Below are 57671 nucleotides of genomic sequence, written 5' to 3'. Positions count from 1 at the left end.
TTCGTGGCTGATATTGTATGTCCGGGATTGTCCCCGTCATAATTCTACCACAATTTCCGCTAAATTCAATCCGATTCCGCTTCGGAAAACCGAAAAAAACATCTTTTTTTCATCCGCGCTTGCATTCGCGGCGAAATCCTGTATTTTCTACTCGTGTGAGACGTTCGGGAATCGTGATTCTTAGCGGGAGAGACGGGATGCCGGCCATAAAATGTCCATTTTGTTCGCGGGAAATTCCGGAGCGGAAGCAAAAAACGCTTACCGGACGGGTCCGGTGTCCCGGCTGCGGCAGCATCGGTCCGCTCAGCGAGCTGGCCGCCCTGGGGGAAGGACGGCTGCCGAAGGGCGTGACGGAGCGCGAGGACGGTTCCGTCCTGCACGTCAGCAGTCTCTCCGCATGGAGTTTGCCGGCGGTCGCGGCGGTTCCGGCCGCCCTGCTGTTTTTTATTGTCGGTTTCCGGAGCGGCGGAATTTCCGACATCGTATTTCTGTTGTTTGCCGTCATGGTGTCCTGGGCCGTCTGGGGGGCGCTCTTCGGCAGCCTCGAGATTCGCCGGATTCCCGGCGCGTTTGTCTTCCGGCGCGGATTGCGGAAAAAGGAGGTGCCGCTCGACCGGCTCCGGCTTTTCAAGCTGGCGCGCGTCCGGTGCCGCAACGGCAGTTTCTATCACATCGGCTGCATGAGGAAGGGCGGCGGAACGCTCTGCATCGGGGCCGGCCTGCCGCTGGTCCGGCTGGCCGCCGCCGTCGAATGGATGGAGCGCCGCCTCTACGATTCCGGGCGGGAAAATGGGAAAAATATGGCCCCGCTCGCTAAGAATGAAGCGGAAATTCTGTCCAAATTGTCGGAAGTCACCAGCTGGAAGGACGAATCGGAATGAGTGCGGTCAGGAGCATTCCTGAATCGTGAAGCGGAAAAACGCGTGAAAGCACTCGTTTGTGATTTTGCCGGAGAACGGTTTCCCGCCGTTCGGCCGGCTGGCCGTCGTTTGGAAAAGCGGAAGGAGGAATGCGCATGATTTACTGTCCCGATTGCAGAGAAGAGATTCCTGTGGAGGATTTCAACGTCTCTACCGACGTCGCGTTCTGCCGCAGGTGCGGGAAGAATCACCGTTACAGCGAGCTCGCCGATTTCGAAGTCCGGGCCGGATTCCGCCCGGACCGGCCGCCGCGCGGCATGCGGGTTTTGCCGGACGACGGAACGGGGGAAGGGATCGTTTTCCGCTACTTCAGTCATGCGGTCTGGATTCTCTGCTTCTTTGCCGTGTTCTGGTGCGGCGTCACCGGCACCTTGACTGTAGCGGTGTGGTGTGCCGGAAATTCCCCGTGGTTTGCGAAGCTGTTCATGCTTCCGTTTCAACTGGTCGGAATCGGGTTCCTGTTCGGTATCGCAATGATGCTTTTCGGCCGGAGCGAGCTCCGGTTCCGGGATGGGGCGCTGGAGATGTTCTCCGGCATCGGCCGCATCGGCCGGCGGCGGCGCTGGGAATTGGCCGACATCCGGAAGGTCGCGGTGGAGCCGACCGGTATGCAGCAGAACGGCCGTCAGGTCGAAGGCGTCGCCATTGTGACGGCGGACGGCAGGCGCCGGTTCATCGGCCGCAGCCTCGATGCGGAGAAGCAGCAGTTCCTCGTCAACCTGATCCGGCAGAAGATCCGTTTGAACGACAGCCGGAAGTCCGGTTACTGGGCGTGACGTTCCGGAGCGGCGGATAAAAAAATCCCGGCCCTGCCGGATGGCGGACCGGGAATTTTTTCCGGGTATCCCGAAGCTTACTTCGCTTCGGAGACCGCAACCGCGACGGCGACGGAGGCGCCGACCATCGGGTTGTTGCCCATGCCGATGAGACCCATCATCTCGACGTGCGCCGGAACGCTGGAGGAGCCCGCGAACTGCGCATCGCCGTGCATGCGGCCCATCGTGTCGGTCATGCCGTACGAAGCCGGGCCCGCGGCCATGTTGTCCGGGTGCAGCGTGCGGCCGGTGCCGCCGCCGGAGGCGACGCTGAAGTATTTGCGGCCGTTCTCGATCGCCCACTTCTTGTAGGTGCCGGCGACCGGGTGCTGGAAACGGGTCGGATTCGTCGAGTTGCCGGTGATGGAGACGTCGACGCCCTCCTTGATCATCACGGCGACGCCTTCGGAGACGTCGTCGGCGCCGTAGCACCTGACCGCCGCCTTCGGGCCGTTCGAGAACGCCTTCTCTTCGACGATCTTGAGTTCACCGGTGTAGTAGTCGTACTCGGTTTCGACGTAGGTGAAGCCGTTGATGCGGCTGATGATGTAGGCCGCGTCCTTTCCGAGGCCGTTCAGGATGACGCGGAGCGGCTCCTTGCGGACCTTGTTGGCGGTCTTGGCGATGCCGATCGCCCCCTCCGCCGCCGCGAACGACTCGTGGCCGGCGAGGAAGCAGAAGCACTTCGTCTCTTCGCGCAGCAGCATCGCGGCGAGGTTGCCGTGGCCGATGCCGACCTGGCGCGAATCCGCCACCGAACCCGGAATGCAGAACGCCTGCAGCCCGAGACCGATGTTTTCGGCCGCTTCGGCCGCGTTCTTCGAACCCTTCTTGAGGGCGATGGCCGCGCCGAGGGTGTAGGCCCAGACCGCGTTTTCGAACGCGATCGGCTGGACGCCGCGGACGATCTTGTCCACATCGACGCCCTTGGAGAGGCAGAGGTCGCGGGCGGCCTCGAGCGATTCGATGCCGTATTCCTTCAACGCCTTTTCGATTTTTGCGATCCGGCGCTCATATCCTTCAAATTTCACGCTCATTGTCATGAACTCCTTATTCTTTGCGCGGGTCGATCTTTTTGACGGCTTCGTCGAAGCGGCCGTAGCTCTTCACGTTGGCCTTGTAGGCCTCGGCGGGCTCGACGCCCTTGCGGATCGCCTCCATCATCTTGCCGAGATGGACGAACTTGTAACCGATGATCTCGCTGTTCTCGTCAAGGCCGAGCTCGAGGACGTAGCCCTCGGCCATTTCGAGGTAACGCGGCCCTTTTTCGAGGGTCGAAAACATCGTGCCGACCTGCGAACGCAGCCCTTTGCCGAGGTCTTCGAGACCGGCGCCGATCGGGAGCCCCCCCTCGCTGAACGCGGTCTGGGTGCGACCGTAGACGATCTGTTTGAAGAGCTCGCGCATCGCGACGTTGATCGCGTCGCAGACGAGGTCGGAATTCAGCGCTTCGAGAATGGTCTTGCCCGGGAGAATCTCCGAAGCCATCGCCGCGGAGTGGGTCATGCCGGAGCAGCCGAGCGTTTCGACCAGGGCTTCCTGGATCACGCCGTCCTTGACGTTCAGCGTCAGCTTGCAGGCGCCCTGCTGCGGCGCGCACCAGCCCACCCCGTGAGTGAGGCCGGAAACATCGGAGATCTGCTTGGATTTGACCCACTTACCCTCTTCCGGAATCGGGGCCGGGCCGTGTTTGACGCCTTTGGCGACGCGGCACATCTGCTCGACTTCATGCGAGCACTGATACGGACAACTCATGTTGGTTCTCCTTGCGAGGTTGCTTTCTATGAAACGGGAATTTTCGTAATATACACCGCGGATTGCGATTTTTCACCCCCGCTCCGCAGAAATTTTCGATTTTTCGGCAGGCGGGCGCATCGGCGCGCGGGCCGGCGCGAAGGGTTTTTCGGGGCGGCCATTTGGAAAAGCGCTTCCGGCATGCTATGTTAACTGGCGAAACCATATGTGAGGAGAGCGTCATCATGCAGGAACTCAATACCCGGCTGCTGACCCTCGGCGCCTCCGGCATGCGCGGCGTGGTCGGCACCGGGCTGACGCCGGGGGCGGCGAGCGATTTCGCATCCGCTTTTGCCACTTTCGCCGGGGAGGGCGCCGTGCTGGTCGGCAGCGACCCGCGCACTTCGTCCGCCATGCTGAAGAGCGCGGTCTCGGCCGCGCTTGCGGGCGGCGGCTGCGAGGTCGTCGACGGCGGCATCCTGACCGCCGGACTCATGCACCGCCTGATTCCGGCCGGCGGTTATTCCGGCGGCATCCTGATTACGGGAGGCCATCAGGCGGCCGGGATGAACGCCCTTATTCCGCTCGCCGCCGACGGTTCGTATTTCGACCACCTGCGGCAGCGGGAGCTTTTCGATCTTTATCTCGGCAAACGTTTCATCACGGTTCCGGCCGGCCGGGTCCGCCCGGCGCGGATGCTCGACGCCGCGGAGCTCGAGGAATACTGGGCGTTCCTCGAACGGAATCTCGACCTCGCGGCGATCCGCGCGGCGAAGCTCACGCTGCTGGCGGACTTCTGCAACGGCGCGGGAGCCGCTTACGCAAAGCGTTTCGCGTCGCTGCTCGGCGTGAAGCTGATCGCCCTGAACGATACGCCGTGCGGCACGATTCCGCGCGAGCCGGAGCCGAGGCCGCGCAGCGGTTCTCCGATCCGGACCATCGTCGGGCCGCTCGGCGCGGCGGCCGGAGTCGTTTTCAACAGCGACCTGTCGCGCATGGGAATCGTGACCGACGCGGGCGAACCTCTGAGCGAGGAGATGAGTTATCCGCTGGTGGCGGACTACGTGCTCGGCAAACTTCCGAAGGGTGTGCGTGTCGTGACGAACGTCTGCACGACGCGGACCCTCGACGATGTGGCCTCCGGCCACGGCGCGATTCTCGAGAAGTCGCGGGTCGGCCAGGCGTGGGTGGTGGATCTTGCGCGTTCGACCGGCGCGGCGCTGGCGGGGGAGGGGAGCGGCGGCTTCACGACTTCCGCGCTGCGCGGCTTCGACGGCTTCCTGATGGCCGGGCTGCTGCTGGAGGCGATCGCCGTGCGCGGTCCGCTCGGGCGCCAGCTGGAAAAGCTGCCGCGCTACGAGATGGTCAAGCAGACGATCCCGTCGAATTCTCCGCACGCATATACGATGCTGCGGCAGATGATGCATGAATTCGGCGACGAGGCGGCCGTTTCGGAGACGGACGGGCTGCGTTTCGACTGGCCGGACGGTTTTCTGAGTTTGCGCCTTTCGTCGACGGAGCCGATTCTGCGGCTGATCTCGGAGTCGAAATCGCGCGAGCTTGCGTCCGACCGGGCCTGGAAGGCGCGTCTCGCGTGGGAGCGTCTCTGAAATAAGGGGGGAGGTGCAAAGTTCCATGGATAAAGCGAATGCGGCGAATCGGGCGTGGGCCGGCGCGATCCGGGCGGTTCTGGTGCTGACTGCCGTTGCCGGAGGAGTCTGGCTGTACCTGGAACGGGGGCGCATCCGGGAGCATTTCGAGGCGAAGGAGCGGGCTGAGGTGTACGGCATCGTCTGGAACACCAGCCTCAACACGGCGCGGCGTCAGGCCGCTGAAAGCGGCCGGGAAATCCTGCTCGTCCATCTGGATTTGCAGCGGAAGAGCCATCCGCATGCGGCCGGTCTGCTTGCCTTGCGGGTCCTGGACACGGAAGAGTTCCGGCGCGAATCCGGGAATTACGTGCTTCTGCTGGCGGCCCGGACGCCGCGGGAGCCGGCGCGAATCCGCCGGAACCGCGAGGAGATTTCCAGAATTTACAACCTCGGCGAGCGGGACAGCGGCACTTTGCTGCTCATCGACGCCGCCGGGAAGCAGTTGCGGCGCATCCCGTACCAGGGCGAACCGGCCGGGGAGCTGCTGCGCAGACTTTCGGAGCCGGAGGAGGGATCATCCGGCAATACGGTCAATCAGGGAGGGGAAAAGCCATGAGTGTTCAGAATTCCGCCCGGCTTCTTGCGGGGCGTCTGATCAAATTCGCGCTGCTGGTCGTCGTCCTTTACGGGGCGGCGTGGTGTTATTTCAACTGGGAGTATGTCCGGGAACGGTTCGGCGCGAAATATGAGGAGGAACGTTACGGCATCGTCTGGAATACGAACCTGAATGCGGCCAGACGGATCGCCGCGCGGCACGGCCGGCTGGTCATGGTCGTCTATATCAATTCGGGGGCGAAGCACGATCCGAGCGACTACCTGATCAACCGGATTTTTCCGAGCACGCAGTTCCGGAGCGCGGCGGACACCTACATCCCGGTGCTGGTCGATATCCGGCAGGGCGTTCAGGAGAGCGCACGGCTGAAGAACAACCAGGACGAGATCATCAAGGTGTACGATCTCCACAACCGCTACGGGCTGATTCTTCTGGCGGACGCCGACGGCAGAGAGCTGCGCCGGGTGCAGTATTCGGATGAGCCGGTGGACATTCTGCTCGGCAAGGTCGCGGGCGGGAAATTCACGCCGCTGCCGCCGATCCCGAAGTCCGGCGTCAAAGACCCGGTCGCGGAAAGCGAAAAAAAGGCGAAGTCGCTGACGTCTCCGGTCGCCGGACCGAAGAGTGAACGGCCGAAGGTTGAGGAAAAGTGGGGAATCTCCACCGGATTATGAGAGAGAGGCGGATTTTGAAACGTTTTTTACTGATTCCGGCCGTTGCCGGATTGCTGGCCCTGTCCGGATGCTCTTCGTTCGACCGCATGCGGAGCGCGGCAGAGAACGGGGAGCCGGCCGCCCAGTATGAGCTGGCCGAATATTATCGTTCCGGAGACCCGGCGCTCTCTGTTCTCTGGATGACGCGCGCGGCGGAGAACGGTTATCCGAAGGCGATGGTCGAACTCGGCAAATTCCATCTTGACGGTTTCGGCGTGCAGCGTGACCGCGATGCCGCGCTCGGCTGGTGGGAGAAGGCCGCGCTCGGCAAGGGCGACCTTGAGGCGGCGCAGCTGCTCGGCGAACTTCTGCTGCCCGACCCTCCGCCCGGCCGGGCGGAGCTGGCTGTGGCGGCCTACGGCGTCCTGCTGGCCGATCCGGCCTGCGAAGAGCGCCGGAAATTCGCGGCGAAGCTGCTCGACGAGGGCGGGAAGCTCCGCGCCATGCTGAAGCTGGCCGACCGCCGGGAGGAGCTCGCGGCGGTCGAGAAGCGTTTTACGCGCATTTTCCGGGAGTCGGCCGACTGCTTCGACCTGTCGGACCCGAAGGTGCTCGAGTCGATGGACCGGTTGAGCGATGAGTTCTACCTGCTGCCGCCGCTGGCCGGCAAACCGCCGGCCCCGACCGAAGTTTCCGGACTTCGTCCCGAATTCGCCGCGCTGCTGGGCACCTGCGACCGGCTCGACGTCGACGAGCTGCCGAAACTGATCGAAACGGCGCGCCGCCTGCCGGATTTCCCGGAGTTCCTTTCGACGGTGCCGGAGCTGATCGTTCCGATGTTCTTCGGCAAGCCGGAGCTCTACGGCGGGATTACGGCCGGCCGGTCGTTTTACGACTTCGCCCTGTTCGGTTCCTCCATGAAGGTCTCGCGCGAGTACGATTCGCTTTCGCGGCCGTTCCCGGTGCTGGCCAGCCGGACCTCGATTCAGGATGGCGAAGGGGTGTTCCTGTTCGGAAAGCCCGGCATGAAGCCGATCCCGGCCGACCGTTTCTGCAAATACGGGAGCTGCGAGCTCTTCGGCGTACGCATTGAATACGGTCCGCTCGGCGAATTTTCCACGTTGCTGGCCGATGTCGAAAAGCTGTACGGCAAGCTGACTCCGGTCGAACACACGTTCGAGCTGATCCGCGAGAGCCGCCCGTATCTCGTGAAGATCACGGTTCCGGCCTACGAGCGGAAGGGCGGCAAGCTGCATGTGCTGCTGACCGACAATGTGAAGCCGCTGAAGGTCGAGCTTCTGGACCTGATTCCGGGAACGCCGGAGTTCAGGCATTGGGAGGAGTATATCGCCATGAACAGCGTGGACGGCGTATTCGTCTGGAAGCACCAGAATGCGGAGCACTACCTGACCGCCGCCGATGCGTATGAGAGATTGAAGCTCAGGAATTATGAGAAGAAAGCATTTGTGGATCGGATCAGAGAGGAATATTTTCCGGGCCGCATGCTTGAAGTCGTCGACGTGCGGCGTACCGGCATTCTGGCCGGAACGATCGTGCAGGATATGAAAAAAATCGCCGAAGGCATTCTGCCGGTGCAGAAGGAGCAGGGAAAATGAGAAGAAACGGAATCGGCCGGATCGCGCTTGCCGTCTTTGCCGCCGGAGTGATTGCCGGATGCCGGAACGGCATGGAGGAGGTCGTCCCGCCGGAAAACGCGCCGTCGCAGGCGAGCATGAGCAGCCGTGAAACGGCGCGCATTGCGGAAGCGCTCCGCGATGATGCGCCGAACCCGCTTCTGGTGGAGCGGAAATTCCGGGAGATGGCGCGTGCCATGCAGGACGGCACGCTCGATTTCAGCCGCGGCGAATTCTTCTCGGGCATGACCGACGAGGCGCTGCAGCGGCAGGCCATGCTGACCTGGAACCTGGCTCCGGTGTTCGGTAAAATGGAGGACGGTTCCCGGGTGGCGGTTGTGGTCGGCGACGGACGGCCAGCCGGACGGGTCGTCCGGCAGGCGCTGGTTTCGCTGCTGGCGGCGAACGCCGAGAAGGTGACGGTCATCGACCGCTATGACGCCGGGCTCGAACAGGCGTTCCGGTCTCTTTATGTGAACGGGCCGGAGGGGGCGAAAAGTGCCGGTGTCGACTATTTTCTGCGCGCCCGCCCGATTTCGCTGGACGTATTCCGCAGCTGGAGCGCGAACCGTTACGGCCTGCCGTACCTGCAGCGGTTCGCGGCGGCGAGTGCGTGGCTCGAACTCTGCGACGTGCGGAACGACCGGCTGCTCTGGGCCGGTCCGGTTGAGAGCTATCGGAATTATGTCGGCAACAACGAGCCGCTGCTCTGGCTCTACGACGCCATGGGGCGCGAAACGAGCGTGATGGCGATTTCGCCCGCCGTGGTCGCACTGATGGATTCCGGCAATCTTTCCGGCTATGCGTTCGGTCCTTCCAACGAGCTTCTGGTCGACCGCGCGTTTCGCCGCGTGAAGCTGGACGGCACCGCGCCCGGCGCGCTGGCCGGAACCGGCAAGACGGTCGTTGTTGAGCTCGATGGCGGCGGGAATGGCGGCGGCAGCGTCGAAAGCATTCAGGCTCTGCTGCTCGACCGGGGAGTCCGTGTCGTTCTTTCTCCGTATTATCAGAATTTCGCCGACCTGCTGGAGCGCCGGGATTTCACCGGCATGAAATATGCGGATTATGCGCTGATCTGCCGGGTCGATTACGCCGGAGCGACCGCGCTGCCGGATGCGCCGGGCAGCGGAACGTTCCGGCGTCAGGGGGCGGTCGTCTTCTGGGCGGAGCTCGTCGAGCTGGCGACCCGGCGGGTGGTCTGGGCCGGCCAGTTGACCGGAAAATCCGAGGTGGTGACCGATCCGCTTCTCTACTATCCGGTCATCTTCCGCGACCGGATCATGCCGGAACTGCGCCGCAGGGAGCCGGTGAAATCCCTGCAGTCGAAGCAGTAGCCGGAATATGGAACCGAAATAGCCGGGGGAGGAAGGCAAATGGATTTTTCTCATGACCGCGATGTCCTGACTTGCGCAAGGTGTCGGTAAGTCCGTGGGCAAAGCAGGACCGCTGCGCCGAAGAGCTCGGCGGAGAGTATGTGTTTTCGCGCAAGCCGAATCCGGCGCTGCTGGCCTTTCCGGAGATGGATGAGGCGCTGATCCGCGAGGAGACGCGCAACACGCTGGCGCTCTGCCGGGAGCACGACTGCCCGGTGGAACTCATTCTGAAGGATATCAGCACGGTCCGATACCGGCCGGAACGCCTGACGCGGTGGGAGAATATCGTGATGGAGCTGGTCCGGGAAGATTCGTGACGGGGACCGTTCCGGAAGGTGCTCCGGGGCCGGTTTGAAGCATGGAGAGTGTGATGCACTGTTATCATCTTGGGGATTACTGCAAGGAGGAGTTTCCGGTTGCGGCGTGGCAGGTCCGGAAGGCAGGGGTGATTCCGCTTCACCGGCACGACTGCGTTGAGCTGATGCTGGTGACGCGCGGTTCCGGCGTCTGCCGGATCAACGGGTCTCCGTATCCGGTATTGAGCGGCGATCTTTTCGTTCTCTGCAGCGAAGATTTGCACAGCTACGAGATGGAGCCGGAGTGCGTCTTTTACAACATCCTGTTCGACCCGGCGTTTTTTGCGTCCGACCCGGAGCTTGCCGCGCTTTTCGACGGCTGGACGCGGCGCGATTCGCGCAAACTCTATTCGTTCGGGGCGGGGGAGGCGGACGGGCTTGAAGCGCTTGCCGCCGGACTGGTTTGCGAACTGACCGGCGGCGCTCCGGGCGCCCGGCTGCTGGCCCGTTCGCTTCTGACGGATCTTTTCGTCCGCATGCTGCGTCATGACGGGACGGAGCGGGGCGTCGCTCCGTCCCCCGGACGCATGTCGGCGGTCATGGCCTATATCGACCGGCATCTGGCCGAACCGGTTTCAGTCCGGAAACTGGCGGAGACGGCCGGCATGAGTCCATCGGCGTTCCGCGCCGCCTTCCGGCGCTGGACCGGGGGATCGGCGACCGGCTACATCAGCTGCCTGAGGATTCGCCGGGCGCGCATTCTGCTCGAACAGCGCGATCTCCCGATCGGCGAGATCGCATTGCAACTCGGCTACTTCGACGCCTGCCACTTTTCGCGCGCTTTCCGCGCCCGCACCGGTCTTTCGCCGCGCCAGTACCGCGCGCGGCTCTGAGCCTGGCGGTTACGACGACACTTCAAGCAGGGATTGAATTTCTGCCGGAGTCACGCCCTCGCCGTAACCGCAGCCGGCTTGCCGCCGTGACGTCTTTTCCGCGAAGCGGAGCCGGGTCGAAGGTCGCGCGGAACCAGTGCGATCCCTCTTCCTTTCCCTGCGGAACATCAATCACGCGGAAAGGACTTCGGGGGATGACAATACACCATGACAGGTGCTTCTTTTTATCCTCTCCGGTATCAGTAAAAATTCTTCAGCATCCGGTTGAAGTTCTCGGGAAGCTGCAAATAGCGGTAACTGTAATTCGTCACATGTCCGTCGAGCATCCCGGCGTTCAGCGACTGCGAATGACGGTAAGCAACTCTTCCGTCGCCTGCCATGCTTTCCTCATTGGCCAGATAACCGGGCATGTTGCTGTTATAAAGCATCCAATCGAGCGCGTCTGTCCATGATGCGGAAGAGCTCGGGCGCTTCAGCCGATTCAGCCGATAAACTCTGGTGGTGTCCCAGACCGTAGCATAACTCATTCCATAAGAGCTGGTAACATTGCCGGTTCCATTCTGCAGGTCATGCAAAGCCCCCCGGGAAACCGGGCACAGCAGTGAAACAGGAAAGCGATCCGTGTATTCTGCATCACTGTTGCGTTTGATTCCGAGATAATTGACGAATGCGGGAATTCTGTACCACTGCCTGCCATAACCCGGTTCCCGCACCGGAACCCACCAGCCATCGGAGTCTGCGGCATAAAACTGTCCGGCCGACAGATACTGCTTGAGTGTATTGATGCATTGCGTTTTCTTTGCCGCTTCTCTTGATCTGTTCAATGCCGGCAGCAGCATGGCCGCCAGAATTGCGATGATCGCAATCACAATAAGTAATTCGATAAGAGTGAATTTATTCTGATATTTCATGAATGGTTCTCCTTCCCGGTTATTTGTTGTTTTTTCTGAACGCCTTCAGCAGAACTTCCCTGCGCCTTGTATTCTTCGCCGGGCGAATGTTGTCCGGACCGGTTCCCTCGTGTTCAACGCTCCAGCCATTCCATTCCCGAAACGCATGGTAACTCCACTCCCAGCCGTATTCTTCAAAAATATCAATGCAATCCTGAAGGTAACGGTCTGCGCCCGGAGCCCATGCGACTGCCGAAAACTCACCGACATAGATTCTGGCATTGTGACGCAGCTGGAAATCCCGTACCGGCTGAAGCGTCTCCCGAATCTTTTCTTTGTTCCACATTTCTCCGTCAATCATGCCGGGATAGCCAATTTTGGGCCCCGCCGTCCTGATTCGCTGGTGCGTATAGGTCAACGGCATGTACATGTGGACCTGATAGATGATATTGTCCATCCTCAGTGGTGACAGATATGCAAAGGCTCTCGGACGGGACGCTTCATTGGATTCAATCATGATCGCAGTATCCGGATCGATTTCACGTACAGCCGCTGCCGCCATCCGTTGAAGATTCCAGTAGTCGTACGGAGCCGGCACCGCCTGTACCGGCTCGTTGAGCAGATTATAAGCATAGATGGCCGGATTGCCTTTGAACCTGGCGGCGATTCTGCGCCAGCAGTCAAGGAAAGCATCCGCATATTTTTTTTCACAGAACATTCTCATATGATTGAGGGAGGATTTTCCGCCGGGAGGAGAATGCAGATCGATGATAAGCCGGATGCCGTATTTTTCCGCAAGTCTGGTCGCATTCTCGATTTCATCGAGCCGCTTGTCCAGCCAGCGGTAATACTCATCGAGGTCAAGTTCCGTATTGAGTTTGTTCCAGTTGCGCATGATTTGCATGCGAACCAGATTGACGTTCCACTGTTTCAAGGTACGGAACATTTCTTCTGTCATCGGGCCGGCCGGAGACATCATGCCGCGCAGCCGGGAATGCTTTTCCGTTTTCTGCGGATATTTGACTTTATAGTCCAAATTGATCCGGGCTGCGGGGCTGAATACGGAACCGCTCCTCAATGAATCGAATTCGAATTCGATTCTTCCCGAGACTTCCTGCAAGCCGAGCATGACTTCGGCATCGGCCGCTCCGGGGCGGAAGGTCACTTGCAAAGCTCCATCGCACCACGAGACATTTCCCTCCTGCAGTCCGGCGTCCGGCCATAATTTCTCTCCCGAGGAAGCGTCGCGGTAACTGACCATAAATTTGCTGCCGTAATATTTCTTCGGCGGTGTGGAAACATTTTGCGTCCGATACCGGAATAGAAAAGTAACGTTTTTTCCGCGAAGCGGAGCCGGGTCGAAGGCCGCGCGGAACCAGTGCGATCCCTTTTCCTTTCCCTGCGGAACATCAATCACAAGGAATTTCCTGCCGTTCCGCATCTCAACCCGGCAATATTCGTCCGAGGCTTTCCAGTCAAGCTTTTCGAGATCCGGCGCGCCGGCAATCGGAAATATCTTTCCTTCCTCCGCATGACACAAGCCGGCTATCAGGCAGACCGCCGCTAACAGCATTCCGACTTTCGTACAGGCGTTCAGTCCGTCCGCACCGCATTTGTTTTTCCATTTCATCCGGCCGTACCTCACTTCAAAAACAGTTTTTCGGCACGGCGGGCGAAGAGCCGGTCTTCGTCGTCCTTATACCATTCGCTGTACACGAGGTCCTCCTGGCCGACCGCGCCGCGCAGCTGGAAGGGGACGGCCAGCCAGAGCGGGGATCTCCGGTCCGACAGCCGCAGGCGGACCGGGAGGTAAACCACGGAGTCGCTGAACTCCCCCGGCGTGATTTCGACCGCGAGGAACGCGGTCATCCGCTGCTTGCACTGGAGCGCCTGCGAGGGACCGGGATTCATCGTCCACCCCTCCGGCAGCTGCCAGTTGAAGCAGGCGAGCCGGTTGTCATGCGGGCACTCCGTAATCGAGATCGTGAGGCGCTGCGTTTCGCCCGGCGCCGTGACGGGGCTCGTGCCGTATTCGACGGTCAGGAGTCCCCACGGCAGGTCGAAGCCGAGCGCCCTGCTCGAACGCGCCAGCACCCGTTCCGCCGCTTCACCGGCCTTCCCGAAACGTTCGCGGAAGGCTTCGGAGATCCGGGTCGGACCGGTGGTGAGGCGCGGCAGCGTCGGGTTTTCGCGCTCGACCTGGACTTTCGCGTGAATCACCCGGTCGGTCAGCTCCTCAAGCGTGGCCGGAACATAGAGCTGATAGTTCTGGACCGCGACGGTTCTGATCGCGTTGCCGATCGGGTCGATCCACTTCTGCGGCAGGTTCTTTCTTCCGCTGATGATTCCGAGCACCGCGCCGGCGGTCGCGCCCGTGCAGTCGGTGTCGTCTCCGCAGTTGACGGAGATGCAGATGCTGCGGCCGAAATCGCCTTCGCCGTAGAGCAGCCCGAGCACGACGAAGCCGAGGTTCGCGGGGGCCTGGAACCAGCCGAGGTCCGCGCTCTCTTCGACAATGCGGTTCCGCGCGGTGCGCCAGTCGATTCCGGAGTCATGACATTCGATTGCGAGCTTCACGCTGCGGGCCACGCGGCAATCGGCGGGAATCCGCGCGAGCGCGATGTCGATGAGCTTGCGTACGTCGCTCTCGACGAAGGCGGCGGATTCGAGCACGGCGGTGAAGATCTCCGCGTAAATCCCGTCCCCGCAGTGGTCGACGCAGGAGTCGAGCCAGGCGAAGCGCATGACCTCGTCCGGCGCGCCGGGGAAAAGGCACGCCCAGACTTCCGAACGAATCCACGCGCCGTTGCTGTTCTTCCATTTTTCATTGTTGCAGAAGCCGGAGAGCGGCGGATAGAGTCCGTTGACGATGTTTCCCTTGGCCGTGCCGTACTCGTTCCACGGGCCGGAGATGTAGCGCATCCAGTATTCTCCGAGCATGCGTTCGTTCAGGCGGTAGGCGCCGCGCTGTTCGACCGCGAGCAGCCAGACCAGCTGAAGATCGAGGTCGTCGTTCGGGGCGGGATTTCCGCCGAGCTCCTGTACGTAGAACGACACGTCGGTCATCTCCCGCTTTCCCTCCATCGGGGCGCCGAGGGTGCCTCCGATGTTCTTGCCGGTCCAGCAGCCGAGCATCTTGTCCCGGAACTCTTCGATGTTGATCTTCTCTTCCGACGGGGTTGTCTGTCCGAACATTGTCCTGTTTCCTCCCTGAGAAATGGTTTGCTTTTTCGGTGTATCCTGCGTATATTATGGCATGAAACAAGCGGAAACCCAATGGGACTTTGTTCCGGAAACCTTTAATTTTGTTCAAAAATGGCACAGGTGACACTCGGTCCGAGCCAGGATGCGGATTTCTTCTCCGGCCGGACGCGCGTTATTGAGAACGGCTTCTGCGAATGGCGGAGCCACTGGCTGCACGACTGGAGTCTGATTCTGACTCTCGGCGGGCGCGGGGCGATCGTCCTCGGAGAGCGTCGCTTTGAGTCGGAACCGGGGGAGATGACTCTCATCGCGCCGGAGCATCCGCATCTTTTCCGGTCGGAGCCGGGCTGGGATCTCATCTGGTTTCATTTTCTCATGCGTCCGCATCTGACGGCGGAGCTGCATTGGCCGGAGGAGGCTCCGGGGCTGCGGCACTGCCGGCTGGCGGGAGCGGACTTCCGGCGGGGGAGGGCGGCGCTGCTTGAGGCGTCGCAGCTCGACCACCGCCGGGCGTCCGGCTGGCACGGGCTGGCCTACGCGCTGCTCGAAGAGACGCTTATGCGCGGTTTTGCCGGGCATAAGCAAAGCGGCGGCGACGGGGAGTGGCTCGCCCGCGCCCAGCGTCTGCTGCTGCAGGGGCCGGCGGAAAGCCTGTCCGTGGACCGGGCTGCTGCGCTCTGCGGCATGTCGCGGACGAAATTCTATGCGGCGTTCAAGCGCGCCGCGGGAGTTTCGCCGCGCGCCTGGCGGGAGTTTCAGCTGCTGCGGCGTGCGCAGTTCCTGCTGCAGAGCACGTCGCTGCCGGTTGCGGAGATCGCGCGCCAGCTCGGCATGGGGGACCCGTTCTATTTCTCCACCCGGTTCCGGCGCTTCTGCGGGCAGCCGCCGACGGAATACCGGCGGAACCGCCCGGAGCCGGATAAGCCGGTCCCGGGCTGTCGGGGCGGCGAAACGGTTTGAGCGGCTTTTTCCGCTGCGGTTGGAAATGCCGTGGAATCAGTCGTCCAGCAGGCCGAGGGCGATCAGAACCTGGCGGGCGGCCGGGCGGGATTTCCCTTCGAACGGAAATTCGTGGATCAGCAGCGCCGGATTGAAGTTCGCTTCGATCACCGCATAGGAGGAGCCGGGGCCGAGCGGCTCCGGGATGATGATGTCCACGCCGCAGATCACCGCATCGAACGCCGCGGCGGCCCGTTCCGCGATCCGCTTGAAGCGCTCCGGCATCAGTTCGGTGGCGTCGCAGGCTTCGCCGCCCGCGCTGATATTCGAAATGCGACGCAGCGGAATGTCCTCTCCGGCCGGGATCACGCTCCCGAAATCGAGCGCCTGCAGCGCCAGATGCTGCCGCATCGCCTCGTCCTCCACGATCGTGACGAGCGGACGGTGATGCCCCGGCGCCCGCCACGGGTGACGGTTCGCCCGTTCGATCAGCTCGTGAATCGTCGAAACGCCGTCGCCGACGACGTGGCACGCCCGGCGGAAGGTGACGGCGAAGGTCTTTCCCGCAATGACCAGAAAACGGAATTCGCGGCCGGGGCAGAACTCCTCGACGAGAATATGACGGTCGAAGCCGGCCGCCAGCCGGACCGCTTCCCGCAGCTGTTCTTCTGTCGCCGGATGCTCGAATACGGATATGCCGATCCCGTAATTGGTCGATACGGGCTTGACGACGGCCCGTTTCCCGATGAAGGGCCGGAGGCGGTCGGCAAGATCGTCGTCCGGCCTCAGTTCGATGCCGTCCGGCGTATGGATTCCGTGTTCGCGCAGAAGCATTTTGCTGACGAGCTTGTTGTTCATCAGCAGCGGCGTCACATAGGTGTCGAGCGAGGTCCTGGTCGCCTGGACGACATATTCCCGCCGCGTCCCCTTCCGAAGCCGGAGGATGTTGTCCTCTCTGCTGATCACCTCGAAATGGATGCCCCCCTTGACGGCCTCCCGGATCATGCATTGCGTGGAGAGCTCCAGTTCGTCGAAACCCGGCAGCCGCCACGCCTCCGCCAGCGCGTCGTCCCGGTAGGTTTCGGCGCGCCGGAGCCATTCCGGGGAGAGCGTTCCGGCTTTCCGGATCCGTTCTGCGTAGGAGTGCTCCGGGCAGTGCAGCCGCCCGGCGGCCCCCTCCAGCGCTCCCGGGATTTCGACGTGGAGCAGCCGGGCCGTTTCACCGAGCTGCTTGAGGAGTTCTGCCGCCTTCTCCCGCTGTCCGGGGGTGAAACCGTTCTCCGCGACGGTTTCGAAGTCCTCCGAAAACCGTTCGAGTTCGGATTCCCCGGTCAGCAGGCAGTGGAAAAGCAGCAGCCGGAGAAGTTCGAGGTCTGCCGCGGAGATGCCGCACTTCTCAAACGGGTTCAGGTCGATGAAGCGCAGCTCCAGCCGGTTGATTTCGACCGGTCCTCCGGTCGGTTTTTCGCTGAAGCGCAGCCGGACGGGCGTATACAGCTCGCTCGGGGCGGCGATCAGCCCGGTTTCCAGGCAGCGGTTCACGCTTTCGCAGTAGGCCGCAACCGAGGTGTAGTCCAGTTGTGCGGAGCAGGCGCTTTTGTAGCCGGCGGAGGAGTTGCGGACCGAAATACCGGTCGTTCCGGCCGGAGACGCGCCGAGCAGCCCGACGGCGAACCAGAGCAGCCGCTGCAGGTTGCGGGCGGTCTTCAGATAACCGGCTTCCCGAACCGCTTTCCGGTCCGCGCCGTCCGCAATCCGGCGCAGAAATTCGTCCGTGAATGAGAAATTGCAGTGGATGCCGGAGAGCAGCAGCATTTCGACCGGATACTTCTCCCGCAGCTTCCGGCGCCTCGTGTTTTCGGCAGCCTCTTCAAAGCGGGCGCACGCGATGCGCTCGGCATCCGGAAGCCGGCACGGCGTGGAGAGCGGCCAGAGCAGCTCCTGCCGGGGGGCCAGCTCCCGCAGCACGATGTCGGTCAGCATCTCCAGAAAACGGTGGGCGGCGGCGGGCGATTCGCAGGGCGGCGTGATCAGTTCGATCTGGCTCTCGGCCCAGTCCGTCGTGATGTAGGGATTGTCGTCCTTGCCGCCGAGCGAAGCCGGATGGACCGCTTCGGAGAGCATGCCGCAGGCCGTGCAGCGCAGGCTTTCGCGTTCGATTCCGATCCGGCAGTTCGGACGGCTCCGCAGCAGGGCGCCCCCCGAACGGAGGATTGATTCCCGGTTTAATTTTTCCGCGATTCCGATGTGGTTCTTCATGATTTTCTCCTCCTGAAGCTGAAAATTTTTCTCCCTGTTATAGAATACAGCGGAAAACGGCGGAGGTCAACCCCGCAGGGCGCATTTTCGGCCGGGAACCGGCGGCCGTTCGCGCGGAGCGTGAAAATTTCCCCGAAGTCGGCCGGGCGGCTTGCAATTCGGGAAGGGAAAAGTTATAATAAATGCGGGGAGAAGTTCAGCCGCCGGGCCGGAAGGCTTCGGCCGCATTCATTTTTGATCGGACAAGGGGGGATTGTGGTTATTCTGAGTATCGCCATTTTCGTTTTGTGCATGGCCGGCCTTTTCATCCTGCAGCGGAAAAAGGTCTCCTTCAATATTCTGGTGCTGGGGGCGCTGGGCGGCGCGATTGCGTTCGGGGCGCTTCTGAACCGGTTCGATGCCGGGGCCGTCGCGCAGAGCATGCGGTGGATCGGTCTCGTCGGGGAGATCTATGTGCGTCTGCTGAAAATGGCGGTCATTCCGCTGATCTTCGTGTCGATCGTCTGCGCGATCATCAACCAGAAGTCGGGCCGGCAGCTGGGGCGGGTTGCGGCCTGGTCCCTGGTCTTTCTGCTCGGGACGGCCGCCGTCGCCGCGACCGTCGGAGGGGCGGCGGCCATTGGTTTCGGCCTCTCCGCGGAGGGCATCGCCATCGGGGAATCCGAAGCGGCCACCGCGCATTCGCTGGAGGAGGCGGCGGGAGGCATGGGGCTGCTGGAGAGGACCATTGTGGAGATCATTCCCTCCAATCCCTTCTACGCCATGACCGGACAGGGAGCGAATGCGACGCTCTCCGTCGTCCTCATCGCCTGTCTGGTCGGGATCGCGGTCATCGGCGTGCGCACTTACGAGCCGGAGCAGGCCGAGCTGTTCACTGAATGGATGAATGCGCTCAACACCCTGGTGGTGGAGATCGTCATGATGATCATCATGCTGACGCCGTACGGCATCTTTTCGCTCATGACCGGCACGGTCGCCGGGAGCGATTTCTCCGGCATTCTGAAACTGCTGAAATTCGTGCTGGCCTCCTATTCGGCGATTCTCGCCATGTTTGCGGTTCACGCGGCCCTTCTCGCGGCGCTCGGGCTGAATCCGCTGACCTATTGCCGGAAGGCGCTGACGGCGCTGACCTTCGCCTTCACCTCCAGGACCAGCGCCGGGACCCTGCCGCTCACGGTCCGCACCCTGACCGAAAAGATGGGCGTCTCCGGCGGGGTCGCGAATCTGACTGCCTCGCTCGGCGTCTCCATCGGGCAGAACGGATGCGCCGCGATCTATCCGGCGATGCTGGTGGTCATGGTGCTGCCGACCGTGGGCCGGACCATGACGCCGGGCTTCTTTCTCGTGATGGTCCTGACCATCACCGTGGTCTCCATCGGCATCGCGGGCGTCGGGGGAGGGGCGACGTTCGCCGGAATCATGGTTCTCTCCGCCCTCGGACTGCCGGTGGGGATCGCGGGGCTGCTGATCGCGATCGAGCCGCTCATCGATATGGGGCGCACGGCGCTCAACGTCAGCGACGGCATGGTCTCGGCGCTCGGGACGGCCCGGATCACCGGCAACCTCAGGAAAGAGGTCTACGACGATCCCCGGGCGGAGTTCGTCGATCAGGCCTCCGGGCATTGAGACGGCATCGGAATATTGCGGAATGGAGATGAACGATGATGACGGATATTGATTCTCTGGAAATCATCCGGTATTTTTACCCGGAGGAGACGCCGCTGCGCCGGCTGCTCCTGAAGCACAGCGCGCAGGTTCGGGACAAGGCGCTGGCGATTCTCGCGCAGGCTGCGCCGGAACTTGACTCCCGGCTGGTCGCCGCCGGCGCGATGCTGCACGACATCGGTATCCTGCATTGTCGCGCGCCGAAAATTCTGTGCGTGGGGACGGAGCCTTACATCGCCCACGGCGTGATCGGCGCGCGGATGCTGCGGGAGTATGCCCGGACGCATGGAGTCGAACTCGAAGCGTATGCCCGGATCTGCGAACGCCACACCGGCAGCGGGCTCACCGCGGAAGAGGTGCGGCGGGAGTCGCTGCCGATTCCGGCGCGGGACTACCTGCCGGAAACGCCGGAGGAGAAGCTGATCTGCCTCGCCGACAAGTTTTTCTCGAAATCCGGCGATCTGCGTGAGAAGCCGCTGGAACGGATTCGGCACTCGATGCTGAAATTCGGCCCGGCCCCTCTCGCCCGGTTCGATGAGATGTGCGCGCTGTTCAATGTGAGCTGACGCCGTATGAGGCCTCCGTCTCGCTTCTTCGAATGAGCGGAGCGGCGGAGAGCCGCCCTTCCAGTTCCTTCCAGAATTCGCCGTGGAGCGTGCAGTGCAGCCGGCCGGTGTCGGCCCGGCGGTTGGCGTACTGGGCGAAATCCATGGCTGCGAGAGAGATATCCCGCCGCAAAGCGTTGCCGGGATGGATTTTCCAGATGCCGGAGAAGTCGAGGAAGGAGCGGATGACGACATTGATCGCCTCCGAGCCGGTGAGTGTGCCGATCCGGTCCTCCGGCGACTGCGCCAGATGGTAGAGGCCGGACAGCTCGACCCGGTCGTTGACGTCCACCCGAGGGCCGGTCCGGTCCGGCAGCAGCCGGCTCCAGGTCGGCAGCCCCTGCGCGTAAATGCCGTCCTCCGCGGCGCTGACCAGCACCGCGTCGTCCGCCAGCGCGCGCCAGGGGGCGGGGACTCGCCGGGCGCAGGTGCTTTTCCCGCTGCCGGAAGAGCCGCACAGCAGCACGCCGCGGCCGTCGAGCGCCAGGAGCGATCCGTGCAGGACCAGCAGCTTCCGCCTCAGCAGCAGCGGGAGGAAGCCGTACCAGATGATGCGCTGCAGTGTGTAGAGCTCCCGCAGCAGCGTCTCATCCCCGGTTTCGTGCAGGAGTATCTCCACCCGGTCCGCCGCAGTCATCCGGGCCGAGAGCCGGTGTGTCCGGAGAATCGTCCGGGACGGGGCGGTTCCGAATTCCTCCCGTTCCGTGAACGGCCGGCGGCGGACAGACACCTCCGTCGCAACCGGAGAAGCCGGTGCGACGGCGGAGGGCTTGATCAGCCGCCGCAGCGTCTTCAGGCGCGAGACCGGGACATCGCCCTGAAAGCGCCAGACAATGCGGCCGCTGTCCGGCAGCTCTATTTCAAAACGGCGTTCTGTTTCCATTTCATCTCTTCAAAATCGAAATCGGGCGCTTCCTCCTCGTGCAGTTTCAGACAGACGAAGGAGGCGCGGCCGCCGGAGTTCAGGCAGCGGGCGGTGGGGACGCACCAGGGGGCGTATCCGCATCCCCGGCAGAGCGGGAACTCCTGAAGCAGCGCTTCCCCGGGGGCGCGCATCTGCCGGAGAATCGGCGCGTTTTCCCACAGATCGGCGAGCCGGTCGCGGCCGGCCTGGCCGATCACGGCATCCGGCAGGTGGTTGCACGGCGTGACGGAGCCGTCGGCGCCGATATAGAGCTTTTCGAGCTGGGCGAGGCAGTTGCTGGCGCAGGGGGAGGGGGCTGCCGGCGGCGGGTTCTCCCGGCGGCAGCGGCGCAGATGGCTCCACTGGGCGGCGGCCCGGCCGAACATGGTGCCGCGAAGCGAGAAGCGTTCGGGGTGGTTCCGGGCGGTCGCCAGCGCATCCGACAGCGCCGTGAGAAATTCGCGCCGGGACATGATCCACGGCAGGTCGGATTCATCCTCCTTCCCGGTGAAATGGAAGGCCGGGTTGCAGGTCAGCGCCCGCACGTTGTTCTCTTCGATCATGAGCCGGGCGGTCTCCGGCAGCAGCCGGAAGTTGTGCCTGCCGACGGTCATGCGGACGGTCAGCGGGATGCCGTACCGGAGGACCAGCTTCATGGCGCGGACCGCGCGGGCGTAGGTCCCGCTTCCCCGGGCGAGGTCGTTCGCCGCCTCGGGACCGTCGATGGAGATCTGCACATAGACGCACCGCCCGCTTTCCTTCAGCATCGCGGCGTGGTGCTCCTCGAATGCGAAGCCGTTGCTGAGCAGCAGGAACCGCATGTTGTTCCGGCGGATTCCCGCGATCAGCTCCGGCAGGTCTTCGCGCAGGAGGACCTCGCCGCCGGTGAGGGTCAGCTCCATTACTTTCATTGCGCCGAGCTCATCGAAGATTCCCAGCCACTCCGCGGTATCGAGCTCGCGCTTCTTTTCTCCGGCGCTGCCGAAGAAATGGCAGTACCGGCACCGCAGGTTGCATCGGGAGGTCAGCGCCGCTTCGGCCCGCAGCGGAGAAGAGTAGGGACGCACTGGTTTTCCTCCGTTCAGAACGGTTGTGTGACCGCTGAGGGACACTGGTATTTGTCCTCGGAGCCGCAGCCGATGGTAGAACCGTCTTCGGTGTCGCAATCCGGAATGGATTGGCCCTGAACGAGGGACTTCCAGGCGGTGAATTCGATCAGTTCGGGTTTCGCATATTCAATCATAACTCATTTCTCCTTTCAGGCGAGTTTGCTGAGAATCAGCTGGTTGTCCGCATTTCTGCTGAGCTCCCAGGCACCGGCGACGCGCCAGACCGACCCGTCCCGGACCGCGGCGGAGCCGCCGATGTTGACCGCGCCGACGCTCTCCCAGCCGGTCAGTGTGGCGCCGCTCCCCGAGAACACGACGCCGCCGGTATAGGCGCCGCCGAACGTCAGATTCAGGGTGTCTCCGCTGAAATCATTGGTTCCGTTCTCCCAGGTCAGCGCCGGACCGGAGCCGGAGAGGTCGAAATTCCACTCGGAGACCTCGGCCAGCGTCTGGGACTTCGTCCAGTTGACGGCGCTGCCGCTGATCGTGATCGTGTCGAAGTAGGCGATCTTCGCGTTGAAGCTGCCGGTGAAGCCGTTGAACACCAGCTCCTTTTCCCCGTAAGTGTTCTGGTTCCGGTTGTTCGAGCCGATCACGTAGCTTGTGAAGTTCAGGTTGTCGCCGAGCCCGGTGAACTCGATCCGGGTTCCGCCGTAGACGGTCGCGCTCCGGTTGCCGCCGCCGCAGACATAGTTGTTGATGGTCAGCACGCTGTCGGCGCTGTTCAGCGTGATGCTCGTGCCGCCGTTGACGATCGAGAGGTCGGCTGCCGCGTCGGCGTAGTATGTGCTGCCGCCGCCGTAGACGTAGCCGAGCGTGCCTCCGTTGACGGTGATGTTCGTGCCGCCGTTGACGATCGAGTAGTTGTCGGTGCGGTTGAACACGTGGCCGCCGCCGTAGAGGAAACCGGCGCTGCCGTTTTCCCCGGCGATGACGGCGCCGTTGATGACGATCCGGGTTCCGCCGTAGACCGTGGTCGTGCCGGGACCTTCGCTGTAGCCGCCGCCGTAGATGTGCCAGAGCCGCACGCCGGCGTCGGCCGTGACGAGGGTTCCGGCGCTGTGGATGTTCTCCGTGCCGTTCTCGTCGGCCCCGACATAGGCGGTGCCGCCCATGGCGTTGCGTCCGCCTGCATAGACCACCATCGGCACTTCCGGCCGGTGCCGGTAGTTGCTCAGGTGGATTTCGACGCCGTCGGTGACGGCCGAAACGCCGGAGCCGATCGCGTATCCGCCGCCGTGGATGTAGTTGGTCGAGGCGGAGGCCGTGATGCTGATGACGGCCTTGCCTCGGATGACGTCGATGCCGCCGTTGGCGTATCCGCCGCCGTGGATCAGGTCGGTCGTGACGTTGTCGGAGTCGATCGTGATCACGCTGTCGCCGCAGATGACGCTCCTGCCGCGGCTGATGCCGTACCCGCCGCCGTGGATGACGTCGACAGTGGTGCTGCCGGTGAGGTTCAGCCGGGCGCCGGCCCGGGTCTGTTCCGTGCCGATGACGGCCTGCGCTCCGCTGCCGGTGGCGATGCCGCCGGCCATGATCGCCGCCTCGGTCGCCTTCGTGTTGTTCAGATTGATCAGCACGCCGCCTTCGGTGACGACCCGGACGCTCTGGCCGGACGCGGTCGCATAGCCGCCGCCGAAGAACAGGTTGTTGATATAGACTTCCCCGAAATTCAGCACGGCCTTGCCGGTGATGACGGAGTCGCCGGCGACGCCGGTCCGCCGGCTGCCGCCGTAGACGCTGCCGGTTTCGGCGGTGCGGTCGGTGACGCCGTTGGCGATGTAGTCGAGGCAGACGTCCCCGTAAATCGTCGAATCTCCGGGCGCGGACGAGTTGGCGCTCGTGCCGAGGAAGAGGTGGTAGGCTTCGCCGTGCTCGTTCGAGTTGACCGTCACCGTGATCCGGGTGCCTTCGCGTCTGCTCTCGACGCCGACGTCTCCGTTGCCGCCTGCATAGATCATGCCGTTCCGGGCGCCGCCTTTGCCGGTGACCGTGAGCGTGATGTCGCCGGTGACTCCGGCGCCGGTTCCGAGTCCGCCGCCGAAGACGATGTAGTCGAATTCGCCCGTGAGCGAGAGATCGATGCTGCCGTCCACGAGCCGGTTCTCGCTGCCGCCGATGATCCAGCCCAGCGCCCGGCCGCCGATGGAAGCGGTGACGTCGCCGGTGATCAGGCCGTTTTTGCTGCCGGCGACGATGTTGCCCGTGAAGGTGCCGCCGGTGACGGTCAGATTGACGTTGCCGGCGATGTCGGCCGAACTCGCATCGTCCAGCCTGCCGCTGCCGCCGTAGACCGTGCCGTATTTGCCGTTCTCTCCGGAGATGGTCAGCGAGACGTTTCCGGCCAGGTCCGCAACGCTGCCGCCGGAGGCGGCGTTGCCGCCGAAGACCACGCTGCCGGAACGGCTGCTCAGGTCGACGTCGTTCAGCGTGCCGTTGATGCCGCCGCCGATTTCCGCCCGGGATCCGTTGACGGCATAGGCTCCGAGCACGAGCGCCGGCTCGTCCGCCGGGCCTGCGCCGAAAACCGCGTTCGAGAGCACGGTTTTCGCCGTTCCGGCGATCCGGCCGCAGCCTTTGTCCTTCACATGCATCGCGCCGGCGAAGCGGTTGCTGTTGAACAGAACGCCGTTCAGCGAGATGTCGGTTCCGCCTTCGATCCTGTACTGGAGATGCCCTTCGTTTTTATTCAGGCCGTCGACTTCGCCGCCGCCGGTCAGGAGGAGCCCGTCTCCGGTAAATTCGAAGTTTTTGAGGTCGGCGATCACGGAGCCCGTGATGGTGTGATGTCCGAGTTCCCCGATGACCGCCTCCTTCCGTTCGATCACGTAGTAGGAGCCGGTTCCTGCCGGATCGAAGGCGTAAGAGCCGTTTCCTTCGCCGACGCGGATGTGGGTGTAGTATTCCCAATAGTCGCCTTTTCCGTAGCCGACATAAGTGAATTCTCCGGTATCGGGATCTTTGGTGTAGCTGCAGTCCGGATTGTCCGGATCATACAAATAGAGATAGCCGTAGTCGTAGTCTCCGCTGCCGTGGCCGACGTATTCATAGCTGCCCTGGCCGGTGATCTCGACCGGTTCGTCGTGTTCGCTGCGCAGAATCTCTTCCGCATGGAGGACTTTGCTGCCTGCCGTGAAGCCGCCGGAGACGATCGTGTTCCGGCCGCCGCCGCCGGTGACCTTCACGTCGCCGTGGAGGACGGGGTTGCCCTGCCTGTAGTCCGTGAACAGGCTGCCGCCGATGAAATTCCTGACGGAAGTTCCGGAGCCGAGCTGCGTTGCGACTACGGTTGTCCCCGCAACATCGCGGCCGACCGTGCCGAGCCCCGCGCCGGCATAGGTGTTGATTGTCACGTCGTTCAGGTTCACCAGAATCCGGCCGGTGATTTCGGTCGGTCTGCCGTAGACGGAGAGGACCCGGTCCGGCGCCGGCGTGCTCCTGGCGGAGAGCTGGGCCGGAATGTTCTCCGGTCCGGTTTCGTTGATTCCGACGCAGTCGCTGCCGCCGTACACCGTGTTGAAGGTGCTGCCGCCGGAGAGCGTGATCGTGACGTTTCCTTCGAGCAGGGCATCCCGGACTCCGGTGGGGTCGTAGATTTCCTGTCCGTCTTCATCGTAGACCGGATAGCCGTTTTCATCGAGGCGCTGCTTCTGGATCTCCGAGGAGCCTCCTCCGCCGCCGACCAGCCGGTCGGTGATGTTGCAGCCGCCGGTCACGGTGAGGTCGACGTCGCCCTTGTGCCAGATGCCGATGCCGGAGCCGTAGATGATTTCGCCGACCGCCTTGTCGTTGCCGGGGGTGTTGTCGAAATGCAGGACGACGTCGCCGATGACTTCGATATTCCGGCCGCCTCCGGACACCGCCGCGAAGGAGGTTCCGTCGAGTTTCAGATCCACTGCCGGCCGCGAGGCGTCGCCGGAGGAAACGGTGACCACCTTGTAAAAGTCCGCTTCCGCTTCGCGCCGCCTGTAACTGTCCACCGGTTTGTTCTCTCCGGTCGAATAGGCGAAGGCGGAGTAGCCGCCGCCGTAGAACAGCTTCAGGCTGCTGCCGGTCACCGTCACGGATACGGTTCCGCGGATCTCGGCTTTCCCGGAGGCGTTTTCATCGACGCCTCCGCCGACGAGCTTGTCGTGCGGGATGACTTCGCCGGGATTCTGAATCGGATATTCCGGGTCCAGATCCTCCAGGCCGAGAAACTGCACGTTGTTCAGCGTGCAGTCGACTCCGTTCTGCACGACGACGCTGCCGTTTTCGATCCGAACGCCGAGAACATGGGTGAGCGAATGGTTGGCCTGATTTTCGAAAACAGTGTTGTTCAGGGTGATCCGAATGCCGTTTTTCACCGTGACCACACCCGCGGGACGCTCTTCGCCGTAGCTTCCGCCGGTGACGATCCCGCCGCCGGTGACCCGGATGCCGTTGTTATTTTTGTCGATGAACGATGCGTTGTCAAGGTCAACGGTCACGGCTCCGTCGATGGTCGTGTCGTAATCGTTGCGCGCCTGAAAGCCGCCGGTGAAATTGTTGTTGAACACGATTTTCGCGGTGACGCCCGTTGCCGCGCCGACCGCGATGTCGCCGTGGATGGTGACATCGAAATATTTCGACGACAACGTGCCGCCGAGGAAGTCGCCGTTGACGGTGAGGTCGCCGGTGAAGAGCGTCCGGATGGCGGCGCCCCCGTCCGTAAGGCCGCCGCCGACGGAGTGCGGGCCGCCCGCCGTGATGTTTGAGAAATTATGGCCGTCGACTTCCAGCACGATCCGGCCCGTCACTTCGGCGGAAACCGGATTGGGGGCCCCTTCGGCCGGAGCTTCGATATATGTGCCGTAGATTCCGCCGTACACATTCAGCCAGCCGTAATAGTCGTCGCCCCGGCTGCCCGAGTCCCGGATGGTGATGCTGATGTTCCCGTTGGCGAATCCGGCATCGCCGGCGTTGGGGAAAAAGTATCCGCCGTGAACGGTGTTGCAGCTGTCGTCGAAGAGCGAGAGGCTGATGTCGCCGTTGACGGTGACCGCCCCGATCGGAAGGTTCAGGTTGTCCCCCGGGCCGATTCCGGTGATTTCCGTGCGGTAAAAATTCCCCCAGTTGTTTTTTCCCTTGCTGGCGTTGTCGGCCGAGATGTCGATGTCTCCGTTGACGGTGCCTCCCGCCGCGGCGCCGGCGATGCAGAAGAAGGAGGTGTTTTCGAGGGCGATCCGGATGGCGTGTTCCTTGCCGGCAGCGCGGCTGACGGTGTTCCCTGAACCGCCGGTATGGCTTTCGGGATGAACGCCGTAACCGAATACGCCCTGGAGCCGGCTGTCGGTGAAGATGAGTTCGATGCCGCCGTCGATGCTGAACCGGCTGCCTTCATTTTTGACCGCGGCGCCCATGATGCAGAAGATGGAGTCATCGTCGATCGGGGCGGCCGCGACATTGCGGAAAGACCCTTTGACTCCGGACCGGACCGCGGCATAACCGCCGTTCTCGACCAGGACGCCGGGGAACAGATGGTTTTTCCCGAGGTCGGTGTCGCTGAGTTTCACCTCGACTCCGCCGGAGATCTCCATGCCGCCGGCGTCTCCGGTTTCCGGGGTGCTGTCGGCGGCGCCTGAGACCCGGCCTCCCATGACGATGGAGCCCGCGGTTCCGGTGAAGGCGGCGTATGAAAGATCGATGACGACGCTGCCGGTGACGGCGTGCAGGTCGTGCGGATAAACGGAACTGCCGTCGTAAACGATTTTGCTGCCGCCGGTGAAATCGCCGGTGATGGAGACCGGAGCGTCTTCCGCGCCGCCGCCGCGGACGATGATGCTTCCTGCGATGGACGGAACCGGTTCGCCCGCATCGGTGTAAAGGACGCCGCCGATGAACGGATCCGCAACCGTTTCTCCCGGCAGGATTTCGGTGATGAGGTCCCCGACGGCGGCCGGAGCGTCGCCTTCGGCCGTCAGGCCGGAATTACCGGCCGGGCGGAGCTGAACCGGGTCCGGCAGCGCATCGCCGCCGGCCTGTGCGCCGGGGAACGTGACGGCTGCGGCGACTGCCGCCGGAAGCGAAGTTTCGTCCCGGTATTCCGTTTCCGTTTCCGCCGCCGGCGGAGTTCCCGGCATTGCCGTCGGCGGCGCCGGTGCCGAACGTCACCGGCGCGCTTTGCTGTGCCTTCGCGGAGTCGCTCCGGGAATTTTCCGGCAATGCCGCGGCCTGCTGCGCGGCAGCCGGTTCTTCATCTGTTTCCGCGGAGAATTGCCCGGCGGACTGCCTGACGAGCGTTTCCTGCAAGCTGGTGTAAGTCGCGGACGGCAGCTCTTCTTCCTGTTTTTTGAATGACAGTGACATGCTTTTCTCCTGAAAATGGATTTTAAAATATTGTTGTAATTTGTTTGTTATAATTTTGTTGTAATTATTCGCACGTGTGTATAATCCCTTTTATTATATTATAACACAGCCTCGGGGCGATTGCAATGGCCCGTGAAATGAAAAGCGTGGAAAAATTCGTTTTTTTTCGGGTCGCCGGTCCGGAGGAACGAAAGAAAACCGGGGAGGCGGCGGCGTTTTTTCGAGAAAACCGGATCCGGAAGTGGATTTTCCCGTGTGCCGGATTTATATTAAATGATTCTGAATATGGTGCAACCAATTATCTGAATGGATCATGAAATTCTATACATCGGCCCGGGAGGCGTTCGAGGCGCTCGGGCTGGCGCTTCCGCCGGAGCTGGAGCCGGTTGAGGCCCGTTTCCCGGTTTACCTGAATGAGTATTACCTGAAACTGATCGATCCGGCCGACTGGAAAAACGACCCGATCGCGCGGCAGGCGCTTCCCGCTCCGGCGGAGTTGGCCGACGAATCGTCGAGCTTCGATCCGCTGGCGGAGGAGGAGCAGATGGCTTCGCCGCGGCTGATTCACCGCTTCGCCGACCGGGTCGTCCTGCTGGCGACCGGACGCTGCGCGATGCGCTGCCGCTTCTGCTTCCGCAAACGCGCCTGGACGACGGGGATGGAGCTCGACGACATTTCCGACGCCGAGCTTGCGGCGGCCGTCGACTACCTGCGGCGGACTCCGGCGGTGCGTGAAGTGCTGATTTCGGGCGGTGACCCGCTGATGCTGCCCTTCGAACGTTTCCGGACCATCGTCGATGCGATCGCCGGGGTGGAGTCGATCGACATCATCCGCATCGCGACGAGGATTCCGGCCGTCTGGCCGCAGCGGATCGATGATGCGCTGTGCGGATATCTGCGCCGGATTCCGGGGCTCTGGGTCGCCACGCACTTCAACCATCCGCGCGAGTTGTCGGCGGAGGCGGAGAAGGCGTGCGTCCGGCTGGTCTCCGCCGGGATTCCGGTCATCAACCAGACTGTGCTCCTGAAGGGGATCAACGACGATGCGGCGGTGCTTGAACGGCTTTTCCGCAGTCTCGTCGCACTGCGGGTCAAGCCGCACTATCTGTTCCATGTCGATCCGGTGCGCGGCGTGCGCCATTTTGCGACCGGAATCGAAAAGGGGCTTGAGATTCTCCGCGCGTTCCGGCCGCGGCTCTCGTCGCTCGCGGTTCCGACCTTCGCGATCGATTTGCCGGAGGGGGGCGGCAAGGTCGCGCTCCAGCCCGATTACACGGCCGGCGACGGCTGTTTTCTGGATATTCACGAAAGAAAACGGATCAAATACGAAACGAGCCTTTGCAAAAACGACGGCACGGAGGTATATTAATATCTTTTGCCGGGAGTTCCGGCGAATGGAACGCCCCGTCACTTAGATTTTCTGCCGACTCGGACGGGGCCGGATGACAACTGATTTGCAAGTGTGCGCGCCACAGGGTGCTTTTCGCCGTATGCATGAAAGTTGTAAATATTTACAGTAGACGGCACGAAAGGCTACCATGAGCGATCTTGACAATTTCCGTATCCTCGGCGTCTCCGAGCAGACCCTCGAAGCGCTGCGTGCGAAGGGGTTCGAAGCCCCGTCGCCGATCCAGGAGCTGACCATTCCGAAACTGATTTCGGGCGAATGCGACCTTGTCGGGCAGGCGCAGACCGGAACCGGCAAAACCGCCGCGTTCGGCATTCCGATCATCGAGCTCGGCGAACCCGGGCTCCGGAAGCCGCAGGCGCTTGTCCTGGCTCCGACCCGCGAACTTTCGATCCAGATCGCCGAGGAACTGAATTCCCTGAAGGGGAAGAACGAACTGCGCATCGCGCCGTTTTACGGCGGGCAGGCGATCGAAATCCAGCTGCAGCGGCTGCGCGACGGTGTCGACGTCGTGATCGGCACGCCGGGCCGGGTTCTCGACCTCATGCGGCGCGGCAAGCTTGACTTCTCCGCGCTCCGCTTCGCGGTGCTCGACGAGGCGGACGAAATGCTCGACATGGGGTTCATCGAGGAGATCGAGGCGATTTTGTCCGAGACGACGCCCGACAAGCGCATGCTGATGTTCTCCGCCACCATGCCGCCCGAAATCCTGAAGATCGCCGGACAGTTCATGCGCGATTACGAGGTGATCCGCACCGAGAACCGGCAGCTCAGCACCGACCTGACCGAGCAGATCTATTTTGAGGTCCGGCGCGAGGACAAGTTCGAGGCGCTGTCGCGGATTCTCGATATCGAGGAGGATATTTACGCGCTCGTCTTCTGCCGCACCCGCAACGATGTCGACGAACTCGTCGAGAAACTCAAGCTGCGCGGCCACCGTGTCGAGGCGCTGCACGGCGATATCGCGCAGGCGATGCGGACGAAGGTCATCAATCAGTTCAAGACGAAGAAGTTCAAGATTCTGATCGCAACCGACGTCGCGGCGCGCGGCATCGACGTGAACGACCTGACGCACGTCATCAATTACTCGATGCCGCAGGGGACCGAAACCTACGTCCACCGCATCGGCCGCACCGGCCGCGCCGGCAAGACCGGCACGGCGATCACGTTTGTGACTCCCGCCGAATACCGCCGGCTGACCATGATCCAGCGCGAGGCGAAGACGCACATCGAGAAGAAGGAGCTCCCGCAGGGAAGGGATGTGGTCGAACAGAAGAAGCAGCGCTTCTCCGAGCTCGTCTCCGGGGCGCTCGAGGGCGGCATGCACAGCGAATATGTGAATTTCGCCGAAGAGCTTATGACGCTCGGCGGCTCTCCGGCGGAGGTGCTCGCCGCCGTGCTCCAGCTCCGCTTCAAAGGCGAACTCCTGCCGGAGAACTACCGCGATTTCAATCCGCAGCAGCGGCGCGAACGCCGTTCGTGGGAGAGTCTGCCGGACGACCACGGGGCGACCCGGCTCTACATCGGCGTCGGCAAACTCGACGGTTACGGCGCGGTGAAGATGCTCGACCTTCTCTGGGAGAAGGCGCGGCTCAAGAAATACCGGGTCGGCAAGATCGACTGTTTCGACCATTTCAGCTTTGTGAATGTCGATTTCGAAGCGGCGGAACAGGTGATCGACGCGTTCCGGCGCGGCGGCCCGAAGGTGCAGCTCGCCTCCGAGCGTCCCGAGGACGATTCGAAGAGCGCCGAGCGCCCGTCGCGCGGAGCGGACGGGGAAAGACCGGAGCGTCCGGCCCGTCCGCCCCGCGACCGGGAGGCCGGAAAGCCGGAGCGCCGCGAAAAGGCGCCGGCCGGCCGGACCATGCGGAAGGAGAAAGCCCCGGCCGAAGGCCCCCGCATGCCGAAGACTCCCGCGGCGGAAAAGAAACGCCGGCTGAAGAACTGGGTCGAAAAGATTTCCGCCGACATCGAGCTCAAAGAGAAGAAGTCGAAGAAGAAAAAATAATTGCATTTTTCCTTTTCCGGCGGTATGGTATTGGCGGAAAGGTGCTGCGATGCGTTCATCATTGAATAAAGGGTTCTTCTGGGCGGCGGTCAGCGTCTTCGCATGGGGGACGCTGTTTCCGGTCGGGCGGCTGCTGATCGGGGAGGGGAGAATCGACCCCGCCTCGCTCGGCATGTTCCGGTTCGGCATTGCCGGGGCGGTCATGCTGGCCGCCGGCGCCGCTGTGAAGGGCGTCCGGGCGATGCTGCCGCCGGCCCGGCGCGACTGGGTTGAGCTGGCGCTGCTCGGCTTTGTCGGCGCCGGGCTCATGAGCCTCTTCCTGTTCGCCGCCCAGCGCACGATTCCGTCGATCAACGCTTCGATGCTCGACGCGCTCTCTCCGCTGCTGATTTTTCTGCTGACTGTCGCGGCCGGAAAACGCTTCACGCTGCTTCAGTCGGCCGGTTTTCTGGCCGGCTTCGCCGGCTGCCTGCTGGTTCTGAAGGTGCTGGACGGCGGCGGTTTCCATATCGACTCGCTCGCGCCGGGCGACCTGCTGATTCTGTGCGGCGCGCTCTGCTGGGCGCTCTATACGATTTTCGCGCGCGGCGCGGTGGTCCGCCTCGGCGGGTACCGGGTCACGGTTTGGAGCATGCTCTTCGGCGCGCTGCTGCTCGGCGGCATCCGGCTTGGTTTCGCCGGGGCGGTCCTGCCGTCGGAATGGGGCGGCTGGGGGCTGGTCGTCTACACGGCGCTGGTGCCGTCGGCGCTTGCTTTTCTCGGCTGGAACCAGGCGCAGAAATCGATTTCGCTCGGGCTTCTGGCGCTGACCGCCTATGCGATTCCGCTCGCCTCGGCACTGTTTGCGCTGCTGCTGCTCGGCGAGACGCTGACACTCTGGCAGCTGGCCGGGGCGGTGATTGTGACCGGCGCCGTGCTGACCGACCCGGAAGCGGCCGCCTTCTGCCGCGCCCGGTGCCGGATCGGGAAAACGCAACAGGTGGAATTATGAACGGCATGGACGACGACAGCCTTTTCGCGGCGAACGTTTCGCGGCCGCTGGCCGACCGCATGCGTCCGCACTCCCTCGACGAGATCGTCGGGCAGGATCATCTGCTCGGCGAGGGCGCCCCGCTGCGGCGCATGATCGACTCGGGGCGGCTGGCCAGCTTCATCCTCTGGGGGCCGCCGGGGTGCGGCAAAACCACGCTGGCCCGGATCATGGCGACGAAGACGCAGCTCCATTTCGTCGCGCTCTCGGCTGTCTTTTCCGGCATCGCGGATCTTCGCAAGGCGTTCGACGAAGCGAAGAAGAGGCGCGTTTACGGCGAGGGCACGCTGCTTTTCATCGATGAGATCCACCGTTTCAACCGCGCCCAGCAGGACGGGTTCCTGCCGTATGTCGAGAACGGCACGGTCGTACTGGTCGGCGCGACGACGGAGAATCCTTCGTTCGAGCTCAACAGCGCGCTTCTGTCGCGCTGCAAGGTATTCATTTTGAATGCGCTCGATGCGGAGGCGCTCGGCAGGATCGTCACGAGGGCGGAGACGCTGCTCGGCCGCCCGCTGCCGGTCACGCCCGAGGCGCGGGCCGGCCTGATCGAGCTCGCCGACGGCGACGGCAGGTACCTGATCAACCTGCTGGAGAGCGTTTACGACCTCACTCCGGCCGGAGTGACGCTCGACGCGGCTTCGCTGCTGAAGCTGGTCCAGCAGCGCGCCCCGGTCTACGACAAGGACCGCGAGGGGCACTACAACCTGATCAGTGCGGTTCACAAGAGTCTGCGCGGTTCGGATACCGATGCGGCGCTCTACTGGGCGGCGCGGATGCTCGAGGGAGGCGAGGACCCGCTCTACCTGCTGCGGCGGCTGACCCGTTTTGCGATGGAGGACGTGAGCCTGGCCGATCCGCAGGCGCTGCCGATGGCGCTTGCCGCGTGGGACGCCTACGAGCGGCTCGGGTCTCCGGAGGGCGATCTCGCCATTGCGGAGCTGGTCATCTACCTCGGCAGCGCGCCGAAGTCGAACAGCGCCTACGCGGCCTGGGGAAAGGCGCGGGAAGCCGCGAAAGCCCACGGTTCGCTGATGCCGCCGCCGCACATCCTGAATGCGCCGACGAAGCTCATGGAAGAGGCCGGTTACGGAAAAGGGTATGTCTACGACCACGACACCGCGGACGGCTTCTCCGGGCAGAACTATTTCCCGGAGAAAATGGACCGCCGGAAGTTCTACGATCCGCCCGAGCGCGGCTTCGAGCGGGAGATCCGCAAACGCCTCGCCTACTGGGAGCGGCTGCGCCGCGAAAAAGAGAACCATAGCGGAAATCAAGCGTGACCCTCGAAGTGCCGCTGCATTTCTGCAGCTGCCGCATGGGGAGGCCGGAATATCCATGAGGCTGGTTTTCTCCGCTTTCGAAATATGGGAAGAGAGAGCGATGTCAGGATCATAACCTGAAGGTCAATGGTTCGATTCCATTCCCCGCTACCATTTTTTCAGCTCAGAAATGCCGAAAAAGCAACTGAAAAAATGGCCAAGTCACAAGTTTGTGTAAAATTTGTGCAAAATAACCTTGAAATGTTATGGCGAATCAAATAAATTACAGGGATGTTGTTTGAGCTCGCTGCGAAGCCGGGAGTCAAGGTTACAATCAAGCTCGACATTGAAGCGTCATCATCTACGCCTTTTGATGACAATACGGTAAGAGCGGTTAAGGAAAACAGTGTCGTGTTGAAATTGGAATCTTCTGATTTCAGTGAGGATTAAATGAATATTTATCATGCGGGGGACCTTTTCGACTTTAAACATCTTTCCGGCAATCTGCTGCTGAGCGACGCCATCCGGAAAGTCTCCCGAGGCTTTTACCGGACGGTTCTGCCGCAGAATGCCGAAGGAAATCAGCTTCGCAACACCAGTATCCGGAACGGCGATCTGGAACTGGTCATGAGCTGCCACCTGGCTCTTTTCAATTTTGACGGGACGGATCTCGATTCCGGAACCGTGGTGGAGTTCATGATCGCCAAAATGCTGGATATTCCATGCGTCCTGTTGCGGACTGATTTCCGGAATGCCGGAGATCAGTCCGTCTGCGGTGATCCGTGGAATTTGATGTGTTCGGATTATCCCCGGTCGCTGACGGTGCGGATCCATGCGATGAATCTTTATCATCAATGCGGGACAGGTTCAGATGGTTTGAACGCTTATCTGGACGAGATAGCCTCTCAAGTCATCTCTGGATTGGATCGCGTGCGTGCCATGCCGTCGTTGTTTCACGGTGATCAGGAGAAAGCCGGAGAGGTCTACTCCTGGGTGGTTCGTGCCTGTGGAAACGAGCTGGACAAGCTGTTGACCCGGGAACGGATTGCGCAGATCGTCAAAGAAAAGGCGGAACTCCATTTGCTCGCCTAGATAGCGGATGACATCCGGAAAATGTGCGCAATTTTCCGGACGTTATCGTTTCATCAAAGGAAAATTGATGAAAATCCTATGGAGGACGCTGCATTGGACTGGCCTGATAGATTCTCTATATGGAATCCTGAAGGGGAAGTCGTTCTGCATGGGAGAGTGCAGGCTTGGGATATATGGGGGGGGCGACTATCCGTATAATGATGCATTTTCCTATGAGTTCTATTTTGAAGAAAATAATACCATTGCATTGCAAAATTATTACATGGATATTTTTATAAAAAAACAAATTTTCATTCATGAAATACTGTGCGGACATTTACATAAAAGACAGATAGAAGAGAATTGGAACTTTCAAAAATTCCGGGCATGGTTGAGCGGAAGAAGAAGGATATTCAGATAAAATGGCGTCATTGATATGATTTCTCTGTTGATTCTCGGTTCGTGAAGTCGGTTTCTGAATTTAATTATAGCAGAAAACAGGGCTTCGGCAATGTGAAAACAGGCTGTTTTTCTTCTTTCTTTCTGCAAATCGGTCTGAATTTGAGATTTCGTTCTGAAATTCCGGACTTCGGAATGCCGGTTTCATTCTTCCGGCGGTTGCATAATCGGTTCCGCGCATTTATATTACCGGCATTGCAAATGTTCGAAGGAAAGGAATTTGACGATATGAGCTGGATGGGGGCTTTGACCGGCGGCGCGATCGGCGGCATGTTCGGAGGACCGGCCGGCGCTGTGCTCGGCGCGGTGATCGGTCACCTGGTGACGAAGGAAACGGCTGCCGGTGCCGCGGTCAGCGATAGTGACCGGAAGCAGGCGGTCTTCGTCGTGTCGATGTTCTCGTGTCTGGCGAAGTTCGCGAAGGCGGACGGCGTCGTCAGCCCCGAAGAAGACGAGTATATCCGCCGCTTCATCGATACGCATTTCGCGCCGACCGAGCGGGATGCGGTCCGCAGGATTTTCGAGTCGGCGCGGAGCAATTCGGTCTCTTACCGCTACTACGTGGACCGCATGGCCGAGGCCGCGGCGGATCGTTCTTTGCTCCAGCAGTTTCTCGGCGTTCTCTGCGAGCTGGCGATGGCCGACGGGAATCTCGATGCGGCGGAGAAGGAGATGCTGCGCTATGCCGAAACCCGCTTCGGCTTCACCGGCTACACCGAGGCGTTTTTCGGCAGGAGCGGCGCCGCCGCTTCCGGCGGCAGCCTGACCGCCTATTACGAGGTGCTCGGCTGCACCGCTTCGGCAACGGATCAGGAGCTCAAGAGCGCATGGCGGAAAAAGTGTGCGGATTTCCACCCCGACAAGATTCAGGCCAAAGGACTTCCGCCCGAATTCATCGAGTTCGCCAAGAACGAGATGCAGCGGATCAACCGCGCTTATGACGAACTCCGGAAGGCGCGCGGCTTCAAATGACGCCGCACTATGTGGAGCCGCTGTTCCGTCCGCCCGCCGAGGCGGGGAGCCTGATCTTTCAGGTTGCATATGGCTGCCCGCACAACGGCTGCCGCTTCTGCGGCATGTACAAGGGCGTGCCGTATCGCCTGCGGACGGAAGAGGAACTGGCGGCTGAAATTCGCCGGGCCGGGGTGGCGTATCCCCGCGTCCGCCGGATTTTTCTGGCCGACGGCGATGTCATGGCGATCGGGTTCGACCGTGTTCACCGGATTCTTGCGGAGCTCGGGGCGGCGTTCCCGTTTCTCTCGCGCGTAAGCAGTTATGCGAACGGCAGCTCGATCGCACGTTACCGGGAGTCCGAGCTCGAAGCGCTGCGGGGCCTGAAGCTCCACACCCTTTATGTCGGGCTCGAAACCGGCATGCAGCAGCTGCTTGACCGGGTCGGCAAGACCGAACGGGTAGCGGAGATGGTCGAATCGGTCCGCCGGGTGCAGTTGTGCGGACTCCGCGCCTCGGTCATGGTCCTGCTCGGACTCGGCGGGCGGCGGTACGGCGCGGAACATGCGGCACGGACGGCGGAGGCGTTGAACGCCATGCAGCCGCGGCTGCTTTCGGCGTTGCGGTTTGTACCGGTGCTCGGGAGTCCGTATCCGGAATTCGAGCTGCTGTCGGAACGGGAGACGGCGGCCGAACTGCTGGCGATGGTCGAAGGGCTGTCGCTCGAAAGGACGGTGTTCCGGGCGAACCACAATTCGAATCCGCTGCCGCTTGAAGCGCGTTTCCCGGCCGGGCGCGAGGCACTGATCCTCGAATTGAAAAATGCGCTCGCCTCCGGGCGGCTCGATGCTTCCGGACCGGGAATTCTGCCTGCCGAATTGTAGAGTTTTTTTCGGCACTTTTTTGTTATTTTCGGGATGTTTTCTTAACGCATTCACTTGAAAAACACCTTCCCTGTGCTACGGTAAAAAAGAGAGAAACAGAGAAATTCCGCATGCGTTTCCAGTAATTCAAACAAAAGGAGTGTGGTATGGACGGTAACCCTCAATCGTTTGCAGAGTTCTGGCAGAATATCTGGCAGATGCTGGTGGACATCAATATCCTGCGGCTGGTCTGGGCGCTTCTGGTCCTGATCGTCGGCTGGCTGGTCGCATGGCTGCTGGCGAATCTGGCCGGGAAGGCGCTGCAGCGCTTCGGGCTCGACCGGCGCCTGGAGCAGAGCTTTCCGGGCGGGAAGGCGTCCGCCTCCGCGCTGAAGATCGAAAAGGTCGTGACCCGGATCGTTTTCTACACCATTTTACTGCTGACCGTGCTGGCCTGCCTGACGTCGCTGAATCTTTCGGATGCGGCCGCGCCGGTTCGTGAATTCGTAAACCGCATCGTCGGCTACGGGGCGAACCTGATCGCGGCCGGGCTGCTGGTTTTCATCGCCTGGATTGCGGCCACCGTGCTCGAATATCTCTCGGTCTCCGCCATGACGGCGCTCAGAATCGATGAGAAATTCAAGGCGGCGAAGCCCGCGGAAGCCGAGGCGGAAGCCGCCGCGCCGCAGAAGAAGCCCGCAAAGACGTACAGCGAGCTCGCCGGCAGCGTGATCTACTGGGTCGTGTTTCTCTTCTTCGTCCCGGCCATTTTGCGTGCGCTCAACATCAGCGGAATCACGACGCCGCTTGAGAACATGCTCAACAAACTGCTCGACTTCGTGCCGAACCTGATTGCTGCGGCTGCGATTCTCGTGGTCGGGCTGTTCATCGCCGGAATCATCCGCAAGGCGGTCGCCGGGCTGCTTTTCCTCTCCCGGCTCGACGAGCTCGGCAGAAAGACCGGCGGCAGGAACATCTTCGGCGAGAAGGGCATCTCGTATCTGGCCGGGCTGGTCGCCTATGTGCTGGTGGCGATTCCGGTTGTGATTTCGGCGCTGAACGCGCTGCAGATCGAGGCGCTGACCAATTCGGTCTCCCGCTTTTTCGACATGATCCTGAATGCGACCGGCAATGTGATCGGCGCGGGTGTGCTGATTCTGGCCGCCTTCATCGTCGGCGGCGTGGCGGCCGGGATCGTCGCGCAGCTGTTCGAGGGCTTCGGCTTCGACCGGCTGGTTGCGGCACTCGGTTTCGCGCCGAAGAGCGACAAGGCGGTCAAACCGTCCGCCGTGGTCGGCAAGCTGACGTTTGCGGCGATCATGCTGTTCGCGGCGATGTCGGGTTGTGAACTGCTCGGCTTTACGGAGCTTGCGGCACTGCTCGCGGCCTTCCTGGTTTTCGGCGGGAACATCATCGTCGGCATCGTGGTCATGATGGTCGGCATTTTCCTTGCGAACCTTGCGGCGAATGCGCTGAAGGGGAAGGGGGAGAGCTCCGAATTTCTCGCTACGGCGGTCCGGGTGGCGGTGCTGATCTTCACCGGCGCGATCGCGCTTTCGACCCTGAACCTGAACGGCCGGATCGTTGAAATCGCGTTCGCGCTGCTGCTCGGCGCGATCTGCGTTGCGGCGGCGCTCGCTTTCGGTCTCGGCGGCCGGGAGTTCGCGGCCAAGAAGCTGGAAGAGTGGGATAAGAAGCTCACGAAGAAATAATCCGGTCTGCGGACGGCGGCCTCGGCGGTTGAATAAACCGCCGAGGCCGATTTTATATTCCGGTTACGGCGGAAAGAAAAGGGATGCCTCTTCCATGTTCAAGCCGGAACGGACGATGGAACTGAATGAGGAGATACGTTTGCGGTCTACGACGATGTGTGCAGCCGGTCGGCCGTAGGCATTCATGCTTTTGAGAACTGGATTGCAGCGGGGCATATTGAAGAATTTGTCGCCGCGAAATAATGAGTTATGAAAAGGCAGGGGGGATTTCTGGATTCTCTGCGGCCCGGTCCGAAACAGCCGCGAGTCCGGTCGGGCGGCTCTTCGGCCGGGCCTGCAAGGCTGCAGGTCCGGCCGGATTTCCGGCCGCTTCTCCGGACATGCCGGATTTGCGGCGCTCTGAGGATCAGGCGAGCATGCCTGTTTGTTCCCTCCGGTTCAGCGTCAGGTCGATGTCGTAGTTCGTTCCGCTCTTTTTCGCGCCGCCCTGTGCTTCGACCGAAAAGTAGTAGATGCCGGCGCTCAGGAATTCATCGATTCCGGCGAGGCCGTCGGCGGTCCGCTGCGAGGCGATCCGGACCGGATTTTTCTCGTTCCCGTTTTTGTCGGTTTTCCGGCGGTAGAGGGTGATCTTCGCATCTTTGCCGGTCGCGCCGGAGAGCAGGAGCGAACACTCCGAATCGGCGGCGACCTCGAAGCGGAAATAATCCTTGAGATCGCTGAAACCGACCCATTCCTCGCGCACGGCTTCGCCTTCGGTTACGGCGGTCGCGTGCTGCCAGTCGTTGTCCTCGCGCCGGTTCGCCTGCCCGAAGGCCGTTCCGTCGAGCATGACGGTGTAGTCCGTATTGTGTCCGGACTTCCAGTTCTTCGACTCGAAGGCGATGACATAGCTGCCGCTTTCGAGCAGGACATTGCTTTTGACGGCCGGTTTTTTCGAGCCGGCGTTGACGGTGAACATCTTCTTGAGTTTTCCATCGTCGCGCAGCTTCCAGAGTGTGAATTTTCCGGTTGCTTTTCCCGCCAGCTGCGAGACAGTGAAGTTGTAGCTGCCGGAATCCAGGAGTTCGAGCGCGCGGTAGTCCGCCGTGTCGCCGAAGCCGACCCAGTTGGTGTTGAAAAGCGAGTACGGATTGAGGATCATGAAGGCGCTGTCGTACTTTACGGTCGAAACCGTATAATCCGGGTCCCCCGCCGCCAGCGCCCAGGTGTCGTCGCCGCGTTCGGCGTTCACGAACACTTCGCCTTCGAATGAAACGTCGTAGAAGGTTCCGTTTCTGGAGGAGGATTCGACTGCGACATAGCACTCTCCGGCCTCGAGGTTGAGTCCGAAGAGACCGCGCTTCTCCTCCTTCGTCTTCGCCGTGACGGAGACGCTCTTGACCTTTTTGAGCTTTCCGTTCTTGAGACGGTAGACGGTCAGTTTCAACTTCTCAGAGACCCCGGAAACGGCGAAATCATAACTGCCGGCCTGTTCGAGCCTGAGCTCGCGCAGGTCGATCCGGTCCGCTTTGCCGACCCAGTTGGAGGTTTCGACCGTCTCTTCGCCGCCCGCGGAACTGAGCGGGATCGAGAAGAGATTTCCGGCCGGTACTTCGGGCCGGCCGCCCGGAATCTCCGTCGAGAATGATGCGCTGCCGGCGACCTGCTGCCAGGTGTCGTCCGCATCCGATGTGCCGGCCTGCCGGTGAAGCTCCCCTTCGGCGTTTTCCGTCACTTCGACGCGGTAGGTGTTGAGTTCAAGCGGCAGGGCGGTATTGTCGGCGGTGAATGCATCGCCTTCCACTTTCAGGTAATAATTCAAATTCGCCGCCGCGATAAAGCTGTAAACCTGCTCGAGCGCGGCCTCCGCCGCCTGCCAGATCAGGTTTTTCGCCGCATCGAACAGGGAGACGGTGATGCCGGAGAGGAACTCCGCCGGGCAGTTCATCGCGACCCGGATGTCGATCTCCCCCGTGAACTGCGTCGAGAAAACGTAATAATCGTCATCCTCCCTGCCGTCGATGTTTCCGGCCCGCACGGTTTGTCCGTCGGAGAACTCGAGCTGCCGGGCGTCGTCGAACGTCTCGTTTTCGCCGAGGAAAATCTTGTCGAACTGCCTGATTGCCGTGAATTCGCCGAGATAGGCATCCGAAACCTGGTAGTCCTCAAGATAGAAGCGGCCGTCTTTCCTGTTGAAGGTGAATTTCGTTTTCGAGAGGCGGTTCGGGGCCTCGCGCCGGTCGAAGCTGCCGTCCCAATAGTCGCTGTCGGAGTCGGAGTAGTAGAGGTAGATGTCGTTTCCGACGACTTCGTAGCCCCAGCCGGTGATTGCATGGGCCATTCCCGCATCCGAATAGATTGACAGCCCGACCCCGTAACCGGCGTTGAAACTCGAGAGCAGCAGGACTGCGAAGTCGCCCTCCGCTTCGTCCGCCGTGACCGTGAACTGGTACTCCCCGGCGTCGAGCGTCGGGAACAGATTTCCTCCTTCGGCCGGAACGATGATGTCTCCGCTGTCGCCGGTGCCGTTCACGAACCAGGAGAAGGCATCCCGGTCCTGGCCGCCCTCGTTCTTCCAGTAATCGATGAAGTATTCGAGCGTTTCGTCTTCGTCGGCGAATGCAAGCGGCGAATTTGCCGCCCAGCCGCTCCAGGTCAGCAGATTCGCGGTCGTTCCGGCCCAGCAGTAAAGCTGATCCTGAAGCTCGTTGAGTTTCTCCGCGTCGGCGAAGTAACTGCCGCTGACGTCGTTCGGCTGCACCGGCTGCGGGGACGTGTAGAGTTCGGGGAGATAATCGTGCCCCCAGAGGGGGGTGGAGAGCACGGGGCCCTCCGGCGCGTCGTCGTCGCTGTCGGGAGCAACGAGGAATTTCCTCTCTTCGCTCCACTCGCCGGTTTTCCCGGTCGCGTCGATGGCGCGGACCTGATAGCTGTAGCTGCCCGGAGCGAGATTGTCGAGCAGGCAGTGCGGTTCCGCGGATTTCACGGTTTTCTCCTTCGAGGCGCCTTCGCGGACGTAGCGCAGTTCGTAGCGGGTCACGCCGATGTCGTCGGTGCCGTCCTCCCAGCGGATCATGACGGAGCTGCTGTCGTAAACCATGCTTGAGACGGCGCGCACCGGGTCCGGCGGCGCAGTGTCCTCCGTGCAGCTTCCGACGGTCAGGATCAGTTCGTCGGCCGCGTTGACCGAGAGCGTGAGCGTGAGCCCGGTATTCGAATAGGAATCCCCGACGGAGAGTGTGGTGAAAACATCGGGATAGTTGCCCGAAGTGACTGTGATCGAGCCGGTGAAGCCTGCCGCGTTGCCCGCGAGTTTGTATTCCCCTTCCGGCTGCCGGTCTTCTGCATCCTCATCGAAGGCGACCGCGACGCGCAGGTCGGTATTGCGGAAGAATGTGAGGTCGTTCAGCAGCGGGAGCGGGATGTCATCCGGGGAGATCGTGTCGTTCTCCTCGCCGGACGTCACGAGTCCGAGCACCAGCGTATGGGCATTCACGTCGGCGGCCGCCTCGATGCGCCCGCCTGCCCAGGTGATGCCGCCGAGTACTGCGCCGTCCTCGAGTTTCAGCAGACCGCCCGCATTCACGGTGACGTTGTTGACGATGGAGCCGGAACGCGCGACCATCTCGCCCGCGCGTTTCACGACCGCATAGTTCGACACGGCGCCGGATTCAAGCTCAAGTTGTCCCTCGACCGTGGTGACGTTGGCGCGGGCGCCGCCGCGAACAAGCTGAAGCCCGCCTTCGCGGACGAGCGTATAGCTGGCTTCGCCGCCGTCGGCGATCTCCTGCACGGCGCCGTCCGCCACCTTGCATTGAAAGGCGATGCAGCCGTCGAGAACATCCTGCCGGACGGTGATCTCATAGTTGAACGCGCTCTCCGGCGCGGAAACGATATGCACATTGTTTTCCCCCCGGCCGTCGACTTCGGCGTGGAAATCGTAGCTGACGGAGTCGCTGTCCGCGACGGTGAAGCCTGCCGCGACGCCGCCGGATTCGATGATCAGCTTGCCGCCGCCGGCGACGTCGGAGCGGTATGCCCTTCCGCCGTCCTCGATGATCAGGGTACCGGTCACGAAAGTGTCGTACACGGTACTGCCGCCGGTGACAATCTGGATATCGCCCGTTTCTTTTCCGTCGTTCATGATCGTGTCTCCTGTTCAGAAATATGGATAAGGCATGATTCCCTAAAATAACATACCGAATCCGTCTTGTCAACCGCCGCCGGAGTTTTTCATGAAATCCGTACTCCTCTCCGAAAGAAAGCTTGCAGAAAAGCGGTTTTCGTGTTACATTGGCTGCATGGAATCGAATGTGATCAAATACCAGCGCATCGCCGGGATTCTGCGGGAGAGAATCCGGCGCGGCATCTACCGCCCCGGCGACAAGCTGCCGAGTTATCCGCAGCTGTGCGAGCTCTTCGAGGTCAGCGCCATGACGATCCGGCTGGCGGTCGCGCTGCTGGCCAACGAAGGGCTGCTGAGGCGCGAGCGCGGCCGAGGGAAGGGGGTCTATGTGACGCCTCCGCCCTCCGCTCCGGAGAAGAGTGCGCCGGTGTTGCGGCGGCTCTGCATCCTGCCCGCCGCGCCGACGCTGCGCAGCGACGATCCGGCGATCCAGCAGGGCGTCGTGCAGGCGGTCAACGCGGCCGAAACGAGCCTCGTGCTGATGCCGGCGCTTTCGGGCGCCGCCCGCCGGGAGTATCTGGCCCATCTGCTCGACGGCGCCGGTGTCGACGGCTTTCTGATCAACGGGCAGATTTTCGCATCGGGGGAGGAGGCGTTCGAGGTGATCGACTCCTTCCGCGAACGGCAGGTTCGCTGCCTGCTGCTGTTTTCGGCGGAGGACGCCTGTTCGCGGGATTTCCTCGGGCGGAATCATCCCGGCGTCTACATCGATGAACAGTCCGCCCTGGCGTCGGCGCTGGCCGTCGCGGCGGCGAAGGGAAAGACGCGGCTGCTGTTCGCCGGGGTGGACCGTTATTCGGTCGAGCGTTCGCTCGATGTGGCGCGGCGTTCGGCGGCCGGTTCAACGTTTGCGCTCGAGCCGGTGCTGTTCGACGAACTGGCGGCGAAGTCTCTGTTCCGGGAGTTCGAAAAACGGCTGCTGCCGGAGCTGGACACAGCTACGACGCTCGTGCTTGAAGGGAGCAACCTGCCGCTGTCGTATTTCGACGCGCTGCTGAATGCGAGGGAATTGAAACCGGGCAGGGATATATCGGTGTTCTATTTCGAACACTACTGCAACCTCGATCCTCTCTTCGGGGCGCGGTACAGCTCGGTGACCCGGCCGTACGGGGAACTGGGCCGGGCGGCCGGACTGCTGCTGGAACGGATGGTGCTCGAAGGAACGCCGGGCGAAGTGCTGCGCATCCCGGCCGATTTCAACGACCAGGGGACGATCTGAGGCTGCCCTGTCCGCCGGCGAAACGGAAGGGCGCAAATAATCGCATTTTTTTTGAATTGCAGATTGATTTTGCGGTTTGAGCGTCTATTATAACTGTATACACTTTTGTCCCTGCAACCAAACATGTGAGGTGAAAAATGGTCGAAGTGATGCCGAAGATTGGAATCCGTCCGACGATCGACGGGCGCCGCAAGGGGATCCGGGAGTCGCTCGAAACCCAGACGATGAACATGGCGAAGGCCGCTGCGGAGCTGATCGGTACATTGAAGTACCCGAACGGCAAACCGGTCGAATGCGTGATTGCGGATACGACCATCGGCGGCGTCAACGAAGCTGCCGCCTGCGCAGCGAAGTTTGCGCGCGAGGGCGTCACGGCGACGCTGACCGTCACGCCGTGCTGGTGCTACGGCTCCGAAACGATGGATATGGACCCGCTGACCCAGAAGGCGGTCTGGGGCTTCAACGGTACCGAGCGGCCCGGCGCGGTCTACCTGGCCGCGGTGCTGGCGGCGCATGCGCAGAAAGGACTGCCGGCTTTCGGCATCTACGGGCGCGACGTTCAGGCGGCGACGGATACGACGATTCCGGACGACGTCCGCGGGAAAATTCTCGGGTTTGCGCGCGCCGCGGTCGCGGTCGGCATGATGCGCGGCAAATCGTACCTGTCGATGGGCAGCGTGGCGATGGGCATCGCCGGTTCGATTGTCGATCCCGAATTCTTCGAGGATTATCTGAACATGCGCTGCGAGTCGGTCGACATGTGCGAAATCATCCGCCGCGTCAACGAGAAGATCTATGACGAGGAGGAGTTCGAGCGCGCCCTCGCGTGGACGAAGAAGAACTGCAGACAGTATCAGGACATCTACAACGGCGCGAACGGCAAATCGCAGGCCGATCAGGAGAAGGTCTGGGAGTATGTGGTCAAGATGACCATGATCGGGCGCGACCTCATGGCCGGCAACCCGGAGCTGGCCGAGAAGGGCTTCCGCGAGGAGGCGGAAGGGCACAATGCGATCGCCGGCGGTTTCCAGGGCCAGCGGCAGTGGACCGACCATATGCCGAACGGCGACTTCATGGAGACGGTGCTGAACTCCTCCTTCGACTGGAACGGCATCCGCGAAGCGTTCGTTCTGGCGACCGAGAACGACGCGCTGAACGGGACGGCGATGCTTTTCGGGCATCTGCTCTCCAACAGCGCTTCGGGTTTCAGCGATGTGCGCACCTATTGGAGCAAAGAGGCCGTGAAGCAGGCGACCGGCTACGATCTCGACGTGCCGGGCCTGATCCACCTGATCAACTCCGGCGCCACCACGATGGATGCGACCGGCTGCGAATCGCTGGACGGCAAGCCGGCCATGAAGCCGTTCTGGGAGATCTCCGAAACCGAGGCGCAGGCGTGTCTCGACGCGACCTCGTGGGTTCCGGCGAACCTCGGCTACTTCCGCGGCGGCGGTTTTTCGAGCCGCTTCCTGACGAAGGGCGGCATGCCGATCACGCTTTCGCGCATCAACCGCGTGAAGGGGCTCGGCCCGGTGCTGCAGATTGCGGAAGGCTACACCTACGAGCTGCCGGAGAATATCCACAAGATCATCGACGACCGTACCGATCCGGGCTGGCCGACTACCTGGTTCGTCCCGAACCTGACCGGGGAGGGGGCGTTCAAGGATGTTTACAGCGTCATGGCCAACTGGGGCGCGAACCACGGCGCTTTCAACTACGGCCATATCGGTGCGGACCTGATCACGCTCGCGTCGATGCTGCGGATTCCGGTCTGCATGCACAACGTTCCGGAGGATAAGATCTTCCGTCCGGCGGTCTGGAATGCGTTCGGCATGGATAAGGAGGGCGCCGACTACCGCGCCTGCGCGGCTCTCGGGCCGCTCTACCGCTGAAGCTGAACCCGGAAACGGAAACCGCGCGAGGTCCGCAGCCCCGCGCGGTTTTTTGTCTCGTGCGGAATCAGTCCAGATTGTCGGCCCGGGCGCCCTCTCCGGCCCGGTAAGCGCCGGGCGTGCAGCCGTGGTGTTCCCGGAAGAGGCGGACGAAGTAGTTCGGGTTCGGGTAGCCGCACTGTTCTCCGACCTCGGTGATGGAAAGACGGCTGCCGAGCAGGAGCCGGCGCGCATAGGCGAGCCGGAGCTTCCGGACGTATCCGGCCGGGCTCTGCCCGGTGTGACGGCGGAACAGAGCATTGAAATAACTGGGGCTTAAAGAGCTGCGTTCGGCGATTCCGGCAACGGAGAACGGTTCGGCGAAGTGGCCGGAAAGGTATTCTATCGCCGCTGCAATTGATTCCGGCAGCATCGGCAGTGCGTTCACGGCTGTTTCGAGCCGGTGCAGGTGTCCGAGCAGCAGCGAGAGGAGCGCGCCGCACTCCTCCGGCGCTTTCTGCCGGTAGAGCGCATCGATCTGCCCGATCCAGACCGGGACGAAGGCGTCGCGCGACGCATCGATGACCCGGAAGGAGAGGTCGAACGCCGTATCCGCCGGTTCGAATACGAGATAGACCGTGCCGACCTCCCCGAAATCGATCTGCCGGTGCGGCAGCCCCGGCGGAATGACGAAGACGCCGCCGGGATCGGCCGACAGGGAACCGCCCGGCACGACGTTGCCGCACCGTCCGCCGGTGACCAGAACCAGCTCCGCGCCGTCGTGCCGGTGCAGCGCCGTGTTCCGGCTGCCGGAATACCGGCCGCTGTAAAGAAGTTCCGCTTTCATTGAAATCCTCCGGAAAAAGTTGTTTTGTGCTATAATAACATTGAAGATTGCCATTTGCAAGGCTTGGCGCCGGAGAGATTGACGCTTATACTATGGAGCAGACACAAAATCCAGGGAGGAACGTCATGAATTTCAATGAAAAGAGCTATACCGTGCCGGCCGGCGCCTGTCCCGTGCCGGTGATTCTGGATACCGACACCTATAACGAGATCGACGATCAGTTCGCGCTCGTCTACGCGCTGCTGACGCCGGAGTGCATCAACCTGCGCGGTGTGACGGCGGCTCCGTTTCTGAACAGCCGTTCGACCTCCGCCGCCGACGGGATGGAGAAGAGTTACCGGGAAATTGTCCGGATCATCGACCTCATGGGCTTCGGCGGCCGGGTTCCCGCTTATCGCGGTGCAACGGCGTTTCTGCCTGACCGGATGACGCCGGTTCGTTCCGAGGCGGTCGATTTCATCATCGCCGAGGCGAAGCGGGCCCGGGGACGCGGCGAAAAACTGTTCGTCGTTGCGATCGGCGCGATCACGAACCTCGCATCGGCGCTCCTGATCGCGCCGGACATCGCGGGCGATATTGTCGTTGTCTGGCTCGGCGGCCACGATCATAAGCAGGCTCACAACCGTGAATTCAACCTGTATGAGGATGTTCCGGCCGCGCAGGTCGTGATCGATTCGGCGGCGCCGTTCGTGCGGGTTCCATGCGATCACGTGGCCAGCGCGCTGACGATGCAGCCCGAAGAACTTGAGCGCGAGCTGGCCGACTGCGGCGAGCCGGGGCGGTATCTCTGCACGATCTTCCGCGATTACGTCGAGGAGCACAAATCCGTGGACAAGGTGATCTGGGACATTTCGGCGGTTTCGTACCTGACCAGCCCGCAGTCGACCGAATGGGAGATCATTCCGCGCGAACGGCTTGAGGACGACAGCTCCTGGAGTTTTCCCGAAACCGCCTGCCGGATGCTGATCGCGCGGAAGATTGACCGTGCCGCGCTGTTCAACGACATCTACACCCGTCTCCGGGCGCACGTGAAAGCGGCGGGCCGCTGACGCGCCGGTTGCGTCAGGCGACCGAGTAGAGGACGATCGCGGCGGCCATCATCAGCGTGGCGACGCCGCGGCGAACCCATACCGAAAGCGCCTTCGGCTGTTCGATATCCCGGACGCCGAGGTGGAGCAGGATCAGCGTCAGCACGATTGCGATCGGGCCGCGGCTTGCCATGACGACGTTGCCGAACACCGGGCCGACCATCGCATAGCAGAGATACAGAAACAGCTGCTTGACGAGCCAGGTTGCCGCATACGGTGTCGCCGGCAGGAAATTCCGCGCACGGATTTTCAGTACGAACAGGAACGGCAGCAGCACGGTCCCGATCAGGAGATTGATGCAGCAGACCGCGATCAGGGCGGAGTGCCAGAGCGACGGAGCGGTGATGCCGTCGATCATGTACTTGATCGACAGGTCCGACAGGCAGTAGAAGGCGAGGGCGGCGAAGACGTTCGGCATTCCCTTGAAATTGAGCCGGCCGTTCTGGTAGTTCATGACGAACGCCGATGCGGCGGCCAGCACGATCCCGCCGCACTGGAGCAGATTGTAGTGTTCGAGTCCGATGGAGGCCGAGACGATGGCGAGCAGCGCGACGCGCAGTCCGAGCAGGGATGACAGCCGCGACGGCGCGATGCTGCGTTCGGCGCGGAAGAACATGAGTTCTCCCCCGGTCGTGCCGATCGCGGTCAGACACATCGGCACGACCCAGTGCCAGTTTCCCCAGAAGCCGTTGCGCCAGAGCAGCAGAAGAAGCGGAATGCTGAACAGGGCGATCAGCAGCTGCGCAATGACCATCAGCTCCAGCGGATCGTTGCGTTTTTTGATGTAGATGCGTGCCAGAATGTACCCGCCGGATTGGAACGTGGCGGCGGCGAACCCCGATAAAATCCCGAATATCATATTGAAGCTCCTCTCCTGTGTTCAATACGCTCTCCTCTGATGGGAAAGAATATACATTGATTTTTCCGACAATGCAATCTTGGAAATTGAAACTTTCTCCGGAAAGCACGGAAGCAGGAAAGGCGCAATTTTCGTCAGCGGGGTTGAAACCGGGCTGAATCATGATATGTTATTGCAGACGGATGAATCCCGCGAATCGGGTTCGCGGCCGGAATACGGAGGGAGTTGATGAAAGAACATTTCAATTGGCGGCGTAATGAATTTCAGCAGATCGGGACCGATTACGGTTCGATCGACGAGGTTGCCGCATACGATGCCCGGATGCGCAAGATGCGCGATGTCGATGCGGAGAATCGGATGATTCTCGATGCGATCAGGCTGAAGAAGGAAAGCGCGGTGCTTGAAATCGGCATGGGGACGGGTGCATTTGCCCGTGCGGCGGCGAAGGTCTGTGCGCATGTGACGGCGCTTGACGTCTCGACGATGATGATCGACTATGCTTCATCGAAAGCGCGTGAGGAAAAGCTGGAAAATATTGATTTTTACCATGCCGGTTTTCTGAGTTTCGATTATCCGCCGCAGGCTTATGATGCTGTGGTGACCGGGATGGCGCTGCACCACCTGCCGGATGTCTGGAAGATGGTGGCGTTGGAGAAAATCTTTTCTTCGTTGAAGGCGGGCGGTTTTTTTTATCTGCTTGACGTGGTGTTCGACTGGGGGAACGGGAGTCCGGAAGAGTACTTTCAGCGCATCATTGAGTCGGAATTTGAAGCGCGTCCGAACCTTTCGCGCCACATTTCGCAGGAGTTCAGTACGACCGGCTGGATTATGACCGGACTTCTGACCCGTGCAGGATTCATCATCGAATCGGATGTGCAGAGCCGTGGTTTCCTCCGCAGCTACTGTTGCCGGAAGCCTGAAAAATCGCGTTTTTGAGGAAAAAAGTCCAAATTTTTTCGATTTTCAATTTGCCTTTTTCCTCAAATCGTACTATGTTAAGAAACATTGAAACGCTCCGGCATAGCTCAGCGGTAGAGTAGGTGGCTGTTAACCACTTGGTCGCTGGTTCGAATCCAGCTGCCGGAGCCAGTTTTTTGTCTTTTTTCCGACTTATTCAGCTCAAGTCTCTTTTTTTGATGAAATCGCACTTAAGGAGAAATACCGTTCTTCCCATTGGATAAACTAACGATAGCCTAACAATAAATTAACCGCTCTTTGCGGCATTTCAAGTTTTATCAGCCACGCTATAGAGCTATGCCAGAGAAGTTCTTGTTCTTATAGTTTCCTCTTCTGAACAAAAACACATTATCCATTCACCTGTTTTTCGCCTTTTGGAACTTTTTGTCATTGCTCAACTGCGTGAAAATACATTTCTACAAAATCGCCATTCGAAATTTTCTGAAAAAATTTTTTGACCGACTCAAGGGACCGGTTGACCCGACCGGAAATTATCCATCAAGGCGACACATTCTTGATTCATTTTCTGCGGAATACCGGATTCTTTCCGCCCTCCGAAGATGCATCAAAACGGCTCCATTATTCCATTCTGAAATCCTTTCATTTCTTCGTTTTCCAATTCTTTCGATCTGATCCATTTTCTGTCTTTTTTAACTCCTAAAACTGGATCGTTTTTTGTATATTATTATCAATAAAAATAGAAATAATACTAATAAAATTATCTGCTTTTAGACTTGATTTTTCTTGTTTTGGATCTATCTTAAGTATTAGAAAATAAACGACTTGCACAAAAACAAGAGGTAAAAATGGACAAAATTGCAGAACTCTCTGGAATGCGGTTTGGGGTGGAAATTGAAACCATTGGAATTTCAAGAAAAGACACCGTTTCAGCCATTTGGAGAGTGGTTGGCGGCGAGATTGGACATGAGGGCGGCAGCTATGATAAATGGCACTGCATAGCTCTTGACGGTCGTAAATGGAATGCAGTTTCCGATGCTTCGATTGGTCGTGGGAATGCGGAGGTCGTTTCTCCGATTTTGAACTATCCTGACGACATTTCAGTTCTGCAAAATGTGATTCGAGCAATCAGAAAAGCTGGCGGCAAAGTCAATTCGAGCTGTGGTATTCATGTCCATGTCGATGCCTCCAGCCTCAATGGGCGGCAATTGGGAAACCTTGCAAAAATTGTTTACAAGCAAGAACCGCTGATTCTGCATGCGCTCCAAATTTCGCAATCACGCTTAAATAGCTACACAAAGCCGACAGAGGAGAATTTTATTGCCGATATCAACAAACATCGTCCGCAATCACTGACTGAACTTTGTCAACTGTGGTATGGGGAGAATAACCTTGATGAAATGAGGCATACGCACTATCATTCGAGCCGGTATCATGGAGTAAATTTTCATTCATTGCTGTATAGGGGAACTGTTGAGTTCAGATGGTTTGAATCGACATTGCATGCCGGAAAGGTGAAATCCTATATCCAATATTGTCTTCTGCTTGTCAACCGTGCAAGAGAAGTGAAATTCGCTGCCTCAAAGAAGCGTTGCCTCTCCATGGAATCGGCAAAGTATGATTTGAGAGTTCACCTCTTGAGAATCGGAGCCATTGGCGATGAATATAAAACCATGAGGCATTTTTTACTTGAAAACATGCCGGGGAGCGCCAGTCATAAGCATACTCCCGAACCAAAGGTTGCGTAATATGTGCGGTCAGTGTGGTTTGATCTTGGGGCAAAAGCGCAGGACACGGAAAGAGCTGGAAACTCTTTCCAGCATATTTACAAACCTGCTTTTGTTAAATGAGGCTCGTGGACGTGATGCCACAGGTATTTATATGGGGAATAAAGATGGTTCGGGGCAAATTCTGAAAGACGCCGTTCCCGCCAATTTTTTTGTGAAGTCGGCGAGGTTTCGGGAGTTGATGAGTTCATTTGATAATTCTATCTCTGTCTTTGTTGGACATACCCGCTGGAGGACGGTGGGGACTCCGACGGTCAGTTTCAATAATCATCCGATTGAAGCCGATTTTTTTGTCGGAACTCACAACGGAACAATCCTGAATCACAAGGAACTGTTTTTCCGGTATAACTGGAAAAGATCGGGGCAGGTCGATTCGGAAGCGATATTCAGAATGGCTGATGTGTCCTTGGGGAATAACAAGCTGTTGAACATGGAAAGTTTTACCGGAGGGCTTCGGGAGTTCATCGGAACCATGAGCTTTATTATGCAGAACAAGTATGATCCAGCTTCGCTCTATATCGGAATCGGTAACATGCCGCTTCATTTCCTTTTTCATAAAAAATTCCGGTGCTACTGCTACTCCAGTGATCCTGCAATGCTGGTTCACGCAACAGGCAATATGCCGGATTGGAAAATTGTGGAACTTCCGAAACGCAAACTCTACCAATTTGATGTTCCGACTCTGAAACTGAGAAAATCCATATCAATGCTTTTTTGTTCTTCCAGAGCCTACCAGAGCCTTGTATGAGAACAGCAAACAGACAAACCGGATTTCTGACAGAGGAGGTGATAATTTCAGAAATCCGTTTTTTTAACTGGAGTGTTCCAAAACGAACGTTTTGAACCATTGAAAAAATGGATTCGTTTTGAGGGTGAAAAAGCATTGATTTTCGAGAACGTTTTGGAACGACAGGAAATGGAGGAAAAAATGCGTTGTGTTATATACAGTCGAGTTTCAACGGAAGAGCAGACCACCGATAATCAGCTTCGGCAGTTGAGGGAATATGCGGATCGGCAAAGTTGGAATATCATTGAAGAAATCCAAGATGTCGCCAGTGGGGGAAAATCCGCAGAAGAACGCCAAGGGCTCAAAAAAGTTTTTACCATGGCACGACAACGGAAATTCGATGTTCTGTTATTTTGGTCGTTGGATCGGTTCAGCCGTGAGGGTAGCCGGAAAACTCTTGAATATTTGACAAAACTTGATAATTACCATACAAAGTGGCATTCCTACACGGAGGAGTATATTTCTTCTTTGGGAATTTTCGCCGATGCGATCATTTCGCTGATGGCATGTCTAGCAAAACAAGAACGGATCAGAATCAGCGAACGTACTAAGGCTGGGTTGGCAAGGGTGAAAGCCAAGGGGAAAATTCTCGGTCGTCCTACGGATGTGATCGCCGACACCGAACAGATCAGAGAACTTCGACGGAGTGGACATTCTTTATCAGAAATTTCAAGAATTACCGGGGTATCAAAAACTCGTGTTCATCGACTTCTCTCCGCTTGAATCCGTTTTGAGGATTTGAAAAAATAAAACGAATCCATCCCCCAGAAAAGTGTCTTTCTTCAACTTTTATCTCCAGATGCCACTAATTAAAAGATCTACAGGTTGCCGGGAAAAGACACTTTGACCCATTACCGACTCCGCTTCTATTTCTTTCTGAGCTCACAACGATTTTTATATTATTATCGATTATAATATAAGAACTTGAAGAAAAATCATTATCGAAAATAATATACGAGATCAATTGATCCGCTCCGTTGTCCAATGATTGATCAGAATCGGGTCGTCATTGGTGGTTTGACAGTCGAATTTCTTCTGATGGAGTTTACCGCCTTGGTCAAGAAAAGACACTTCTACCATCCCTTGGGAGATAGAAATATTTTGAACTGTGATTTTTCTGCCAACGAGGTAATTGGCAATATTCGCCCCATTTTTCCAGATACACAAATTGGATTCTGTGCCTTCGCCAAACGATGATACCACCCCGAAGTTGGTTGGTTCGATCACGCCGATCAAGAACGTGTCTTTCCCGTTTTTTATCTCACGGCAGAAAGGAATGTTAAGCTGAGCAATGGTTTCAAATTCCAATGTGAATTCATTCCGCTTGTTCTCGGGAATTACGAAATCCAATTCACCGTGATTCAAAGAAATTGTTTGATTCTGAAAGCGAACAGGTGCATTCCGCATGGCGATAAATGCTTGACGCACTTCCTCTGGAACGGTCAATTCTAAAAAACGATTCTTCAAACGGGATTCTTCTCGTCCATACCGGAGCATTGGAGCAATAGAACCATCGCCCATGAATTCGGCATTGCGACGATCTACCCACCGTTGCCATTCGGCTTGGTCTATGAGAAGTTTGATACGTTCGGCTTGGGAGAGTGTGGAGAGCTTATAGTCGAGAGCGGTAGCCGCCTGTTCTTCCGCAATTGTCGCCAGTTCTCCTGCGGCTCCGGTCAGCTCAATTTGTGTTATTGCATTTTCATGCTCAGCTTCTACGGTTTGTCGTTCAGCTGTATCCCATTGTAGAACTTGAACACAACCAGCGCACAGAAGTAATGCTATCCCGACAAAAGTTTTCCTCATTATTTCTCAATTCCCTTTCCATCAATTAGTTTGCGTAATCGCTGATATTCTGCTGGATTATCAGGAACAGCCATTGCCTTGAGGGCAGCTCGTAATTCAGCAACAAGTTCATCTTCTTCCCTCAAGCGGCGCAATCGTAATCGACAACGTTTACAGAAAAGCAGATGGAACCAACAACGAAATCGGGATAGGTGAGGCATTATCCGATTCCGATATCGTTCCAGCTCCGGTAATGAATAATGCCTTCTCATATTTTCTTACCGTCCCCGTAGACGACGTAAAGTTTCATCCATTCTCAAAACTTCAAAATAGCCTTTGGGGGTGTAATGTTGCATTGTATCGGAATGCAGATAATAGAATTTCTTCTGTAATCGATCTAACTCTTCATTTTTGATTTCCAATCCGTTATAGTCATGATTAAAAAATCGGAAACCACCAACGAAAAAGGAGCTGATATAGGAGATTGGTAATTTATATAATGCTGGGGAGTCAACTACCGATGATAATTTTGGGTCTTCAGAAGCTCGAAAACGACGAGCATAGGACTCCATAATATTATTATCTTCCCATACAAAATATATACCGCTGCTACACATGATCAGCAGAAGAATCATAACAGGAATACCAATTCCCAGTATGATTTTTTTCTTTTCACCCAATAAATTCTTCCTGGTAATTATGATTTCCTGTTGACAATGCGGACATGAAGAACTTTGTCCGCTCCATTCATTTTCAGCCTGAAACCGAGTTTGACAATGTGGGCATGTAAAAATAAACATGATTGAGATCCATTCTATTGGCGTTGAATGATAGTTCTTGCGGCATTTTGAAAGTTAATCATGGTAATAATATAAAATACCAAACCTCCAATTATAGCTCCCAAGTAGACTAAAGTAAAGAATACTCCAATAATGAATATCGTATTGGCTCCGATAATCATAAGTCCCCATGCAATGGGAGCTGTAGCTCCACAAATGCAGGCAATCAAAGGCATCGTTTCAAGTTTCTGCTTCCCCAAGTCAGTAAGAGCATTGAATGCTTTGCCCAATCCCCAAATGCTTACAAACATCCAATATAAGCCGAAAACCGGAATGAACAGGAAACCGACAGCCTTGCCCGGAGTCATGGAACTTGGTTCCGTTTGAACCAAATTCCAATATTTATATAACAACATGCAGAAGAATACAGCACTGGCGATTCCACCTATACCAAATGTTGGGATTGCCAAAGCCAAGGAGAGCCACCACCAGAAGAACAGGGTGTCAAGCTCTTTTATCACAATGGTATTGGAAGTGGCTGGCATCAACTGTGGAAGGCTTGAATTTCTCTGAACTGAAGATGGGGAGAAGGATTTGTTGGGTTCCACAGATCCTTTACAGAAACGGCAAATTTTTGCCTGAAATTTGATCATTTCTCCACAATGTGGACATGGCTTTTCTGTCGCAGGAACGGCAATGGACTTTTCGCAACAAGCCGGGCATTCGTATTCCTGATTCTGCAATGAGGAATCCAAATCAGTTAAAGTCCCGCAGGAAGGGCAAATAAAAGGGAATTTATTGGAAGCAGAAGGATTCTTTGGTGGATGTGACTGTGTTGATACTGGATGTTGAGCCTCCGTCAAGGTCGGAGAGGTGATTGGCGTTAATTGAATTTTCGGCTTTTCCGGTGTTGTCTCCGGAACAATAGTGATGGTTTGACTACATTTAGGACATGCGGCTTCCATACCGTTCCAATCATCCTCAGCTTCCAATTTGGCGTTGCAATGCGGACATCTGAAATGAAATGACATTTTGTCAACTCCTTGGTTGGACAATAAAAAAGAGGCGCATTCACGATGAATGTCCTCTCCTACGCCTAGCCCAGCGTCACACAAGCACATGCCAATCGGAATGCGCCAATATCCACAAGGGTATTGACACACCGACCAACGGTAGCTTGTGTGGCATCAGAAAAATCCGAAGGGCTAGTTCAGGAGAGGATGCCTTTGATCTATTGTCTATTATTATTTTCTATTTTCTGTTGAAAAACCTTTCTACGTAAATTACGTTCTAATTTACTGCAGAATAATGATTTTTCAAGTGACAATATGACATGCTCGTAATTTTTCTGATAGCCAAGCTCAGTTTGAGAGAAGGTATCGGAATACGCCTCAAAGAATCAAATTTTATGCGGGATAGCCCCCCCCTATCGTTGCACCGGGATACTGCAGTTCCGCAATTTGTCTGGCACGAGCCATGTGATCAGCTTCAATAACGACTTCGAATACTGTGGTTCTGGTTTGGACAACAACCTTGTATTTCACAAAAGACCTCCTTGGTTTATGCGTCTACAGATAATATTATTTTTCAAAAAATCAAGTCTTATTTTTGATATAATTCATTAATAGATAATAATATACAAAATATCAAATTTGGGGCATTCTGGGAGCGATTGCGATTCTGACGATAAAATAATCATAAGAGCTGTTGATCACGCCCAGAATCGCCCCGGGATGGCTTTATGGCTTCGAGAAAATAAAATCGATGATCTCTTGTTGCTTGCAAGCGTATTCTGCCGCTTCTGCATCGGAATCAGCCATTACTTCTTGATATTGGTAAAATTCATGTTCTCGACCGACCATTTCAGCAACACTGCGTGGTACAATACGGTATTGGGTCGAATCACCGAGTTTGTTGGTGAATGAATTGATGCGCCTTTCTGCTTCCTCTGCTGTATTGAATGCAAAATATTTCAACACTCCATCTTCACAGAAGATGGCGAAATATTCCTTGTTCTCAGGGAAGTTGATGTGAAAGTCAGAACTTGCATTATAGATTATGCGCTCAAATTGTTCGTTGTATCCTGAATCTACTAATCCTTGTAGAACATAACCAAGCTCTCTGAGCAAGGTCTCCATAGTCGCTGCGTTTTCCATTTATTTGCCCTCCGTTAAGATTTTTTCGATGAGGCTTTCTTCGTAATAGACTCGCTTCCCGATGCGGATTCTGTTCAATTTCCAGCGACTTAGAGCTTATCCCTAAATAGGAGTTGAAAATTAAAAATAATATGCCATATTATCCTATCAGATAATGGAGGCGAGTATGGCAACGACAAAAGCATGGGAAGTATCGGACGGCTTCTGGTCCAAAGTTG

46 protein-coding genes and 1 tRNA gene are annotated in these 57671 nt (G+C 59.3%); 30 read left to right on the top strand and 17 right to left on the bottom strand.

Going from position 1 to position 57671, the window contains the following annotated elements; translation table 11 throughout:
* Nucleotides 1-197: 197 nt before the first annotated feature.
* Both FYJ85_RS13695 and FYJ85_RS13690 read left to right on the top strand, forming a co-directional pair.
* Nucleotides 198-881, top strand: a complete 684-nt coding sequence (locus tag FYJ85_RS13695; protein WP_154419231.1) for a hypothetical protein — start codon at nucleotides 198-200, stop codon at nucleotides 879-881.
* Nucleotides 882-1015: 134 nt separating this feature from the next.
* Nucleotides 1016-1696: a hypothetical protein gene (locus tag FYJ85_RS13690; protein ID WP_154419230.1), complete on the top strand. Its 681-nt coding sequence runs from the start codon at nucleotides 1016-1018 to the stop codon at nucleotides 1694-1696.
* A gap of 77 nt (nucleotides 1697-1773) precedes the next feature.
* Here FYJ85_RS13690 and FYJ85_RS13685 read toward each other — a convergent pair whose 3' ends face one another.
* Together FYJ85_RS13685 and FYJ85_RS13680 are read right to left on the bottom strand one after the other, a co-directional pair.
* Complete coding sequence (locus tag FYJ85_RS13685; RefSeq protein WP_106051860.1) at nucleotides 1774-2772, bottom strand: GGGtGRT protein; 999 nt, start codon at nucleotides 2770-2772, stop codon at nucleotides 1774-1776.
* 13 nt (nucleotides 2773-2785) lie between these two features.
* A complete protein-coding gene (locus FYJ85_RS13680) occupies nucleotides 2786-3490 on the bottom strand; it encodes an iron-sulfur cluster assembly scaffold protein (RefSeq protein WP_206213185.1) in 705 nt (234 codons plus the stop codon).
* 224 nt (nucleotides 3491-3714) lie between these two features.
* Between FYJ85_RS13680 and FYJ85_RS13675 the strand changes: the two genes are divergently transcribed.
* From FYJ85_RS13675 to FYJ85_RS13645, 7 genes are all read left to right on the top strand, one after another.
* The gene (locus FYJ85_RS13675; protein WP_206213184.1) at nucleotides 3715-5079 is read left to right on the top strand and encodes a phosphohexomutase domain-containing protein; all 1365 of its coding nucleotides are present in this window, start codon (nucleotides 3715-3717) and stop codon (nucleotides 5077-5079) included.
* A 25-nt stretch (nucleotides 5080-5104) separates the two neighbouring features.
* Nucleotides 5105-5677 (top strand): hypothetical protein, encoded by a 573-nt coding sequence (locus FYJ85_RS13670; RefSeq protein ID WP_154419228.1) that lies wholly within the window; start codon nucleotides 5105-5107, stop codon nucleotides 5675-5677.
* Nucleotides 5674-6348, top strand: coding sequence for a hypothetical protein (locus tag FYJ85_RS13665; protein WP_154419227.1), 675 nt, complete (start codon nucleotides 5674-5676; stop codon nucleotides 6346-6348). The genes FYJ85_RS13670 and FYJ85_RS13665 overlap by 4 nt, the downstream gene beginning before the upstream one ends.
* A 14-nt stretch (nucleotides 6349-6362) precedes the next feature.
* Nucleotides 6363-7943, top strand: coding sequence for a tetratricopeptide repeat protein (locus tag FYJ85_RS13660; protein WP_206213183.1), 1581 nt, complete (start codon nucleotides 6363-6365; stop codon nucleotides 7941-7943).
* Nucleotides 7940-9295, top strand: coding sequence for a hypothetical protein (locus FYJ85_RS13655; protein WP_154419225.1), 1356 nt, complete (start codon nucleotides 7940-7942; stop codon nucleotides 9293-9295). Before FYJ85_RS13660 ends, FYJ85_RS13655 begins: the two co-directional genes overlap by 4 nt.
* A gap of 80 nt (nucleotides 9296-9375) precedes the next feature.
* The gene (locus FYJ85_RS13650) at nucleotides 9376-9651 is read left to right on the top strand and encodes a hypothetical protein (RefSeq protein WP_154419224.1); all 276 of its coding nucleotides are present in this window, start codon (nucleotides 9376-9378) and stop codon (nucleotides 9649-9651) included.
* A 53-nt stretch (nucleotides 9652-9704) separates the two neighbouring features.
* Nucleotides 9705-10523, top strand: coding sequence for an AraC family transcriptional regulator (locus FYJ85_RS13645; RefSeq protein ID WP_206213182.1), 819 nt, complete (start codon nucleotides 9705-9707; stop codon nucleotides 10521-10523).
* Between the two features lie 239 nt (nucleotides 10524-10762).
* Here the strand turns inward: FYJ85_RS13645 and FYJ85_RS24200 are convergent, their stop codons facing one another.
* Genes FYJ85_RS24200 through FYJ85_RS13630 form a run of 3 tightly spaced genes read right to left on the bottom strand, consistent with a single transcriptional unit; the run spans nucleotide 10763 to nucleotide 14608 of the window.
* The gene (locus tag FYJ85_RS24200; RefSeq protein ID WP_154419222.1) at nucleotides 10763-11434 is read right to left on the bottom strand and encodes a prepilin-type N-terminal cleavage/methylation domain-containing protein; all 672 of its coding nucleotides are present in this window, start codon (nucleotides 11432-11434) and stop codon (nucleotides 10763-10765) included.
* 19 nt (nucleotides 11435-11453) lie between these two features.
* Nucleotides 11454-13043, bottom strand: coding sequence for a glycoside hydrolase family 5 protein (locus FYJ85_RS13635; RefSeq protein WP_154419221.1), 1590 nt, complete (start codon nucleotides 13041-13043; stop codon nucleotides 11454-11456).
* Between the two features lie 11 nt (nucleotides 13044-13054).
* Entirely contained in the window at nucleotides 13055-14608 is a 1554-nt protein-coding gene (locus FYJ85_RS13630) for an ADP-ribosylglycohydrolase family protein (protein WP_154419220.1), read from the bottom strand.
* A 120-nt stretch (nucleotides 14609-14728) separates the two neighbouring features.
* On the opposite strand from FYJ85_RS13630, the gene FYJ85_RS13625 reads away from it, so the two are divergent.
* Complete coding sequence (locus tag FYJ85_RS13625) at nucleotides 14729-15577, top strand: helix-turn-helix domain-containing protein (protein ID WP_154419219.1); 849 nt, start codon at nucleotides 14729-14731, stop codon at nucleotides 15575-15577.
* Between the two features lie 36 nt (nucleotides 15578-15613).
* On the opposite strand, the gene gshAB is transcribed toward FYJ85_RS13625, so the two are convergent.
* Complete coding sequence (gene gshAB / locus FYJ85_RS13620; RefSeq protein ID WP_154419218.1) at nucleotides 15614-17815, bottom strand: bifunctional glutamate--cysteine ligase GshA/glutathione synthetase GshB; 2202 nt, start codon at nucleotides 17813-17815, stop codon at nucleotides 15614-15616.
* A 255-nt stretch (nucleotides 17816-18070) separates the two neighbouring features.
* On the opposite strand from gshAB, the gene FYJ85_RS13615 reads away from it, so the two are divergent.
* Both FYJ85_RS13615 and FYJ85_RS13610 read left to right on the top strand, forming a co-directional pair.
* Nucleotides 18071-19441, top strand: coding sequence for a cation:dicarboxylate symporter family transporter (locus tag FYJ85_RS13615; RefSeq protein WP_206213181.1), 1371 nt, complete (start codon nucleotides 18071-18073; stop codon nucleotides 19439-19441).
* Nucleotides 19442-19476: 35 nt separating this feature from the next.
* Complete coding sequence (locus FYJ85_RS13610) at nucleotides 19477-20046, top strand: HD domain-containing protein (RefSeq protein WP_206213180.1); 570 nt, start codon at nucleotides 19477-19479, stop codon at nucleotides 20044-20046.
* Here the strand turns inward: FYJ85_RS13610 and FYJ85_RS13605 are convergent.
* Genes FYJ85_RS13605 through FYJ85_RS13590 form a run of 4 tightly spaced genes read right to left on the bottom strand, consistent with a single transcriptional unit; the run spans nucleotide 20033 to nucleotide 28202 of the window.
* Nucleotides 20033-20968 carry a hypothetical protein gene (locus tag FYJ85_RS13605; protein ID WP_154419217.1) on the bottom strand — a complete coding sequence of 312 codons (936 nt, stop codon included), beginning with the start codon at nucleotides 20966-20968 and terminating at the stop codon, nucleotides 20033-20035. The two genes, FYJ85_RS13610 and FYJ85_RS13605, sit on opposite strands and share 14 nt — an antisense overlap.
* Entirely contained in the window at nucleotides 20941-22056 is a 1116-nt protein-coding gene (locus FYJ85_RS13600; protein ID WP_154419216.1) for a radical SAM protein, read from the bottom strand. Before FYJ85_RS13600 ends, FYJ85_RS13605 begins: the two co-directional genes overlap by 28 nt.
* Before the next feature lie 14 nt (nucleotides 22057-22070).
* A complete protein-coding gene (locus FYJ85_RS13595) occupies nucleotides 22071-22232 on the bottom strand; it encodes a hypothetical protein (protein WP_154419215.1) in 162 nt (53 codons plus the stop codon).
* 15 nt (nucleotides 22233-22247) lie between these two features.
* The gene (locus FYJ85_RS13590) at nucleotides 22248-28202 is read right to left on the bottom strand and encodes a hypothetical protein (RefSeq protein WP_154419214.1); all 5955 of its coding nucleotides are present in this window, start codon (nucleotides 28200-28202) and stop codon (nucleotides 22248-22250) included.
* A gap of 351 nt (nucleotides 28203-28553) precedes the next feature.
* On the opposite strand from FYJ85_RS13590, the gene FYJ85_RS23165 reads away from it, so the two are divergent.
* From FYJ85_RS23165 to FYJ85_RS13545, 10 genes are all read left to right on the top strand, one after another.
* Nucleotides 28554-28745 carry a hypothetical protein gene (locus tag FYJ85_RS23165; RefSeq protein WP_106051836.1) on the top strand — a complete coding sequence of 64 codons (192 nt, stop codon included), beginning with the start codon at nucleotides 28554-28556 and terminating at the stop codon, nucleotides 28743-28745.
* Nucleotides 28742-29797, top strand: a complete 1056-nt coding sequence (locus FYJ85_RS13585; RefSeq protein ID WP_154419213.1) for a KamA family radical SAM protein — start codon at nucleotides 28742-28744, stop codon at nucleotides 29795-29797. Before FYJ85_RS23165 ends, FYJ85_RS13585 begins: the two co-directional genes overlap by 4 nt.
* A 169-nt stretch (nucleotides 29798-29966) precedes the next feature.
* Nucleotides 29967-31844, top strand: coding sequence for a DEAD/DEAH box helicase (locus FYJ85_RS13580; RefSeq protein WP_154419211.1), 1878 nt, complete (start codon nucleotides 29967-29969; stop codon nucleotides 31842-31844).
* A gap of 49 nt (nucleotides 31845-31893) precedes the next feature.
* A complete protein-coding gene (locus FYJ85_RS13575) occupies nucleotides 31894-32835 on the top strand; it encodes a DMT family transporter (protein WP_154419209.1) in 942 nt (313 codons plus the stop codon).
* On the top strand, nucleotides 32832-34157 hold the full coding sequence (locus tag FYJ85_RS13570; RefSeq protein WP_154419207.1) for a replication-associated recombination protein A: 1326 nt from the start codon (nucleotides 32832-32834) through the stop codon (nucleotides 34155-34157). Before FYJ85_RS13575 ends, FYJ85_RS13570 begins: the two co-directional genes overlap by 4 nt.
* 429 nt (nucleotides 34158-34586) lie before the next feature.
* On the top strand, nucleotides 34587-35228 hold the full coding sequence (locus FYJ85_RS13565) for a nucleoside 2-deoxyribosyltransferase (RefSeq protein WP_154419205.1): 642 nt from the start codon (nucleotides 34587-34589) through the stop codon (nucleotides 35226-35228).
* Nucleotides 35229-35376: 148 nt separating this feature from the next.
* Nucleotides 35377-35628 (top strand): hypothetical protein, encoded by a 252-nt coding sequence (locus FYJ85_RS13560; protein ID WP_154419203.1) that lies wholly within the window; start codon nucleotides 35377-35379, stop codon nucleotides 35626-35628.
* A 239-nt stretch (nucleotides 35629-35867) separates the two neighbouring features.
* Nucleotides 35868-36638, top strand: coding sequence for a TerB family tellurite resistance protein (locus FYJ85_RS13555; protein WP_206213179.1), 771 nt, complete (start codon nucleotides 35868-35870; stop codon nucleotides 36636-36638).
* Nucleotides 36635-37501 carry a radical SAM protein gene (locus FYJ85_RS13550; RefSeq protein ID WP_154419199.1) on the top strand — a complete coding sequence of 289 codons (867 nt, stop codon included), beginning with the start codon at nucleotides 36635-36637 and terminating at the stop codon, nucleotides 37499-37501. Before FYJ85_RS13555 ends, FYJ85_RS13550 begins: the two co-directional genes overlap by 4 nt.
* A gap of 146 nt (nucleotides 37502-37647) precedes the next feature.
* The gene (locus FYJ85_RS13545) at nucleotides 37648-39192 is read left to right on the top strand and encodes a mechanosensitive ion channel (protein ID WP_106051818.1); all 1545 of its coding nucleotides are present in this window, start codon (nucleotides 37648-37650) and stop codon (nucleotides 39190-39192) included.
* A 406-nt stretch (nucleotides 39193-39598) separates the two neighbouring features.
* Here FYJ85_RS13545 and FYJ85_RS13540 read toward each other — a convergent pair whose 3' ends face one another.
* Nucleotides 39599-43318, bottom strand: coding sequence for a fibronectin type III domain-containing protein (locus FYJ85_RS13540; protein WP_154419197.1), 3720 nt, complete (start codon nucleotides 43316-43318; stop codon nucleotides 39599-39601).
* 91 nt (nucleotides 43319-43409) lie between these two features.
* Here FYJ85_RS13540 and FYJ85_RS13535 point away from each other — a divergent pair, with 91 nt between their 5' ends.
* Entirely contained in the window at nucleotides 43410-44579 is a 1170-nt protein-coding gene (locus FYJ85_RS13535; RefSeq protein ID WP_106051814.1) for a GntR family transcriptional regulator, read from the top strand.
* Between the two features lie 149 nt (nucleotides 44580-44728).
* Nucleotides 44729-46471: an L-fucose isomerase gene (locus FYJ85_RS13530; RefSeq protein WP_420856490.1), complete on the top strand. Its 1743-nt coding sequence runs from the start codon at nucleotides 44729-44731 to the stop codon at nucleotides 46469-46471.
* 67 nt (nucleotides 46472-46538) lie between these two features.
* On the opposite strand, the gene FYJ85_RS13525 is transcribed toward FYJ85_RS13530, so the two are convergent.
* A complete protein-coding gene (locus FYJ85_RS13525) occupies nucleotides 46539-47297 on the bottom strand; it encodes an AraC family transcriptional regulator (RefSeq protein ID WP_158703695.1) in 759 nt (252 codons plus the stop codon).
* Between the two features lie 125 nt (nucleotides 47298-47422).
* On the opposite strand from FYJ85_RS13525, the gene FYJ85_RS13520 reads away from it, so the two are divergent.
* A complete protein-coding gene (locus FYJ85_RS13520; protein WP_158703694.1) occupies nucleotides 47423-48346 on the top strand; it encodes a nucleoside hydrolase in 924 nt (307 codons plus the stop codon).
* A gap of 13 nt (nucleotides 48347-48359) precedes the next feature.
* On the opposite strand, the gene FYJ85_RS13515 is transcribed toward FYJ85_RS13520, so the two are convergent.
* Complete coding sequence (locus FYJ85_RS13515; protein ID WP_106051806.1) at nucleotides 48360-49244, bottom strand: EamA family transporter; 885 nt, start codon at nucleotides 49242-49244, stop codon at nucleotides 48360-48362.
* 228 nt (nucleotides 49245-49472) lie between these two features.
* On the opposite strand from FYJ85_RS13515, the gene FYJ85_RS13510 reads away from it, so the two are divergent.
* From FYJ85_RS13510 to FYJ85_RS13490, 5 genes are all read left to right on the top strand, one after another.
* The gene (locus FYJ85_RS13510) at nucleotides 49473-50180 is read left to right on the top strand and encodes a class I SAM-dependent methyltransferase (RefSeq protein ID WP_154419193.1); all 708 of its coding nucleotides are present in this window, start codon (nucleotides 49473-49475) and stop codon (nucleotides 50178-50180) included.
* A 78-nt stretch (nucleotides 50181-50258) separates the two neighbouring features.
* Nucleotides 50259-50333 (top strand) — tRNA-Asn (locus tag FYJ85_RS13505).
* 674 nt (nucleotides 50334-51007) lie between these two features.
* Nucleotides 51008-51907, top strand: coding sequence for an amidoligase family protein (locus FYJ85_RS13500; RefSeq protein ID WP_154419191.1), 900 nt, complete (start codon nucleotides 51008-51010; stop codon nucleotides 51905-51907).
* Between the two features lies 1 nt (nucleotide 51908).
* A complete protein-coding gene (locus FYJ85_RS13495) occupies nucleotides 51909-52694 on the top strand; it encodes a class II glutamine amidotransferase (RefSeq protein WP_154419189.1) in 786 nt (261 codons plus the stop codon).
* A 99-nt stretch (nucleotides 52695-52793) separates the two neighbouring features.
* Nucleotides 52794-53456, top strand: a complete 663-nt coding sequence (locus tag FYJ85_RS13490; RefSeq protein WP_154419187.1) for a recombinase family protein — start codon at nucleotides 52794-52796, stop codon at nucleotides 53454-53456.
* A gap of 237 nt (nucleotides 53457-53693) precedes the next feature.
* Here FYJ85_RS13490 and FYJ85_RS13485 read toward each other — a convergent pair whose 3' ends face one another.
* The 4 genes from FYJ85_RS13485 to FYJ85_RS13470 all read right to left on the bottom strand — a co-directional run bounded on the left by FYJ85_RS13485 (nucleotide 53694) and on the right by FYJ85_RS13470 (nucleotide 57453).
* Nucleotides 53694-54539, bottom strand: a complete 846-nt coding sequence (locus tag FYJ85_RS13485) for a lysozyme inhibitor LprI family protein (protein ID WP_154419185.1) — start codon at nucleotides 54537-54539, stop codon at nucleotides 53694-53696.
* Between the two features lie 257 nt (nucleotides 54540-54796).
* Nucleotides 54797-55198 (bottom strand): hypothetical protein, encoded by a 402-nt coding sequence (locus FYJ85_RS13480; RefSeq protein WP_154419183.1) that lies wholly within the window; start codon nucleotides 55196-55198, stop codon nucleotides 54797-54799.
* A gap of 134 nt (nucleotides 55199-55332) precedes the next feature.
* Nucleotides 55333-56328 carry a hypothetical protein gene (locus FYJ85_RS13475; protein ID WP_154419181.1) on the bottom strand — a complete coding sequence of 332 codons (996 nt, stop codon included), beginning with the start codon at nucleotides 56326-56328 and terminating at the stop codon, nucleotides 55333-55335.
* A 708-nt stretch (nucleotides 56329-57036) separates the two neighbouring features.
* Nucleotides 57037-57453 (bottom strand): hypothetical protein, encoded by a 417-nt coding sequence (locus FYJ85_RS13470; protein ID WP_154419179.1) that lies wholly within the window; start codon nucleotides 57451-57453, stop codon nucleotides 57037-57039.
* Nucleotides 57454-57671 lie beyond the last annotated feature (218 nt).

The organism is Victivallis lenta (genome assembly GCF_009695545.1).
GTDB classification, from domain to species: domain Bacteria; phylum Verrucomicrobiota; class Lentisphaeria; order Victivallales; family Victivallaceae; genus Victivallis; species Victivallis lenta.
The sequence above is the reverse complement of the archived record's forward strand: the minus strand, read 5'-3'. Positions and strand labels throughout refer to the sequence as shown.

Excerpts from the sequence above, each read along its gene's own strand:
- FYJ85_RS13585 (WP_154419213.1), top strand. The coding sequence starts at position 28,742 with ATGAAATTCTATACATCGGCCCGGGAGGCGTTCGAGGCGCTCGGGCTG.
- FYJ85_RS13555 (WP_206213179.1), top strand. The coding sequence starts at position 35,868 with ATGTTCGAAGGAAAGGAATTTGACGATATGAGCTGGATGGGGGCTTTG.
- FYJ85_RS24200 (WP_154419222.1), bottom strand. The coding sequence starts at position 11,434 with ATGAAATATCAGAATAAATTCACTCTTATCGAATTACTTATTGTGATT.
- FYJ85_RS13665 (WP_154419227.1), top strand. The coding sequence starts at position 5,674 with ATGAGTGTTCAGAATTCCGCCCGGCTTCTTGCGGGGCGTCTGATCAAA.
- FYJ85_RS13630 (WP_154419220.1), bottom strand. The coding sequence starts at position 14,608 with ATGTTCGGACAGACAACCCCGTCGGAAGAGAAGATCAACATCGAAGAG.
- FYJ85_RS13475 (WP_154419181.1), bottom strand. The coding sequence starts at position 56,328 with ATGTCATTTCATTTCAGATGTCCGCATTGCAACGCCAAATTGGAAGCT.
- FYJ85_RS13680 (WP_206213185.1), bottom strand. The coding sequence starts at position 3,490 with ATGAGTTGTCCGTATCAGTGCTCGCATGAAGTCGAGCAGATGTGCCGC.
- FYJ85_RS13520 (WP_158703694.1), top strand. The coding sequence starts at position 47,423 with ATGAATTTCAATGAAAAGAGCTATACCGTGCCGGCCGGCGCCTGTCCC.
- FYJ85_RS13690 (WP_154419230.1), top strand. The coding sequence starts at position 1,016 with ATGATTTACTGTCCCGATTGCAGAGAAGAGATTCCTGTGGAGGATTTC.
- FYJ85_RS13550 (WP_154419199.1), top strand. The coding sequence starts at position 36,635 with ATGACGCCGCACTATGTGGAGCCGCTGTTCCGTCCGCCCGCCGAGGCG.
- FYJ85_RS13535 (WP_106051814.1), top strand. The coding sequence starts at position 43,410 with ATGAAATCCGTACTCCTCTCCGAAAGAAAGCTTGCAGAAAAGCGGTTT.
- FYJ85_RS13470 (WP_154419179.1), bottom strand. The coding sequence starts at position 57,453 with ATGGAAAACGCAGCGACTATGGAGACCTTGCTCAGAGAGCTTGGTTAT.
- FYJ85_RS13610 (WP_206213180.1), top strand. The coding sequence starts at position 19,477 with ATGATGACGGATATTGATTCTCTGGAAATCATCCGGTATTTTTACCCG.
- FYJ85_RS13655 (WP_154419225.1), top strand. The coding sequence starts at position 7,940 with ATGAGAAGAAACGGAATCGGCCGGATCGCGCTTGCCGTCTTTGCCGCC.
- FYJ85_RS13530 (WP_420856490.1), top strand. The coding sequence starts at position 44,729 with ATGCCGAAGATTGGAATCCGTCCGACGATCGACGGGCGCCGCAAGGGG.
- FYJ85_RS13625 (WP_154419219.1), top strand. The coding sequence starts at position 14,729 with ATGGCACAGGTGACACTCGGTCCGAGCCAGGATGCGGATTTCTTCTCC.
- FYJ85_RS13485 (WP_154419185.1), bottom strand. The coding sequence starts at position 54,539 with ATGAGGAAAACTTTTGTCGGGATAGCATTACTTCTGTGCGCTGGTTGT.
- FYJ85_RS13545 (WP_106051818.1), top strand. The coding sequence starts at position 37,648 with ATGGACGGTAACCCTCAATCGTTTGCAGAGTTCTGGCAGAATATCTGG.
- FYJ85_RS13525 (WP_158703695.1), bottom strand. The coding sequence starts at position 47,297 with ATGAAAGCGGAACTTCTTTACAGCGGCCGGTATTCCGGCAGCCGGAAC.
- FYJ85_RS13565 (WP_154419205.1), top strand. The coding sequence starts at position 34,587 with ATGAATATTTATCATGCGGGGGACCTTTTCGACTTTAAACATCTTTCC.
- FYJ85_RS13560 (WP_154419203.1), top strand. The coding sequence starts at position 35,377 with ATGGGAGAGTGCAGGCTTGGGATATATGGGGGGGGCGACTATCCGTAT.
- FYJ85_RS13540 (WP_154419197.1), bottom strand. The coding sequence starts at position 43,318 with ATGAACGACGGAAAAGAAACGGGCGATATCCAGATTGTCACCGGCGGC.
- FYJ85_RS13575 (WP_154419209.1), top strand. The coding sequence starts at position 31,894 with ATGCGTTCATCATTGAATAAAGGGTTCTTCTGGGCGGCGGTCAGCGTC.
- FYJ85_RS13595 (WP_154419215.1), bottom strand. The coding sequence starts at position 22,232 with ATGATTGAATATGCGAAACCCGAACTGATCGAATTCACCGCCTGGAAG.
- FYJ85_RS13495 (WP_154419189.1), top strand. The coding sequence starts at position 51,909 with ATGTGCGGTCAGTGTGGTTTGATCTTGGGGCAAAAGCGCAGGACACGG.
- FYJ85_RS13570 (WP_154419207.1), top strand. The coding sequence starts at position 32,832 with ATGAACGGCATGGACGACGACAGCCTTTTCGCGGCGAACGTTTCGCGG.
- gshAB (WP_154419218.1), bottom strand. The coding sequence starts at position 17,815 with ATGAAGAACCACATCGGAATCGCGGAAAAATTAAACCGGGAATCAATC.
- FYJ85_RS13605 (WP_154419217.1), bottom strand. The coding sequence starts at position 20,968 with ATGGAAACAGAACGCCGTTTTGAAATAGAGCTGCCGGACAGCGGCCGC.
- FYJ85_RS13590 (WP_154419214.1), bottom strand. The coding sequence starts at position 28,202 with ATGCCGGGAACTCCGCCGGCGGCGGAAACGGAAACGGAATACCGGGAC.
- FYJ85_RS13500 (WP_154419191.1), top strand. The coding sequence starts at position 51,008 with ATGGACAAAATTGCAGAACTCTCTGGAATGCGGTTTGGGGTGGAAATT.
- FYJ85_RS13515 (WP_106051806.1), bottom strand. The coding sequence starts at position 49,244 with ATGATATTCGGGATTTTATCGGGGTTCGCCGCCGCCACGTTCCAATCC.
- FYJ85_RS13685 (WP_106051860.1), bottom strand. The coding sequence starts at position 2,772 with ATGAGCGTGAAATTTGAAGGATATGAGCGCCGGATCGCAAAAATCGAA.
- FYJ85_RS13695 (WP_154419231.1), top strand. The coding sequence starts at position 198 with ATGCCGGCCATAAAATGTCCATTTTGTTCGCGGGAAATTCCGGAGCGG.
- FYJ85_RS13580 (WP_154419211.1), top strand. The coding sequence starts at position 29,967 with ATGAGCGATCTTGACAATTTCCGTATCCTCGGCGTCTCCGAGCAGACC.
- FYJ85_RS23165 (WP_106051836.1), top strand. The coding sequence starts at position 28,554 with ATGGCCCGTGAAATGAAAAGCGTGGAAAAATTCGTTTTTTTTCGGGTC.
- FYJ85_RS13645 (WP_206213182.1), top strand. The coding sequence starts at position 9,705 with ATGCACTGTTATCATCTTGGGGATTACTGCAAGGAGGAGTTTCCGGTT.
- FYJ85_RS13675 (WP_206213184.1), top strand. The coding sequence starts at position 3,715 with ATGCAGGAACTCAATACCCGGCTGCTGACCCTCGGCGCCTCCGGCATG.
- FYJ85_RS13635 (WP_154419221.1), bottom strand. The coding sequence starts at position 13,043 with ATGAAATGGAAAAACAAATGCGGTGCGGACGGACTGAACGCCTGTACG.
- FYJ85_RS13510 (WP_154419193.1), top strand. The coding sequence starts at position 49,473 with ATGAAAGAACATTTCAATTGGCGGCGTAATGAATTTCAGCAGATCGGG.
- FYJ85_RS13670 (WP_154419228.1), top strand. The coding sequence starts at position 5,105 with ATGGATAAAGCGAATGCGGCGAATCGGGCGTGGGCCGGCGCGATCCGG.